The organism is Dokdonella sp. (genome assembly GCF_041395345.1).
Classification (GTDB): domain Bacteria; phylum Pseudomonadota; class Gammaproteobacteria; order Xanthomonadales; family Rhodanobacteraceae; genus Dokdonella.
Map to the genome: position 1 here is coordinate 115,343 of NZ_JAWLAR010000003.1, position 57,225 is coordinate 172,567.

52 protein-coding genes and 1 riboswitch (2 of these 53 only partly in view) are annotated in these 57,225 nt (G+C 62.4%); of the genes, 16 read left to right on the forward strand and 36 right to left on the reverse strand.

The window, feature by feature from the left end; genetic code table 11:
- The 3 genes from R3F00_RS03910 to R3F00_RS03920 form a co-directional block, all read right to left on the reverse strand.
- A protein-coding gene (locus R3F00_RS03910) for a TonB-dependent receptor plug domain-containing protein (RefSeq protein WP_371280407.1) crosses the window boundary here: on the reverse strand, positions 1-2,737 show its 5' portion. The gene continues 92 nt to the left of window position 1, outside the view; 2,737 of the gene's 2,829 nt are visible here — the first part of the coding sequence; it begins with the start codon at positions 2,735-2,737; the stop codon falls past the left edge of the window.
- Positions 2,738-3,373: 636 nt separating this feature from the next.
- Positions 3,374-4,423, reverse strand: coding sequence for a hypothetical protein (locus tag R3F00_RS03915; RefSeq protein WP_371280408.1), 1,050 nt, complete (start codon positions 4,421-4,423; stop codon positions 3,374-3,376).
- 440 nt (positions 4,424-4,863) lie between these two features.
- Positions 4,864-5,754 carry an Hsp33 family molecular chaperone HslO gene (locus tag R3F00_RS03920; RefSeq protein ID WP_371280409.1) on the reverse strand — a complete coding sequence of 297 codons (891 nt, stop codon included), beginning with the start codon at positions 5,752-5,754 and terminating at the stop codon, positions 4,864-4,866.
- Positions 5,755-5,881: 127 nt separating this feature from the next.
- On the opposite strand from R3F00_RS03920, the gene mtgA reads away from it, so the two are divergent.
- Positions 5,882-6,592, forward strand: coding sequence for a monofunctional biosynthetic peptidoglycan transglycosylase (mtgA, locus tag R3F00_RS03925; RefSeq protein WP_371280541.1), 711 nt, complete (start codon positions 5,882-5,884; stop codon positions 6,590-6,592).
- A 117-nt stretch (positions 6,593-6,709) separates the two neighbouring features.
- Positions 6,710-7,138, forward strand: a complete 429-nt coding sequence (locus R3F00_RS03930; RefSeq protein WP_371280410.1) for a CBS domain-containing protein — start codon at positions 6,710-6,712, stop codon at positions 7,136-7,138.
- 286 nt (positions 7,139-7,424) lie between these two features.
- Here the strand turns inward: R3F00_RS03930 and maiA are convergent, their stop codons facing one another.
- The 5 genes from maiA to hppD form a co-directional block, all read right to left on the reverse strand.
- Positions 7,425-8,087, reverse strand: coding sequence for a maleylacetoacetate isomerase (gene maiA, locus R3F00_RS03935; protein WP_371280411.1), 663 nt, complete (start codon positions 8,085-8,087; stop codon positions 7,425-7,427).
- Positions 8,088-8,159: 72 nt separating this feature from the next.
- Positions 8,160-9,149: a fumarylacetoacetate hydrolase family protein gene (locus R3F00_RS03940; RefSeq protein ID WP_371280412.1), complete on the reverse strand. Its 990-nt coding sequence runs from the start codon at positions 9,147-9,149 to the stop codon at positions 8,160-8,162.
- 18 nt (positions 9,150-9,167) lie between these two features.
- On the reverse strand, positions 9,168-10,475 hold the full coding sequence (gene hmgA, locus R3F00_RS03945) for a homogentisate 1,2-dioxygenase (RefSeq protein ID WP_371280413.1): 1,308 nt from the start codon (positions 10,473-10,475) through the stop codon (positions 9,168-9,170).
- On the reverse strand, positions 10,472-10,912 hold the full coding sequence (locus tag R3F00_RS03950; RefSeq protein ID WP_371280414.1) for an endonuclease domain-containing protein: 441 nt from the start codon (positions 10,910-10,912) through the stop codon (positions 10,472-10,474). Before R3F00_RS03950 ends, hmgA begins: the two co-directional genes overlap by 4 nt.
- Before the next feature lie 109 nt (positions 10,913-11,021).
- On the reverse strand, positions 11,022-12,119 hold the full coding sequence (gene hppD / locus R3F00_RS03955) for a 4-hydroxyphenylpyruvate dioxygenase (protein WP_371280415.1): 1,098 nt from the start codon (positions 12,117-12,119) through the stop codon (positions 11,022-11,024).
- Between the two features lie 86 nt (positions 12,120-12,205).
- Here hppD and R3F00_RS03960 point away from each other — a divergent pair, with 86 nt between their 5' ends.
- On the forward strand, positions 12,206-12,661 hold the full coding sequence (locus tag R3F00_RS03960; RefSeq protein ID WP_371280416.1) for a MarR family winged helix-turn-helix transcriptional regulator: 456 nt from the start codon (positions 12,206-12,208) through the stop codon (positions 12,659-12,661).
- A 648-nt stretch (positions 12,662-13,309) separates the two neighbouring features.
- Here the strand turns inward: R3F00_RS03960 and R3F00_RS03965 are convergent.
- On the reverse strand, positions 13,310-14,824 hold the full coding sequence (locus R3F00_RS03965; protein WP_371280417.1) for a peptide MFS transporter: 1,515 nt from the start codon (positions 14,822-14,824) through the stop codon (positions 13,310-13,312).
- A 111-nt stretch (positions 14,825-14,935) separates the two neighbouring features.
- Positions 14,936-15,781 (reverse strand): tryptophan 2,3-dioxygenase, encoded by an 846-nt coding sequence (locus R3F00_RS03970; protein WP_371280418.1) that lies wholly within the window; start codon positions 15,779-15,781, stop codon positions 14,936-14,938.
- 355 nt (positions 15,782-16,136) lie between these two features.
- Between R3F00_RS03970 and pdhA the strand changes: the two genes are divergently transcribed.
- From pdhA to R3F00_RS03985, 3 genes are read left to right on the forward strand one after another with little or no spacing between them, the layout of a single operon-like run.
- Positions 16,137-17,213, forward strand: a complete 1,077-nt coding sequence (gene pdhA / locus R3F00_RS03975; protein ID WP_371280419.1) for a pyruvate dehydrogenase (acetyl-transferring) E1 component subunit alpha — start codon at positions 16,137-16,139, stop codon at positions 17,211-17,213.
- Between the two features lie 50 nt (positions 17,214-17,263).
- Positions 17,264-18,244 carry an alpha-ketoacid dehydrogenase subunit beta gene (locus R3F00_RS03980; protein WP_371280420.1) on the forward strand — a complete coding sequence of 327 codons (981 nt, stop codon included), beginning with the start codon at positions 17,264-17,266 and terminating at the stop codon, positions 18,242-18,244.
- Between the two features lie 18 nt (positions 18,245-18,262).
- The gene (locus R3F00_RS03985; protein WP_371280421.1) at positions 18,263-19,642 is read left to right on the forward strand and encodes a dihydrolipoamide acetyltransferase family protein; all 1,380 of its coding nucleotides are present in this window, start codon (positions 18,263-18,265) and stop codon (positions 19,640-19,642) included.
- A gap of 192 nt (positions 19,643-19,834) precedes the next feature.
- Here the strand turns inward: R3F00_RS03985 and ribB are convergent, their stop codons facing one another.
- The 14 genes from ribB to pssA form a co-directional block, all read right to left on the reverse strand.
- Positions 19,835-20,935, reverse strand: a complete 1,101-nt coding sequence (ribB, locus tag R3F00_RS03990) for a 3,4-dihydroxy-2-butanone-4-phosphate synthase (protein ID WP_371280422.1) — start codon at positions 20,933-20,935, stop codon at positions 19,835-19,837.
- A gap of 126 nt (positions 20,936-21,061) precedes the next feature.
- Complete coding sequence (locus R3F00_RS03995; RefSeq protein WP_371280423.1) at positions 21,062-21,664, reverse strand: riboflavin synthase; 603 nt, start codon at positions 21,662-21,664, stop codon at positions 21,062-21,064.
- Positions 21,665-22,732 (reverse strand): bifunctional diaminohydroxyphosphoribosylaminopyrimidine deaminase/5-amino-6-(5-phosphoribosylamino)uracil reductase RibD, encoded by a 1,068-nt coding sequence (gene ribD, locus R3F00_RS04000; RefSeq protein WP_371280542.1) that lies wholly within the window; start codon positions 22,730-22,732, stop codon positions 21,665-21,667.
- Between the two features lie 56 nt (positions 22,733-22,788).
- Positions 22,789-23,307, reverse strand: coding sequence for a transcriptional regulator NrdR (gene nrdR / locus R3F00_RS04005; protein ID WP_371280424.1), 519 nt, complete (start codon positions 23,305-23,307; stop codon positions 22,789-22,791).
- Between the two features lie 174 nt (positions 23,308-23,481).
- Positions 23,482-24,735: a serine hydroxymethyltransferase gene (glyA, locus tag R3F00_RS04010; RefSeq protein ID WP_371280425.1), complete on the reverse strand. Its 1,254-nt coding sequence runs from the start codon at positions 24,733-24,735 to the stop codon at positions 23,482-23,484.
- 151 nt (positions 24,736-24,886) lie between these two features.
- Complete coding sequence (gene rimI / locus R3F00_RS04015; RefSeq protein ID WP_371280426.1) at positions 24,887-25,372, reverse strand: ribosomal protein S18-alanine N-acetyltransferase; 486 nt, start codon at positions 25,370-25,372, stop codon at positions 24,887-24,889.
- A 12-nt stretch (positions 25,373-25,384) separates the two neighbouring features.
- Positions 25,385-25,867, reverse strand: coding sequence for a hypothetical protein (locus tag R3F00_RS04020; RefSeq protein ID WP_371280427.1), 483 nt, complete (start codon positions 25,865-25,867; stop codon positions 25,385-25,387).
- Positions 25,857-26,486, reverse strand: coding sequence for an ABC-type transport auxiliary lipoprotein family protein (locus R3F00_RS04025; protein ID WP_371280428.1), 630 nt, complete (start codon positions 26,484-26,486; stop codon positions 25,857-25,859). The genes R3F00_RS04020 and R3F00_RS04025 overlap by 11 nt, the downstream gene beginning before the upstream one ends.
- A complete protein-coding gene (locus R3F00_RS04030) occupies positions 26,483-27,409 on the reverse strand; it encodes an MlaD family protein (RefSeq protein ID WP_371280429.1) in 927 nt (308 codons plus the stop codon). Before R3F00_RS04030 ends, R3F00_RS04025 begins: the two co-directional genes overlap by 4 nt.
- A gap of 64 nt (positions 27,410-27,473) precedes the next feature.
- Complete coding sequence (locus R3F00_RS04035) at positions 27,474-28,274, reverse strand: ABC transporter ATP-binding protein (RefSeq protein WP_371280430.1); 801 nt, start codon at positions 28,272-28,274, stop codon at positions 27,474-27,476.
- On the reverse strand, positions 28,271-29,068 hold the full coding sequence (locus tag R3F00_RS04040; protein ID WP_371280431.1) for an MlaE family ABC transporter permease: 798 nt from the start codon (positions 29,066-29,068) through the stop codon (positions 28,271-28,273). Before R3F00_RS04040 ends, R3F00_RS04035 begins: the two co-directional genes overlap by 4 nt.
- Positions 29,056-29,409, reverse strand: coding sequence for an STAS domain-containing protein (locus R3F00_RS04045; protein WP_371280432.1), 354 nt, complete (start codon positions 29,407-29,409; stop codon positions 29,056-29,058). The genes R3F00_RS04040 and R3F00_RS04045 overlap by 13 nt, the downstream gene beginning before the upstream one ends.
- Positions 29,406-31,112 carry a SpoIIE family protein phosphatase gene (locus R3F00_RS04050; protein ID WP_371280433.1) on the reverse strand — a complete coding sequence of 569 codons (1,707 nt, stop codon included), beginning with the start codon at positions 31,110-31,112 and terminating at the stop codon, positions 29,406-29,408. Before R3F00_RS04050 ends, R3F00_RS04045 begins: the two co-directional genes overlap by 4 nt.
- The gene (gene pssA / locus R3F00_RS04055; protein ID WP_371280434.1) at positions 31,109-31,900 is read right to left on the reverse strand and encodes a CDP-diacylglycerol--serine O-phosphatidyltransferase; all 792 of its coding nucleotides are present in this window, start codon (positions 31,898-31,900) and stop codon (positions 31,109-31,111) included. The genes R3F00_RS04050 and pssA overlap by 4 nt, the downstream gene beginning before the upstream one ends.
- Positions 31,901-32,078: 178 nt before the next feature.
- Between pssA and R3F00_RS04060 the strand changes: the two genes are divergently transcribed.
- From R3F00_RS04060 to R3F00_RS04070, 3 genes are all read left to right on the forward strand, one after another.
- Complete coding sequence (locus R3F00_RS04060; RefSeq protein WP_371280435.1) at positions 32,079-32,480, forward strand: DUF4124 domain-containing protein; 402 nt, start codon at positions 32,079-32,081, stop codon at positions 32,478-32,480.
- Positions 32,481-32,619: 139 nt separating this feature from the next.
- Positions 32,620-34,317: a proline--tRNA ligase gene (locus tag R3F00_RS04065; protein ID WP_371280436.1), complete on the forward strand. Its 1,698-nt coding sequence runs from the start codon at positions 32,620-32,622 to the stop codon at positions 34,315-34,317.
- Positions 34,318-34,441: 124 nt separating this feature from the next.
- Positions 34,442-35,167, forward strand: a complete 726-nt coding sequence (locus R3F00_RS04070; protein ID WP_371280437.1) for a TVP38/TMEM64 family protein — start codon at positions 34,442-34,444, stop codon at positions 35,165-35,167.
- Positions 35,168-35,183: 16 nt separating this feature from the next.
- On the opposite strand, the gene R3F00_RS04075 is transcribed toward R3F00_RS04070, so the two are convergent.
- Together R3F00_RS04075 and R3F00_RS04080 are read right to left on the reverse strand one after the other, a co-directional pair.
- Positions 35,184-36,653: a dihydrolipoyl dehydrogenase gene (locus R3F00_RS04075; protein ID WP_371280438.1), complete on the reverse strand. Its 1,470-nt coding sequence runs from the start codon at positions 36,651-36,653 to the stop codon at positions 35,184-35,186.
- Positions 36,654-36,793: 140 nt separating this feature from the next.
- The gene (locus tag R3F00_RS04080) at positions 36,794-37,996 is read right to left on the reverse strand and encodes a cation:proton antiporter (protein ID WP_371280439.1); all 1,203 of its coding nucleotides are present in this window, start codon (positions 37,994-37,996) and stop codon (positions 36,794-36,796) included.
- Positions 37,997-38,297: 301 nt separating this feature from the next.
- Here R3F00_RS04080 and ppa point away from each other — a divergent pair, with 301 nt between their 5' ends.
- Positions 38,298-38,834 carry an inorganic diphosphatase gene (ppa, locus tag R3F00_RS04085; protein WP_371280440.1) on the forward strand — a complete coding sequence of 179 codons (537 nt, stop codon included), beginning with the start codon at positions 38,298-38,300 and terminating at the stop codon, positions 38,832-38,834.
- A 148-nt stretch (positions 38,835-38,982) separates the two neighbouring features.
- On the opposite strand, the gene R3F00_RS04090 is transcribed toward ppa, so the two are convergent.
- From R3F00_RS04090 to R3F00_RS04105, 4 genes are all read right to left on the reverse strand, one after another.
- Positions 38,983-39,258 carry a GNAT family N-acetyltransferase gene (locus R3F00_RS04090; protein WP_371280441.1) on the reverse strand — a complete coding sequence of 92 codons (276 nt, stop codon included), beginning with the start codon at positions 39,256-39,258 and terminating at the stop codon, positions 38,983-38,985.
- A gap of 76 nt (positions 39,259-39,334) precedes the next feature.
- Complete coding sequence (locus R3F00_RS04095; protein WP_371280442.1) at positions 39,335-40,351, reverse strand: DUF2333 family protein; 1,017 nt, start codon at positions 40,349-40,351, stop codon at positions 39,335-39,337.
- A gap of 527 nt (positions 40,352-40,878) precedes the next feature.
- A complete protein-coding gene (locus tag R3F00_RS04100) occupies positions 40,879-43,488 on the reverse strand; it encodes a winged helix-turn-helix domain-containing protein (protein ID WP_371280443.1) in 2,610 nt (869 codons plus the stop codon).
- 408 nt (positions 43,489-43,896) lie between these two features.
- Complete coding sequence (locus tag R3F00_RS04105) at positions 43,897-45,177, reverse strand: APC family permease (protein ID WP_371280444.1); 1,281 nt, start codon at positions 45,175-45,177, stop codon at positions 43,897-43,899.
- A 490-nt stretch (positions 45,178-45,667) separates the two neighbouring features.
- Here R3F00_RS04105 and R3F00_RS04110 point away from each other — a divergent pair, with 490 nt between their 5' ends.
- The 3 genes from R3F00_RS04110 to R3F00_RS04120 all read left to right on the forward strand — a co-directional run bounded on the left by R3F00_RS04110 (position 45,668) and on the right by R3F00_RS04120 (position 47,230).
- Positions 45,668-45,802, forward strand: coding sequence for a hypothetical protein (locus R3F00_RS04110; RefSeq protein ID WP_371280445.1), 135 nt, complete (start codon positions 45,668-45,670; stop codon positions 45,800-45,802).
- Between the two features lie 79 nt (positions 45,803-45,881).
- Positions 45,882-46,538: an aspartyl/asparaginyl beta-hydroxylase domain-containing protein gene (locus R3F00_RS04115; protein ID WP_371280446.1), complete on the forward strand. Its 657-nt coding sequence runs from the start codon at positions 45,882-45,884 to the stop codon at positions 46,536-46,538.
- The gene (locus tag R3F00_RS04120; RefSeq protein ID WP_371280447.1) at positions 46,535-47,230 is read left to right on the forward strand and encodes a hypothetical protein; all 696 of its coding nucleotides are present in this window, start codon (positions 46,535-46,537) and stop codon (positions 47,228-47,230) included. Before R3F00_RS04115 ends, R3F00_RS04120 begins: the two co-directional genes overlap by 4 nt.
- Positions 47,231-47,286: 56 nt before the next feature.
- Here the strand turns inward: R3F00_RS04120 and R3F00_RS04125 are convergent, their stop codons facing one another.
- The 3 genes from R3F00_RS04125 to thiC form a co-directional block, all read right to left on the reverse strand.
- Positions 47,287-47,874, reverse strand: coding sequence for a bacterioferritin (locus R3F00_RS04125; protein WP_371280449.1), 588 nt, complete (start codon positions 47,872-47,874; stop codon positions 47,287-47,289).
- 138 nt (positions 47,875-48,012) lie between these two features.
- Positions 48,013-49,917, reverse strand: coding sequence for a sulfotransferase (locus R3F00_RS04130; RefSeq protein WP_371280450.1), 1,905 nt, complete (start codon positions 49,915-49,917; stop codon positions 48,013-48,015).
- 90 nt (positions 49,918-50,007) lie between these two features.
- Positions 50,008-51,879 (reverse strand): phosphomethylpyrimidine synthase ThiC, encoded by a 1,872-nt coding sequence (thiC, locus tag R3F00_RS04135; RefSeq protein WP_371280451.1) that lies wholly within the window; start codon positions 51,877-51,879, stop codon positions 50,008-50,010.
- 51 nt (positions 51,880-51,930) lie between these two features.
- Positions 51,931-52,037, reverse strand: a riboswitch (TPP riboswitch).
- Between the two features lie 154 nt (positions 52,038-52,191).
- On the opposite strand from thiC, the gene pepQ reads away from it, so the two are divergent.
- Positions 52,192-53,532, forward strand: coding sequence for a Xaa-Pro dipeptidase (gene pepQ / locus R3F00_RS04140; protein ID WP_371280452.1), 1,341 nt, complete (start codon positions 52,192-52,194; stop codon positions 53,530-53,532).
- Between the two features lie 133 nt (positions 53,533-53,665).
- Positions 53,666-54,193 carry a DUF3016 domain-containing protein gene (locus tag R3F00_RS04145; protein ID WP_371280453.1) on the forward strand — a complete coding sequence of 176 codons (528 nt, stop codon included), beginning with the start codon at positions 53,666-53,668 and terminating at the stop codon, positions 54,191-54,193.
- Positions 54,194-54,414: 221 nt separating this feature from the next.
- On the opposite strand, the gene R3F00_RS04150 is transcribed toward R3F00_RS04145, so the two are convergent.
- From R3F00_RS04150 to R3F00_RS04160, 3 genes are read right to left on the reverse strand one after another with little or no spacing between them, the layout of a single operon-like run.
- A complete protein-coding gene (locus R3F00_RS04150) occupies positions 54,415-54,726 on the reverse strand; it encodes a hypothetical protein (RefSeq protein ID WP_371280454.1) in 312 nt (103 codons plus the stop codon).
- Positions 54,727-54,764: 38 nt separating this feature from the next.
- The gene (locus R3F00_RS04155; RefSeq protein ID WP_371280455.1) at positions 54,765-55,541 is read right to left on the reverse strand and encodes a YdcF family protein; all 777 of its coding nucleotides are present in this window, start codon (positions 55,539-55,541) and stop codon (positions 54,765-54,767) included.
- Positions 55,542-55,554: 13 nt separating this feature from the next.
- The gene (locus R3F00_RS04160; RefSeq protein ID WP_371280456.1) at positions 55,555-56,697 is read right to left on the reverse strand and encodes a class I SAM-dependent methyltransferase; all 1,143 of its coding nucleotides are present in this window, start codon (positions 56,695-56,697) and stop codon (positions 55,555-55,557) included.
- Positions 56,698-56,806: 109 nt separating this feature from the next.
- Between R3F00_RS04160 and R3F00_RS04165 the strand changes: the two genes are divergently transcribed.
- Positions 56,807-57,225 carry the 5' portion of a pteridine reductase gene (locus R3F00_RS04165; RefSeq protein WP_371280457.1) on the forward strand. 331 nt of this gene lie beyond the right edge of the window, so 419 of the gene's 750 nt are visible here — the first part of the coding sequence; it begins with the start codon at positions 56,807-56,809; its stop codon lies beyond the right edge, outside the window.

Below are 57,225 nucleotides of genomic sequence, written 5' to 3' on the forward strand. Positions count from 1 at the left end.
AGTAGATCGGCGGCTGCTTGTCGAACGCATTGTCGATACCGATCTGGAACTGCGTGTTGATCGCTTCGGCGGTGTAGCCGAAGTTGAAGTTGTGGTACGTGTATGCACCGTAGCTGCACTCGACACCGACGAAGCCACCATCGCACGACAGACCCTGCGACAGATCAGCACTACCGACGCGGGTGTTGCCGATGAAGCGCATGTGCCAGCCAGCCTCGAACGGACCCATGGACCAGTCGATCGTGCCGAGGGCACGTACGCGCGGGAAGTTGCCGAACTGCGCGGTGTAGACACCGGCATTCGAGATGCGCGGAGCGCTCGCATCACCCGGAACCGGCGTGTTGTCGAACTCGTCGATGTAGGTGCCCTGGAAGCCGAGGTTGAAGCGACCGATCTGGCGACCGAACGCGTCAAATTCCGGCACGCGGTAGTTGATGCCAAGGTCATAGCCCGAGGTATCCAGACGGCCGAGATTCACGACCGGCTCGAGGACCGTATTGATATCGCCATTGGCGAAGCGGCTGATGAACGGGCAGAAGGCGCTGGTGGCATCGTTGTAGCAGATGTTCAGCACGTTCTGGGCATTGATGACCGTGATCGTGTCATTCAGGTAGATGCGGTAGTAGTCGAGGCTGATCGACAGGCCTTCGGCCCAGCTCGGATCATAGACCACGCCGAAGTCGAAGCTCTTGCCTGCTTCGGGCTTCAGCGAGAAGCCTGCTGCCACTGCACCGGAGATGACGCCGTTGATCTGGCCGTTCAGCTGCGGCGGAATGCCGGTAACCGGATCGATGGCGGTTGCGCCCGTCGACGGTCCGCAGGCTCCAATACCCTGCTGCTGACCCGGCAGGTAGCCCACGCAGGGATCCTGTGCCGTCGGAGCATCGCTCTGGTTGCCGGCAAACAGTTCGCTGATGTTCGGTGCACGGAAGACTTCGGAGACCGTACCGCGGAACAACAGATCCTCGATCGGGCGCCATTCCACTGCGATCTTCGAGTTGGTCGTATTGCCAGCGAGGTTGAACTTCGAGTAGCGGGCACCGAGGGTGACGTTCAGGGAGTAGGCGAACGGTATGTCACTCAGGATCGGCACGAATGCCTCAGCGTAGAGTTCCTTGGTTTCCAGGTTACCCGACAGCTCGGTGGTGCACGCCGTGCCGAGATCGCACGTGTTGGTGACCGGGTTGAAGATGATCGTCGAGTCGGCCTTGTTGCGCTGGTAGTCCTTGCGCCACAGGGCACCGACGGCGAGGCTGACCGCGCCGGCCGGCAGGTTGAAGAGCTCGCCGTTGGCATTGGCCGTGTACTCACGCGAGATCTGCAGCGTGTTCTGGAACGGGTTGGAACCCGCTGCGCGCAGCTGTGCGGTCGATTCCGGCGAATCCTGCTCGAAGATATTGAGCGGGACGCAACCCGCGATTGCCGTGCTTGCATCACCCGGAGTCGTTACGCAGGTCGGCACGCCGTTAACGAGCATGGACGGGCCGAGCGCAGAAGCCAGCTGGGTGAAGTTCAGGTAACCGGTGGTGTAGGAATCCTGGCTCAGGTGGCCATAGTTCGCATTGACATCCCAACGCCACGAGGTATCACCGAAGTTGCCACGCAGGCCGCCGATGAACTGCGAAGCCTGGGTGTCGAACTGGTTGATACGCTGGCCGACACCGGTCAGGCGCTCAAGTACGTTCAAGCCCGTGCCGAAGCCAAGGTCCGTCTGGAACGGATTGTAGATGCTGTCCACGGAGATGGTCACGCCATTGCCGATCGCATCGAACGGATACGGAGCAATCAGCGAGGACGAGGTCGTGCGGTTCGCGAAGGTCTTGAGGTAGGCCTCGACGTTGTCGGTCAACTTGTAGTTGGCCAGCGCGAACAGGTTGGTGCGCTCCTGCGGAACGAGGATCACGTTCAGCGGCTGGTAGTTGTAGAAGTCGACCGGACCTTCGGCCGGATTGGTGATGAAGCAGCGATAGTCGTCGAGCGAGCTGCCGGTCGTGCCATTGATGCGGATGACGCTGTTGCTTGAGCAACCGAACTGCGGGCGAAGAGCGGTCGGCAGGATGATGCGGCCGTTCGGTGCACGGCTGGAACCGCCGGCGAACGAGCTGCCGTAGTACAGGTACAGCGCTTCGTTCGAGAAGGCACGCTTGCCTGCCGAGACGGCGTCTGTCTTGTTGTAGTTGATACCGGCAACGACGCTGCCGCGATCGGTGGTCTGACCGAAGGTGAAGGAAGCGCCCTGGCGCTCGCCGTCATCGCGGTCGGAGATGCCGTATTCAGCGGTGAACTCGGCGCCCTGGTAATCCTTGCGCATGATGAAGTTCACAACGCCGGCGATGGCGTCGGAGCCGTAGGTCGACGATGCGCCGTTGAGCAGGACTTCAATGCGCTCGATCACGTTGGCCGGGATCGCGTTGATGTCGTTCCTCTGGATGCGCTGACCGTCGATCAGGATCAGGGTGCGGTTGCTGCCGAGACCGCGCAGCGAGACCGTAGCGGCACCGGTACCACCACCGTTGTTGACCTGCGGGTTGGTCGCGTTACCAGCGATCGACGGCAGTTCCTGGACGAGGTCACCGACGGTGAGCTTGCCGCTCTTCTGGATCGCCTGACGATCGATCGTGATGATCGGGTTTGCCGTTTCGATGTCGACGCGGCGGATGTTAGATCCGGTCACGACGATCGTGTCGAGCCTTTCGCTCGCAGCTTCGTCCTGAGCGAAGACTGCGCCGGAGCTCAATCCGACTACTGCTGTCGTGCCTGCATACAATGCAAGGCGAACAGCTTTCAAAAGCTCGTTGTTCGTTAATCTCATTACGCTCTCCAACGTTTTTAGAGTGGTGTCACTGGTGACGCGGATTCGGGACATGTCGCAGATCGGGAATTTTTGGAAATCCTTTCCCTGCTACCAAATAGCCGGAGACGGCCCTTTGGGACCGGCGGCAGTAGCAGGATACTAACAACATTCTCACGTTATGGGAATCCCTGACGAAAGACTTAACATCAATGGCCCGATCAAGATATTTCACTTTTGAATCAATGGGTTGCGTTAAATACGAGGGAAGGCGTATTTCTTTCGTCGAATCAGGCATGCCAGCGGCGGCGGCAGTCGGCACCGCTATCGGGGGGGTGTCGCCGCAAGCATGGATGCCGGGACGCGGACCCGGATGAAACGCTACTCCGTTTCATTCGAACAACCGCTGCGCGGCAAATGCCGGATCGGTCCACGTTTCCGGAATGATCGAGAGACGCGGAAAGCGCGCTTCGAGCCTCTTGATTGAAGGCCGGAGGCCGGGCATCGACTGCACGGATCGAGGAGGGTGTGGAACTTCGGAGAAGAGCCAGGCGGTCGGATGGACCGAAGCCGGAGGCGGATTCAGAGATCCTGGCGATACTGCACGTAGGGCATGCGTGCCTGGGCCGCATCCGATTCGCGCGACGTTGCGGGATCGAGCGGGGCCGACCAGAGGTTTTGGGCACCCACGGTCACTTCACCCCGCCACGGCGTGCGCCATGACACGCCAAGATCGAGGCCGCTCCAGCGGCGGTTTCCTTCGAAACCGGGATCTTCGAAACTGCTGATGCGCCCGACAATGCTTCCACGCAGCGAGCCGCTGCTGATGCCGAGACCCAACGAAGCCTGGTTCAAATCCAGCCCGGCTCCCGGGAGGCCATACCAGACCGGCGACAGTTCCGCCTGGCTCAATGCCGCAGTCAGATCGATGATCGGCCCCTGGCTCATGCTCCAGGAACCGCGTGCGCTGAGCGTGCGGCCCGAACTCAGTCGGTAGCCGTCGATGCCGGGCAATTCGAGCAAGGCAAGATCGATCGGATCGCGCACGACCTGCTGCGCAAGCACGGGCAATGGCGAATCGCCCCCATCCAGCCACGACAATCCAAACGAGAAATCCAGGCCAAGATCTGCGGAAGACGACCAGCCCAGACCGAGGCCTGCGGTTCGGAGTCCGGAGTTGCTGGCGGACCTGTTCTCTTCGAAGCAGGCCATGGTCAGGCACTCCAGCGCGTCACCCGCGCCGTAGGACAGGGGCATTCCTCCCTGCCATCCGACGAACATGTCTGCGCGCAGGCCATCCGAGAGACGCATGCGCAAGCCGGCCGAGAAAAGATCGGTCGCATCGACAATGCGCAAGTCGGAGACGCCCCCGAATGCGGGTGAAGGAGGCAGGGTCGGCGCACCGACACCGCGCGACAAACCCACGATGGCCAGCAGGCGGCCGTCGGGACTTGCCCACAGGGGCACCACCTGGCCACCCGCCCCTGCCATGCCCGGATTCACTTCCACCGACAGCAGCCGGTCGAACAGGGGGCGTTGTGCATCAGCCAGGGTTGCAGGCGCAACTCTCTGTGCTGCCGCGGAAAGCGGCAGCAGTAGAGTCAGCAGCAAGGTGGCAGTACGCAACAACATGGACGTTTCCGCTGGTTGAACCCTGATGACCCTTCCGGGGGCTGGAAGTTCCCCGAAATGCCTTGCCCGCTCGCCAGTAGGCGCACGCCGGACGTTAGTCGAAAGGATACTCCGTTTTACGAAAAATCAACAGCCAATCGACCTCAGATTGGGTCAGCAAGCGATTGAATTTGTGTGAATTGACGCAAATTGACAGGAATTGCGCGAAGCGGGTGGACGTCGGATTGTCGTGCCGGGTGGCCGACGGCCAGCCCGAACCCGCCAGCGACCTCGCTCGGACGCAGCCCGAGATCCGCTTGCCGGGCCGCGACCACACGCCCGAGGCTTCGTGGGACCGGGCCCTGCCCGGGAGTAAGTGCCCGGCCCTTGCCGGTCCGACGGGCCAGCCAGCGCGGCCATTCCGCCCGAAAGGAAGGCTCAGACCCGTCGGCAAGGCCTCCCTAGTGCCGCGATTGCGGTCCGGGCGCCATCGGGTGCGCGGCGAACAGGGCAGCGATATCCACTTCGTCGAGCTGGTAGTCGCGGTTGCAGAATTCACAGGTAATCTGCATTTTTCCGTTTTCCGACAGGGCTGCGTTGACCTCTTCGGGGCCCAGGGAACGCAACATGCCTGCGACCCGCTCGGGTGAGCAGCTGCACTTGAACGAAAGCGCCCGCGGCGGCTGCAGCACGACCTCTTCTTCGTGAAAAAGGCGCAACAACAGCGTTTCAACAGGAAGATCCAGCAACTCGCGCTCGGTCAGGGTCGCCAGCAGGTGGCCTACCCGGTTCCAGGCATCCGGATCCGCCGTTGCCAGGGTGCCGCCTTCGACAGCCACATGCTGCAGCATGATTCCGGCACACCGGCCGCCCGAAGCGGCCAGCACGATCTTGCTCGGCAGCTGTTCGGATCGTTCGAAGTAGCCCTCGAATGCGCCACTCAGCTCGGGTGATTCGACCGGCACAAGCCCCTGATAGCGCGTGTCCGACTTGCGGTTCTCGATCGTGATGGCCAGTTGCGCGCGCGTATCGAGGAGATCGATGCCGGCAGAGTCCGAGCTCTCGTCCTGACGTGCGATTCCGCGCAGATGCCCGTCGTGCGTGCATTCGGCGAAGAGCAGACGCAGCTTGCCGGCCTGGCGCAAGTGTATGGACAGGGCACCCTCGAATTTCAGCGCGCCGGCAAACAGCGCGCTGGCTGCGACGGATTCGCCAAGCAACTGCATGACGGGCTGCGGATAATCTGCGTGCTCGCAGATTTCAGCCCAGGCCGACTCCAGTCGCACCACGCTGCCGCGCACGCCCGCGCGTCCGAGCCGAAAAGGAAACAGCGCATCATTCAATTCCTGCATCGCACTCTCCGATCATTCGACGTGCCGACATGTGGCCCGGACCTTGAACTTGCAAGCAGGATCGGATGCGCCGGCATCCTTCGAGCCGATCGCGGTGCTGCCGCCGACGGGATGGCACAATCCGCTCATGCACGCGACAAAATCCCGATTCCGACGCCTACTGCGCTGGCTGGCCCTGGCCCTCGTCATCTGGGTGCTCGCCTGCATCCTGCTGGTTCTCGTGTTCCGCTTCGTGCCTCCTCCCACTTCGGCGTTCATGATCGAGCGGCGCATCCAGGCCATTGGGGAAGAACAGGCAGGTTTCCGACTGCGCTATCAGTGGGCGCCGTTGAGCGAGATCTCGGACAACCTGCCGATTGCGCTGGTGGCCGCCGAAGATCAGAAATTTCCCGAGCATCACGGCTTCGATGTCGACGCCATCCAGGACGCGCTGGCGGACGCCGAAGGAGGCGCGCGCTTGCGCGGTGCGAGCACGATCAGCCAGCAGGTCGCCAAGAACCTGTTCCTCTGGAATGGCCGCAGCTATCTGCGCAAGGGACTGGAAGCCTGGTTCACGATCCTGATCGAGGCTCTTTGGCCCAAACAGCGGATTCTGGAGGTTTACATGAACATCGCCGAATTCGGTGACGGCACCTATGGCGCTGCTGCCGCAAGTGAGCATTATTTTCAGATCGACCCGTCCCGGCTGACGCCGCGACAATCGGCTCTGCTTGCAGCCGTTTTGCCGAACCCGCGCAAATTCCGTGTCGACAAGCCTTCAGCGCACGTGCAGCGGCGGGCGGCCTGGATCGAGAGGCAGGTTCGTCAATTGGGTGGTTCCGGCTATCTGGTTCCGTGAGCCACCGGTCGCAATTCGGGCCAACTGACGGTTCGGCTACGCAGTCGGACCCGGACAGCGGTAAACTGAAGCACCCCGCAAACACCCGTGGGGCCCCGGAACCAATCGGAGGAAATCATGCTGCAAGTCAAGCATTTGCTCGAAGACAAGGGCCGCGAGATTTTCTCGATTTCACCTGACGCACCGGTACTTGATGCCATCAAGGCCATGGCCGAGCGTACTGTGGGTGCATTACTGGTCATCCAGGGCGAAAGCCTGGTCGGACTGGTTTCGGAACGCGACTACGCCCGCAATGTCGTGCTCAAGGGACGCTCGTCGGCCACTACCTCGGTGCTCGAAATCATGGACAGGGATATCCATTCGGTCGGGCTCGACGACAGCGTCGATCTTTGCATGCGCCTGTGCACCAACAAGCGCGTTCGCTATCTGCCCGTCATCGACAAGGACAAGGTCGTCGGCGTGGTCTCCCTAGGCGATCTGGTCAAGGCCGTCATCAGCGAGCAGAGCGAACAGATCGAACAGCTGCAGCGCTATATCGCGGGCTGATCGCGCTGGCGGCTGCCGCGTGAAGATACGTTGGACCCGCTTGTTGGTCCCGGGATCATGTCCGCGGGTTTCCACGAGCCTGTTGACGGATCGCAGCATCGCCACCAGCCGTTCGTCCCGAGCCTGTAAAAGGACTGCTTCGGCACGCGCAAGGATGAATCCGGATTGCTGATCGCTTGAGGCGCATTCCGATCAAGGTTCCCCTCGACGCGCACGGGACAGCCTCGGCTTGCCGGCAACGGAAGTCAGCTGGCCCCTTTCCGGATCGGCAATGCTTGCTCCTGTCCTACTTCGGTGCGTCAGGCTGATTCTCGGGCCGCGCCGCATCAAACGCAGGCAAGCCCAGACAATATTCCTCGATCCGCACAATGGTCGGGTACGGCGTCAGATCGAGCTCGAATCGGCGCGCGTTGTAGACCTGGGGAACGAGGCAGAGGTCGGCCAATGTCGGCGCATCGCCGTCACTGCACAGCCCGGTCGACGAATTGTCATTGAGCATGGCTTCGAGGGCGCGAAATCCCTCGCTGATCCAGTGCCGCGTCCAGCGGTCACGCTCGACGGCTGGCGTACTGAAGTCCCACTCCAGAAATTGCATCACGCGCAGGTTGTTGAGCGGATGGATATCGCAGGCGACGGTCTGGGCCAGCGCGCGGACACGCGCTCGTTCGCGCGCGGTCGACGGCAACAGGGCAAAGGTTTCCGGATAGGCTTCATCCAGATACTCGATGATGGCCATGGATTGGCGAAAGACCCGTTCGCCGTCGAGCAGGGTCGGGACCGTCCCTTGCGGGTTGAGATCGCGATAGGCCCTGGTGTGCTGTTCGCCACCCAGATTCACGAGATGCACCGGAATGGTTTCGTACGCGAGCTGCTTGAGGTTCAAGGCGATGCGCACGCGATAGGCAGCACTCGACCGCCAGTAGCTGTACAGCTTGATTGACTCCGTCATGCGCCCTCCTCGCCCAAGGACTGGAATCGACGAATGCCCCCCATGGTCATTCGCAGGGAACTGCAGCTCCGGTCAGGCTGGAGAGTATTTCTCCACGACCTGATCGATGGCGCCGAAAATCGAGCGCCCTGCAGCATCAGTGACGTCGATTCTGACCCGATCACCGAATTTCAGGAACGAGGTGACCGGTTTTCCGTCGCGCAAGGTTTCCACCGTACGCTGTTCGGCGAGACACGACGCCCCTTTTGAAGTGTCCTCGTTGGCAATCGTACCTGATCCGACGATGGTCCCGGCACTCAGGGGCCTGGATTTCGCAACATGGGCGATCAGATCGGCAAAACTGAATTGCATGTCGACGCCGGTTTCCGCTTCGCCGAACCACTGTCCGTTGATCCAGGTACGCATCGGCAGATGTAGCTTGGACTCCTTCCAGGTATCGCCCAGTTCGTCCGGGGTGACGAAGACCGGCGACAGTGCGGAGCGCGGCTTGGATTGCAGGAAACCGAAACCCTTGGCCAGTTCGCCCGGAATCAGACCGCGCAGGGAAACATCATTGACCAGACCGACGAGCTGGATATGCCCGGCGGCCTTTTCCGGAGATACGCCCATGTCGACGTCATCGGTGACCACGACAACTTCGGCCTCCAGATCGATACCCCAGTCCTCACTGGCGACCAGGATCGGATCACGCGGGGCGAGAAAGCCGGCACTGGTGGCCTGATACATCAACGGATCGGTATAGAAGCTTTCGGGAACCTCCGCTCCGCGCGCCCGGCGAACGCGCTCGACATGGGGCAGATAGGCGCTTCCGTCCACGAATTCGTAGGCGCGCGGCAGTGGCGAGGCCAGCTTGTCGACGTCGAGGTCAAAGGCTTCTGCCGCCTTGCCGGCCTGCAAGTCTTCGAACAGGGCATTCAGGCGCGGCGCGGCACTGCTCCAGTCTTCCAGGGCAAGCTGCAGAGTGGCTGCGATGCCGGTTGCACGCACACCTCGTGTCAGTTCGCGGTTGACAACGATCAGCGTGCCGTCACGGCCGCCTTCCTTGAGACTGGCAAGTTTCATGCGAATGATTTTCCTGTTTTAGCGATTGCCTGGATCGAAATGCTTGCGCAAACCCTGCCAGCATTCGAAGTAGTCGCCTTGAAGCTGCGATGACTCGAGTGCCTGGCGTGTTGGATGAATCACCGCCCGCGTTTCGAACATGAAGGCCATCGTATCGACGATGTGGTCCGGTTGCGAGGTATCCGATGCACTGGCCTTCTCGAAACTCGCGGCATCCGGCCCGTGGCCTGACATGCAATTGTGCAGGCTGCTGCCGCCCGGTTCGAAACCGCCAGCCTTGGCGTCATAGGCGCCGTGGATCAGGCCCATGTATTCGCTGGCGATATTGCGATGGAACCAGGGCGGGCGGAACGTATCCTCGGCACAGAGCCAGCGCGGCGGAAAGATGGCGAAATCGATGTTGGCCGTGCCGGGAGTATCGCTGGCCGAGGTCAGCACCGTGAAGATCGACGGATCGGGATGGTCGTAGCTGATCGAGCCCACCGTGTTGAAGCGACGCAGGTCGTAGCGATACGGCACGTGATTGCCGTGCCATGCCACGACATCAAGCGGCGAATGTCCGATTGCAGCCGACCAGAGGTGTCCCTGGAACTTGGCCACGAGCTGGAAATCCCCTTCCAGGTCTTCGAAGGCCGCAAGCGGCGATTCGAAATCGCGCGCGTTGGCCAGCCCGTTCGAGCCGATCGGACCGAGCTCCGGCAATCGCATGGCGCTACCGAAGTTTTCGGCCGCATAGCCAAGCGAGTCGCCATCGGGCAGATCCACGCGAAAACGGATGCCGCGCGGAATCACCGCGATTTGCTGAGGCTCGACTTCGAGCACGCCCATTTCGGTAGCCAGCAGCAGACGACCCCGCTGCGGCAGCAGAATCATTTCCGCATCGGCGTTGTAGAAATAGCGGCCCTGCATCGAGCGATTCGCTGCATAGACATGGATTCCGATACCGGCCTGCGCAGCAGCACTGCCGTTGCCTGCCATCGTGAACAGGCCATCGATGAAATCGGTCGGGGTGTCAGGCACGCGCGGCGGATCCCAGCGCAACTGGTTCGGCGATGTCGGCGTTTCGCCAAAGGCATTGTGGAAGCGCCCGCTCTCGACTTGCCGGAACGGCTTGTGCATCGAGGCTGGTCGAATCCGATACAGCCAGCTGCGCTGGTTGTGCGAGCGCGGCGCGGTGAATGCCGTACCCGAAATCTGTTCGGCATAGAGGCCGTAAGCCACGCGCTGGGGCGAATTGCGGCCTACAGGCAATGCCCCGGGCAATGCCTCGCTGGCGAATTCGTTGCCGAAGCCGGATTGGTATTTTCGGGCCGTTGCTTCATTCATTTCTTTGGCTCCAAAGCCCCTCTCCCCTCGGGGGAGGGGTTGGGGTGGGGGTACGATTTCTCGACAGCGTTCCGGATCGCCTCAAGCACAGCATCGGTTTGGCTCAGGACTTCACTGTCCCAAAAGCGCAGAATTCTCCAGCCACTCCGAGCGAGATATCGCGTCCGTGCTTCATCGACTCTCTGGTTGTGCTGGGAGCCATCCAGTTCAATGATCAATCTTCTTTCAATACAGCAGAAATCAGCAATGTACGGGGGTATTGGGTGTTGCCGTCTGAACTTGACCCCCTCAAGCTGCCTCGCTCGAATTCGCGACCACAGCTTTCGTTCTGCATCGGTCAGCTCGCTGCGCAGATTTCTCGAATTTCGCAACGTATTTGTCGGCAACGGCGGTTTTATTCCTTTGAGTTCCATTTCCCGACCCTGGGCGTCCTTCATTACTTGAATTCGCGAGGGCCGCGCAGTTCATTTGCCGCAGTGAATGGAGATCCTGGCTAGCATCGCACCCTCACCCCAGCCCTCTCCCGGGGGGAGAGGGAGCTTGAGCCTAAAGCACGCCGCGCTTCATCTGGTCACGTTCGATCGATTCGAACAGGGCCTGGAAATTGCCCTCGCCGAAGCCGGGATTGCCCTTGCGCTGGATGATCTCGAAGAAGATCGGGCCAATGCAGTTCTTGGTGAAGATCTGCAGCAGCAACTTCTTCTTGGTCTCGGCATCGGCATCGATCAGGATGCGGTTCTTCCACATGCGTGCCACGTCTTCACCGTGATGCGGAATGCGCTCATCGATCAGTTCGTAGTAGGTATTCGGCGTATCAAGGAATTCGATGCCTTCGGCGCGCATCGCCTCGATGGTGCTGTAGATGTCATCGGTGAAGCAGGCGATGTGCTGGATGCCTTCGCCGCGGTACTCGTCGAGGTATTCGTTGATCTGCGACTTCTCGTCCGAAGACTCGTTCAGCGGAATGCGCACCATGCCATCGGGTGCCGTCATCGCCTTGGACACCAGGCCGGTCTTCGCACCCTTGATGTCGAAGTAGCGGATCTCGCGGAAGTTGAACAGGCGCTCGTAGTAGTCCGACCACTTCTGCATGTTGCCGAAGTAGAGATTGTGGGTCAGATGATCTATGAAGGTCAGACCGAATCCGACGGGATTCGGGTCGGCACCCTCAATGGGTTCGAAGTCGGCGGCGTAGATGTCGCCGGCGTCGCCGTACTTGTCGACCAGGTAGAGCATGCAGTCGCCAATACCCTTGACCACCGGCGCATTGACCGCCTTGCTGGCCACCTTGTGGTCGATGGCTTCGCCACCGTTGGCGATGACGCGGCTGCAGACCTCGTCCGCCGGCATGCTGACGCGAATCGCGAAACCGCAGGCACAGGGGCCATGCGCCTTGGCGAAATCCGCTGCGAACGAATCAGGGTCCTCGTTGATCAGGAAATTGACCGTCCCCTGACGATAAACCGTGATGGGCCGCTTCCTGTGGCGCAGCACGGCGGTGAAACCCATGTGCTTGAAGTAGGCGTGCAGCTTGGCGGGCTCCGGCGAGGCGAACTCGACGAACTCGAAGCCGTCGATGCCCATCGGGTTCTCGAACGTCGTAACCTGCATTCCCGTATTGCCTGATTCGAGCTGGGCGTTCATGACGAATTCCTCGTGTTCTGCGCGGGTTGTACATCGAACCCCATATTTTAGTTACAATTGAAACCAACTGCAAGAGGTCCTGTGCAATGCCTGGTCATGCCCTGCTCGAACTCGAGACATTTCTGCCCTACCGGCTGTCGGTGCTGTCGAACACCCTGAGCCAGGCGATCGCACGCGTCTACGAGAAGCGATTCAACCTCTCGGTGACGGAATGGCGGGCGATGGCGGTGCTCGGACACTGCAGCGACATTTCGGCGCGCGAGGTGGCCGAACGCACGGCGATGGACAAGGTGGCAGTCAGCCGCGCCGTGGCGCGCCTGCTGGCCAAGGGCCACATCGAGCGCAGCACGGCCAGCCACGACAAGCGTCAGTCCGTGCTGCGCCTGTCCGACGAGGGCTGGAAAATCTACGATCAGGTTGCGCCACTCGCGCTGGAACACGAGCAGCGCCTGCTCGCGCACCTGGACGAAGAAGAGCGTCAATGGCTGACGCGTATCCTCGAGACGCTGTGGCAGGCTGAGCTGGTTGAATCGAAACGTTGAGGGTTCGGCATTGGCGTGATGCGCCGATGCCCGGGAAACGCTGATTGTCTGCCCGTTGCAGGAGGGGCGTCGGTGCGATGCTTTCTTTTGCGATAAATGCAAGGAGCATCGCGGCTGACGCCCCTCCTACAGAAGCGCCCGCAGCCGACGTCGATTTGCACACCAAGCAGAAGCATCGCGCATGAATGCGCTCCTACACCGTTGCAGTCATGGCCCCCGCATCAAGGCGGTCGTGGCCTTCGAATCAACGACAGGCATCGCCTTCGCATCAACGGCGGGCATCGCCTCGATGCTTCTCGTAGGAACAGGCTTTAGCCGTGATGCTTTTGGGCACATCCGCCAAGAGCATCGCGCATGAATGCTGCTCCTGCGCACAGCAGCGACCGTGAAAGCCATTCGATTGCGGTGGTGCTGCATTGGCTTCCGTAGGAGGGGCGTCAGCCGCGATGCTCCTTTTCGCGAGCGCCTGAAAGCAGCATCGCGGCTGACGCCGCTCCTGCAACAACGCGTGACGCCAACGCTGTTTCACAAAAGCTTGTAGTGCCTTGAAATGAAAAGTCCGCAGCCGTTGGCAGGCTGCGAACCCTGTTCAAACTACACGGATTGATTCGCGTGGACGTAGCTGAGGGCGAGGTATCACCCCTGAACTCATTTCACGCCATGCATGAGTTTGTTGATCAGCGGGGCGATCAGGAACAGCAGCACGCCCGCTCCGAGCAGCAGCCAGAAACTGAAGGTAAAGCCCTCGAGCGCAGAGCCGACTGTCATGCCGGTTTCGCCGCTGACATGTCCGGCGAAGATTCCGGAAAGATTGTTGCCGATTGCCGTACTCAGGAACCAGCCGCCCATGGCCAGACCGACCAGGCGTACCGGGGCCAGCTTGGTCACCATCGACAGGCCGATCGGCGAAAGACAGAGTTCGCCGGCCGTCTGCAGCACGTAGACCAGGACCAGCGGCCAGAATGGAATCAGTCCCTCGGGGCTGACCAGATTGGTCAGCGCATACATGAGCACGAGGAAGGCGACCGCATTGCCGAGCAAGCCAAGGCCGAACTTGCGCGGAATCGACGGTTCCATGTTCTTGCGTCCGAGGAAACCCCAGATCCAGGCGGCAATCGGGGCCAGCAACACGATGGCGACCGGATTCACCGACTGGAACCAGCCGACCGGGAAAATCCAGCCACCGAACATCTCGCGATCGACGATACCCTGGGCGAGGAAGTTGAACGAGCTGCCGGCCTGCTCGAAGAACATCCAGAACAGCACGTTGAACAGGAAGATGATCAGCATCGCGTAAACGCGGTGAGTCTGCACGGTGCCGTTGCGGATGGCCTCGATCAGCAGCATCACGGCCAGACCGACAAACAACGCGGCCAGCACCCAGGCCAGCGCCTCGGCACCGACCTTGTCGATCAGCAAATAGACGACGGGTACCGCGAGCGCCGCACCAACGAGCACGGCCAGCATGCTCTTGGTGCCATTGCGATCGGCAGGCGGCTCACCGATACCCTTGAGCTGGGCGCGACCAAACCAGAACCAGAGGAAGCTGATGACCATGCCGATGCCGGTAGCAGCGAACACCACCTTGTAGTTCTGCTGCATCGGCGTGTCGGTGATGACGCTGGCCAGCCAGCCGGTCACCAGCGGAGCGACCAGCGCGCCGGCGTTGATGCCCATGTAGAAGATCGTGAAGCCGCGGTCGCGGCGATTGTCGTTGATCGAATAGAGCTGTCCCACCATCGTGGAAATATTCGGCTTGAACAGACCGTTGCCGACGATGACGAGCGACAGTCCGAGAACGAACAGCTCCTTGTTCGGCAACATGATCGTGAACAGGCCGGCGGCCATGATCACCGCGCCAAGCAGGATCGATCGCTGATAACCGATGATGCGATCGGCGACGTAACCGCCGAACAGGGCGGTCGCATAGACCAGTGCAAGGAAGGCGCCATAGGTACGGCTCGCATAGCCCTGGCCGGAAGCATCGCCATCGAAGAACTGGGCAACGATATACAAGGTCAACGCCCAGCGCATGCCGTAGAACGCGAAGCGCTCCCAGAACTCGGTCATGAACAGCATCCACAGCGGCCTTGGATGCCCCAGCGCGTCCTTGAAGTCGCGTGGAGGTGTATCGGGTGACTCGGATGTTGCAACGCCGCTCATGCAGTTCTCCCGGGATCGGTATTGGATAACCGGGCGAGGATCACCGACCGTTGCAGGCTACGTCAATTGCTGTCTTCTTGCTGCAGCGCAGCATCGGCGCCTGACGACCGCTCAGCTACCAATGACGGTGCGCACTTCGAGCAGCTCCGGAAAGAACGTCAGTTCGAGTGCCTTCTTCAGGAAGGCGACGCCCGACGAGCCACCCGTACCGCGCTTGTGGCCGATCACGCGCTCCACCGTTTTCATGTGACGGAAACGCCAGAGCTGGAACGATTCCTCGATATCGACGAGCTGCTCGCAGAAGTGATACTCCGACCAGAACTCGTCGGCGTTCTCGTAGATGCGCTTGAATACCGGAACCAGGTCTTCGCGGAAGCGGTGCGGTCGTGACCACTCGCGTTCGACGCAATCCGCGGGCACGGCGTGGCCGCTGCGATGCAGGTAGCGAAGAAACTCGTCGTACAGACTCGGTGCTTCGAGGGCCTTTCGCAACTCGTTCTGGCGTTCAGGATCATGCGTGAACACGGCCAGCATGTCGGCGTTCTTGTTGCCAAGCAGGAATTCGATCATTCGGTACTGGTGCGACTGGAAGCCCGAAGCGGGTCCGAGCACATGGCGGAACTGCTGATATTCCGTGGGTGTCAGGGTTTCGAGCACAGCCCACTGCTCGAACAACTGGCGCTGGATCTGCTTGACCCGGGCAAGAATTTTCAGGCTCGAGTCGGTCTGGTCGACCGAGAGCAGCCCGATCGCCGCCTGCAACTCGTGGATCACCAGCTTCATCCAGAGTTCGCCGACATGGTGCTGGACGATGAACAGCATTTCATCGTGATGCGGCGGATTGCTGATCGGCTTTTGCGCAGAGAGCAGCGTATCCAGCTGCAGGTAGCCACCGTAGTTGAGGCGATCACGCAGGTCCGTTTCTATGCCCTGCTCCAGCTCGCGCCTGTTTTCCATGTCGGACCTGCCCGCCGCCTTGTTCGAATCAGGCAAGCTACCCGAGCGGGCGACTGATCGCCAGCCCCTGCGACGATGTTGTCGGTACGCATCACGAATTGCGATTTGCTGCGCTCAGCCTTGCGTGCCGGTGCCGTGCTTGATATCAATGCAGCATCGTCGTGGCGCTGGGTCACGATACGGCACAGTATCGAGCCGTCCGGCACTGGATCCGGATTCCGCACGCTACGTTCGCGCCGTTCCCGCAGATCCGTCCACGAGTCGACGGAGCGCAGCGACGACGATTATGAGAACTCCGGCCGAAGCTTGGCCCATTCGTGCCGTCGTGACGAGACACGGTCCAGAGGAGAATTCCGTGCCTGTAGCCGCCACCTTCGAAATTGAATACCTGCAGTACCTCGATGCGGAAGGCAAGCTGGTCCGTGATGACCTGCCTGCCTTCGCACGCGATACGCGGCAGCTGGTCAAGCTGTATCAGGAAATGCTGATGGTGCGCATTTTCGACGCCAAGGCGATCGCCTTGCAGCGCACCGGAAAGCTCGGCACCTATGCGCCCTGCCTCGGCCACGAGGCCACCTATCTGGCGATCGGCAGCGCGATGCAGGAGGACGACTCGTTTGCCTGCAGCTATCGCGAATACGGTGCGCAGTTTCATCGGGGCGTGAAGCCGCGGGAACTGCTGCTGTATTGGGGTGGCGACGAGCGCGGCAGCGATTTTTCCGGGCCGCCGCATGATTTCGCCTGGTGCGTACCGATTGGCACGCAATGCCTGCATGCCGCCGGTTCGGCGCTGGCCTTCAAGATCCGCAAGGAACCCCGCGTAGCCGTCTGCACGATTGGCGACGGTGGTTCGTCGAAGGCCGACTTCAACAGCGCACTGAACGTCGCGGGCGCCATGACCCTGCCGCTGGTTGCCGTCATCGTCAACAACCAATGGGCGATCTCTGTACCGCGCGATGCGCAGACCGGCGCCAAGACCCTGGCCCAGAAAGGTATTGCGGCAGGGCTCGAGTGCATGCAGGTCGACGGCAACGATCTGATCGCGATGCGTGCCGCCATGGACTACGCGTTGAAGCGCGCACGTCACGGCCATGGCGGGATGGTCATCGAAGCGGTCACGTATCGACTCTCCGACCACACCACGGCCGATGACGCACGCCGCTATCGCTCCGAGCAGGAGGTCAAGGAAGCCTGGGAGCGTGAGCCGCTGCGGCGCATGAAGACGTATCTCCAGTCGCTCAACGCGTGGACCGACGACGAAGAAAAGGAATGGACGGAGAAGTGCAAGAAATATGTCGACGCCGAGGTCAATGCCTACCTTGAAACCAGATCGCAACCGGTCGAGGCGATGTTCGACTACACCTATGCCGAGCTGCCGCCGGACCTGATCGCCCAGCGCGAAGAAGCCATTGAATGGGAGAAGCGCAAGTGATGCTCACCCGCTCCTGCACCCACAAACACATCAACGGCGAGCATTGATCGATGGCCCAGATAACCCTTATCGAAGCAGTCACCCAGGCACTGGCCTGGGAAATGAAGAACGACCCGAGCGTGGTCGTACTGGGCGAGGATGTCGGCATCAATGGTGGCGTGTTCCGCGCCACGCTGGGACTGCTCGACAAATTCGGCCCCGATCGCGTGATCGATACACCGCTGGATGAAACCACCATCGGCGGCATTACCGTCGGTCTGGCCGCGCAAGGCATGAAGCCGGTGGCCGAGGCGCAGTTCGAAGGCTTCATCTACGGCATGCTCGAGCAGATCATCTGCCACGCAGCACGCATGCGCAATCGAACCCGCGGCCGCATGACCGTGCCGGCCGTCTGGCGCGCGCCCTGGGGTGGCGGCATCCGCGCGCCGGAACACCATTCCGAAGCCAACGAAGCGATCTTCACCAATGTGCCCGGCTTGCGCGTCGTTCTACCCTCCTCGCCCGGCCGGGCCTACGGCCTGTTGCTCGCCTCGATTCGTGATCCGGATCCGGTCATCTTCTTCGAACCCAAGCGCATTTACCGCCAGTACAAGGAAGAGGTTCCCGATGATGGCGAGGCGCTGCCGCTCGATGTCTGCTTCGTCCTGCGCGATGGCGAGGACGTGACCCTGGTGACCTGGGGTGCGCAAGTGAAGGAGACTCTGGAAGCCGCCGACAAGCTCGCTGCGGAAGGGATCAGCGCAGAGGTCATCGATGTCGCAACATTGAAGCCGCTGGATTTCGACACGATCCACGATTCGGTGCGCAAGACCGGGCGCTGCGTAATCGTGCATGAAGCACCGCGTACAGCAGGTTTCGGCGCGGAGATTTCCGCGCGCCTGGCCGAGCATGCCCTGTACGACCTGGTCGCGCCGGTCGAGCGCGTAACCGGCTACGACACGCATATCCCGCTGTTCCGCCTTGAAATGAAGTATCTGCCCAGCGTCGGCAAGATTGTCGCTGCGGCAAAACGAACACTGGCAGTGAGCTGACCCGATGGAGCCGAACGCATGAGTGAGACGAAAACCTTCCACCTGCCGGATCTCGGTGAAGGCCTGCCCGATGCCACGATCGTCGAATGGTTCGTGAAACCGGGCGATGTAGCGCACCTCGACGAACCGCTCGTATCGATGGAAACGGCCAAGGCTGTCGTCGAGGTGCCGTCGCCGTTCTCGGGCAAGGTCGTCAAGCAGTATGGCAATGCCGGCGACGTGATCGAAACCGGCGCGGCCCTGATTGATATCGAACTGGATGCCAGCCTGGCGCAACGGGCCGATGCCGAAGAAACCGGTCATCATCACGGCCCGCCAAAGGCAGCCAAGCCGAAGGCCGAGGAACAACCCGCAGCCGGCGAAAAGAAGTCGGACAAGGGCGAAGCCACCGAGCGCGCCGACTCCGGCACCGTGGTCGGCGCCATGGAAGCCGGCGATCACGTGCATACCGAGCGCGCATCGACTGCAGGCGGCGTCAAGGCCGTTCCGGCGGTTCGCGCCCTGGCAAAAAAGCTGGGTGTCGATCTCGGTCGGGTCAGCGCCAGCGGTGCGGACGGCGTGATTACGCTCAAGGATGTGAAATCGGCCGCTGAAGCGGGAACGGCGAAGCAGGGCGCGCGATCTGCCGCGCCGGGCGCCGCCGCAGGCGCCGCGACCACAACGCCTCCGCCTGCCGCGCCGCAACGCGCCGAGAGCCAGCGCACGGCGCTCTCGGCATCCGGTCAACCGATGCGCACGACGCCTCCCACGCAAAGTGTTTCCGGCCAGCCCGAGCAACTCAAGGGCGTTCGCCGCAACATGGCCCGCGTGATGGCCGACGCACATGCAAAGGTCGTCCCGACCACACTCTGTGACGATGCCGATATTCACGCCTGGGCCCCGGGCAACGACATCACCGTGCGCCTGATCCGTTCGCTGGTGCGCGCATGCCAGGCGGTGCCGGCGCTCAATGCATGGTTCGACGGCGACAAGCTCACCCGTACCCTTCATCCGCACGTTGACATCGGCATCGCCGTGGATACCGACGACGGACTGTTCGTACCGGCCTTGCGCAATGCCGACGTGCTCGACGCCAACGGCATTCGTCAGGCCATCAACCGTCTGCGCGACCAGGTCGTCAGTCGCAGCATTCCGGCCGAAGAGCTCAAGGGATACACGATCTCGCTGTCGAATTTCGGCGTGTTCGCCGGACGCTACGCGACCCCGGTAGTCGTGCCGCCTACGGTCGCCATCGTTGCCGCCGGCAAGGGTCGTCACCAGATGATGCCGGTCATGGGCGGCTTCGAATCGCACAAGATCATTCCGCTGTCGCTGACCTTCGATCACCGCGCCGCCACCGGCGGTGAGGCCGCACGCTTCCTCAAGGAAATGCTGGACGATCTGGCCAAGCCGAATTGAGCTGCTTCGCCGTTGCGATGAAATTCCAAAACGCACCGTAACCGGGTCGTAGGGGCGGGTCTCAGACCCGCCCGCTCTTCGCTGCTTTCCGAATGCCGAATGAAAGGGGGTGGGTCTGAGACCCACCCCTACAACACGCCCCTAAGACCCATCCCCATGAAGGTGCCGAGGCCCTGCGCTGAACTGGCGCTACTAGCCGCCGGATACCTCCTCGTAACCGACGATATCGAGATCGAATCCGCCCAGGCCTATCAACTTGCGCGGCGTGCCGAGCACGCGCAGGTGGCGCACACCGAGATCGGAGAGGATCTGCGCACCAAGCCCATTCTGACGCCATTCGTTGGCGGCATCCGAATCCTTTCGGACCGCCTCACCGGCCAGGGCATCGAGCAGCGTTTCCGCTTCGCCGGGTTCGCTGAGTACGACGACGACACCGCGGCCTTCATCGTCGATGCGCCGCAGCGCGGCGGTGACGGTCAAGCCCAGATCGTCGCGGCGCAGATGCAGCACATCGGACAGGGTATTGCGCACATGGACCCGGGTCAGCACGGGCTGACCATCGTCCACCTGACCTCGCGCCAGGGCGAAATGCAGAGCCTTGTGGATCAAGTCGCGCCAGACGACAAGACGGAAGACGCCAAATTCGGTGTCGACCTCGACATCGCGCACGCGCTCGATCGTGTTTTCAGTCTGCAGGCGATACCGGATCAGGTCGGCAATCGAGCCGATTTTCAGACCGTGCTTCCTCGCGAACGACTCCAGCGCCGGACGCCGCGCCATCGAGCCGTCTTCGTCCATCACCTCGACAATGACGCCGGCGGGCTCGAGCCCAGCCAGCGTGGCCAGATCGCAGGCCGCCTCGGTATGGCCCGCGCGCACCAGCACCCCACCGGTTTGCGCAGTCAGTGGAAAGATGTGCCCGGGTTGGGCCAGATGCTCCGGTCTCGCATCTCTCGCAACAGCCGTGCGAATCGTGTGCGCACGATCATAGGCAGAGATGCCGGTGGTCACGCCTTCGGCCGCCTCGATCGACACCGTGAAGTTGGTGTGGTGCGACGAAGTGTTGTTGTGCACCATCGGCTTCAGACCGAGCTGCCTGCAGCGCGCCGAGGTCAGGGTCAGGCACACCAGTCCGCGCGCTTCGCGAACCATGAAGTTGATGTCTTCCGGACGCACTTTTTCCGCAGCCATGACGAGATCGCCCTCGTTTTCACGATCTTCATCGTCAAGGATCACGACCATGCGGCCGGCGCGGATGTCTTCGAGTATTTCGGCAATGGTGTTGAAACTCATGTCGTGTCCGATAGGTTGCGGGGTATTCGGTGGTTGCCTCTGTTGCAGGAAACGGCTTCAGTCGTGATGCTTCTCTCTCGCTTCGCTCTGCATCAGGAACAAGAGCATCCCGGCCGACGCCGCTTCCTACACCGCATCGCGAAACTCGATCAGGCGTTCTGCATAGCGGGCCATGCGATCGACTTCGATATTGACGCGGTCGCCGATTCGCCGTGCGCCGAATGTCGTCACGCTTTGCGTGTGCGGAATCAGGTTGACGCCAAAGCGCAACCCTTCGACTTCATTGACAGTCAGGCTGACGCCGTCGATGCAGACAGATCCCTTGCTTGCGATGTACCGGGCCAGACCTGGCAGCACCTCGAACAGCCAGCGCTGCGAACGGCCGTCACTCCTGATATCGACAACCTGTCCGATCCCGTCGACGTGGCCGGATACAAGGTGGCCGCCAAGTCGGTCGCTGAGACGAAGCGCCTTCTCCAGATTCACCGCCGTTCCGGGCTCCAGAGCGCCGAGCGTGGTCAGCTTCAGGGTTTCGAGCGAGACATCAGCGGCAAACGAATCTGCACCGATGTCGAGCGCGGTCAGGCACACCCCGGCGACCGCGATACTGTCCCCTTCGCGGACGTCGTCCAGGCCGAGGTCCGTGCAAGCGAATGTCATGCGTCGATCGCCGCCTTTCAGCTCGCTGGCTGCCAATCGCCCGATGGCCTGGATGATTCCGGTAAACACTCAGTTCTCCCTCGAACGCAACAGCAGGCGCCAGTCGGAGCCGACCGTGCGTTGATCGATCGTCTCAAGCTTCCAGCGCTCGCTCATGTCGGCCAGCGCCGGAAGGTTCATCAGAGGCCGCGCGGCATCGCCCAGCAGCACCGGCGCCACGTACAGCAACAGTTCGTCGACCAGATCTTGCGCAAACAGCGCACCGCAAAGGGTCGGGCCGGCCTCGACCTGGATTTCGTTGATGTCGCGTCTGGCCAGCTCTGCAAGCATCGCAGTCAGATCGAGTCGTTCGCTGCTCAATTCAAGCGCGTGGCGTTCGACCTGTTCGAAACGGGCATCAACAGGTTTCGCATCAGGTCCATGAAAGACCAGGCTTGGCGCACTGCCATCAAGCACCCTCGAACCCGGCGGCGTGCGCAGGTGACGGTCGAGGATGACGCGCACGGGTGCGACCGGCGCCTTGCAGAGCGGATCGCGCACGGTGAGTGCGGGATCGTCGGCCAGAATCGTGCCCACGCCGGTCAGGATCGCCGAACTTCGCGCCCGCCAGCGCTGCACATCCGCCCGTGCCGCTTCGCCGGTGATCCATCTGGACTCGCCACTGGACAGCGCCGTACGCCCGTCCATGCTCATCGCCAGTTTGACCCTGAGCCATGGCCGGGATCGCTCGATCCGCGCGAAGAACCCGCGATTGAGCTCGCGTGCCGGCTCCGACATCAGGCCGGTCTCGACGGTGATGCCGGCCTCCCGCAATCGGCGAATGCCACGACCCGACACTTCGCCAAAGGGATCGCCATGCGCGATCACCACTCGCGCAACACCGGCGGAAATCAGCGCGTCTGCACACGGGGGCGTACGCCCGAAATGCGCGCAAGGCTCCAGTGTCACATAGGCCGTTCCGCCACGCGCCCGTTCGCCGGCTTCGTTCAACGCGACTACTTCCGCATGCGCACCGCCGGCGCGCTCGTGCCAGCCACTACCGACCGCCTGTTCGCCTTGTGCGATCACGCAGCCCACGCGCGGATTCGGCTGCGTGGTGAACAGACCGCGTTCGGCAAGTCGCAAGGCCGAGGCCATATGCAGATGATCGAGAGGGCTGAACACGGAAAGGTGTGCCGGATCCGACGCAAGCGTCAGACTTTGCCCTTGCGAGCGGCCACTTCGGCCAGCAGGGGCAGTTGCATGCCTTCCAGTGCCGGCAGGTCGCGCTCCAGGCGTTCGATTTCCTCGCGAAATGCCTGCACGTCCTCGAAACTGCGATAGACCGAGGCAAATCGTACATAGGCAACCTGATCGAGTTTTTTCAACTCGCGCATGACCAGTTCGCCGACCCGCAGCGAAGGCACCTCCCGCTCGCCGCTGCGGCGCAGGTCGTCGATGACCACGCGCACCGCGGAATCCACTTCGTCGCTGGCGACAGGCCGCTTTTGCAAGGCACGGCTGAAACTGGTGCGCAGCTTGCGCTCGTCGAACGCTTCGCGACGCCCATCGGACTTGACCATGGCCGGCAGCTTCAGTTCGGCGGTCTCGAAGGTATTGAACCGCTCGTTGCACTGCTCGCACTCGCGCCGCCTGCGGATGGTCGAACCATCATCGGAAACTCGCGAATCGATCACGCGGGTGTCTTCGTGCTGGCAGAACGGGCAGTGCATCAGGGAAGCGGGAATGGGGAATGGGGAATGGAGAAAGGGTTGAAGCCAGGGATTGGGGATTCGGGATTCGGGATTCGGGAAGGCGCGTTATTGGCATTCCTCGGGGAATGGGCGGCGCGTCCGCAACGCGGGCTTCTGACGAATCCCGAATAACGATTCCCGAATCCCGTCCCGCTAGCCATACACCGGGTACGCCTTGCACTGGGCGGTGACCTTGTCGCGTACGGCGGCAATGACGGACTCGTCCTTGGGCGCATCGAGCACGTCGGCCATCCAGCCGGCCAGATCGATGCAGTCCTGCTCGCCGTAGCCACGCGTGGTCACCGCAGGCGTGCCGATACGCAGGCCAGAGGTAATGAAGGGTGAGCGCGGGTCGTTCGGAACGGCATTCTTGTTGACCGTGACATGCGCCTTCCCGAGCGCGGCTTCGGCGTCCTTGCCACTGGACTCGCGGCCGATCAGGTCGATCAGCATCAGGTGGTTCTCGGTGCCGCCGGATACGATCTTGTAGCCGCGCGCCATGAGCGTGCGCGCCATCGCCTTGGCATTCACCACGACCTGCTGCTGGTAGCTCTTGAACTCGGGCTGCAGAGCTTCAAGAAAGGCAACCGCCTTGGCCGCGATCACGTGCATCAGCGGCCCGCCCTGGATGCCCGGAAAGACGATCGATTGCAGTTTCTTCTCCAGCTCCTCGCCCAAACCCTTCGAAATCACGAAACCGCCACGCGGTCCGCGCAAGGTCTTGTGCGTGGTCGATGCGACCACATGCGCATGCGGCACCGGATTCGGATAGACCCCGGCTGCAATCAGGCCGGCCACGTGGGCCATGTCGACAAAGAAGATCGCCCCGACCTTGTCGGCGATGGCACGCATGCGCGCCCAGTCGACCACCTGCGAATAGGCGCTGAATCCGCCAATCAGCATCTTCGGCCTGTTTTCCACGGCCAGGCGCTCGACTTCGTCGTAGTCGATCAAACCCTGCTCGTTGACGCCGTACTGCACGGCATTGAAAAGCTTCCCGGAAATATTCGGCTTGGCGCCATGGGTCAGATGACCGCCGTGGGCAAGACTCATGCCGAGGATGGTGTCGCCGGGCTGGAGCAGTGCCAGGAACACGGCCTGGTTGGCCTGCGAGCCGGAGTGCGGCTGCACGTTGGCATAATCGGCTCCGAACAGCTGCTTGAGGCGTTCGATCGCGAGCCGCTCGGCCACGTCGACATACTCGCAACCGCCGTAATAGCGCTTGCCCGGATAGCCTTCGGCATACTTGTTGGTCAGCACCGATCCCTGCGCCTCGAGTACGCGCGGGCTGGCGTAATTCTCCGACGCGATCAGCTCGACATGATCTTCCTGACGCGCGGCTTCTGCGGCAATCGCGTCCGCCAGTTCGGCATCAAACCCTTCTATACGCAGACCCTTTGAGAACATCGAAGATCACTCGGCAGCCATTGGGGAAGCCCCATGTTACCGCGTTGCAGCATGAATCATGGAGTTCCGACCGTCGGCAACGTCCGGCTCGGGGCATCGGAACGCCCCCGGATTCCCTCCCGGCCCGCGACAGCGAAACCGGTTCGGCGCCTCAGTCTGCCGAATCGGGGGCCAGCAGTTCGATAGCCATGACCAGGGCGTCCTCGCGCGAGTTCCTGCCCGGATAGTAGTTGGGGCGCTTGCCGATCTCGTTGAAACCCACGCTGTCATACAAGGCTACGGCCGCCTTGTTCGACGGGCGCACCTCGAGAAAGACTCGGTCGGCATGATGCCAGCGGGCCAGATCCAGCAGGCGGGCCAGGATTCGCCGGCCATGCCCGTGGCCCTGCTCGGCCGGCGCAACGCACAGGTTGAGCACATGCGCCTCACCGCCGGCCACCGAGAGAACACCGTAGCCGATCAGCTCGGCGGAACGTTCGAGCACCCAGCATTCATAGCCGGCGGCCATGCAGTCGCGAAAGATCCCGAATGTCCACGGATACGGATAGGCACTGAGTTCGATGCGCGAGATGGCCTCGAGGTCCGATGCTCGCATGGCCCGAAAATTCGAAATCGGCTCCTGCAGGATTGCAACCATGTCGCGCTCGGTTCAGTTCTGCGTTCCGCTCGCACGCAGCAAGCGGGACAGACGCTTGATTTCACCCCAGAGGCCCTGCTTTGCAGCCGCACTGGCCGCCAGGACAGCCGGTTCCGAGGTGACGATCCAGTGGATCGCATTCTGACGCTGGGCCGGCATTCCAGAGCCCAGCTCGCGCGCCATGGCTTCACCGAAAACCACGAGATTCCGCGCATCGTCCAGTGCCGCGGCGTCTGCCGTCCCCGAAAGTTCGGCACGCAGGCCGATCAAGCGAAACGCACGCAGCAGATCATCGCGCATCCTGCCGGCCTTGCCCGCAAAACCAAGGACCAGGACATCGGCCCCGGCACGGTTCCTTGTCTGTCCGGTGCTGGCATCTGCCGCAACGATTTGGCCCGAGGCTGGAACTCGCGCGGCGGACCCGGCCGCCGGCCTCGGCGCATAGACATCGACTCCTATTTCGGCGAGCAGACGAAGGCCGTACTCATCGAGCATGTTCGTACTTCTCGCTGGCAAGCAGGTCTTCGTAGAACTCGGCAAAGATCTGGTCGGCCGCAGCGAACAATGCCTCGGTTGTCGAGATCAGGCGGTTGTCGACGGCCTCGACGTCAGCGCGATAGATCTCGTCGGTCTGCGGCGTGCCATCCGGCCGATCGGCACGCAACTTGATCACCACGCTGGCCAGATATCCGCCATTGACGGTCGGTACGCGCTCAAAGCGCAGAATCTGACCACTGATGCGAATGGCCGCCTGACTCGCCGCGAGTTCATCCGTGACCAGCGGAGCGATCTCGGCTTCGCGCAGTTCGACCTTCAAGCGTCGCTGCAACAGACGCGTGGGCGGATCCGTCCACAGCTGGTAGTGATACTGGCGCAATTCGGTCGCTTCAGGATTGATCGCATAGACCAGCGCGCGATCGGCGTAGAGCCCGTCTGCATTGAACAGGCCCACCACAAGCGGCGTCACGAACACCGGCTTCGGGCTGACCGGCAGCTTCGCGACCGGCGGCATGCGGAAATAGGTGTGGTCAGGAACGCCCGGCACGTTGCCGCATCCGGCCAGCGCCAGCGTGGCTCCGATAATGAGCGAACCCCAGACTGCCGCCTTGCTCATTGATCACCCTCCTCAAGGTCGTCAGGTTCCGGCGAACGCAGCAACTGGCCCGGATTTCGCCGGATTTCGCGACTGAATTCATCAAGGTTGCGCGTGGCGGACTCCAGATGATGCGTGATCACCTCCATGCGGCTGGAGAGACTGGCCATGACGGTAGCCAGATCGGTCACCGACGCGCGAATCTCGCCACGATTCTCTCGCGCGATCTCGGCCAGTTCGCCGACGGTGCCGTCGAGGGTCTTGCGGGTTTCGCGCAACTCCACGCTGAGCCCGTGCACATTGTCGAGAATGCCCGCGACGGCAGCGCGATTCTCCGGCTTGAGCAATTCATCAAGCGCACTGGATGCACCATTCAGCTTGCCCAGCAGGTCTTGTGCCTGGGCAAGGATTTCGGGCGCGCTGGTGTCGATTGCACCGGTAATGGAGTCGACGCGCTGAGAAAGCAGGGCCAGCATCGGCGAAATCTGCTCCCGGGTCAGTGTAGAGACCTGTCCGGCGAGTTCGCCGACCGCGGCGAATATGTCGGCATTTTCGGCACCCTTTATCTCGGCGCCCGGGGCAAGCATGTCGCGACTCTTGCCCTCGCGGATGCCGATCGACATGTCGGCCAGCAAGCCGCTCGATTGCAGGCTGGCCACGCTGTCTTTCGGAATGCCCCAGTCGTCCTTCACCGACAGGGTCACTTTGTAGCGCGTACCCGTGGCACTGCGCTCGGGTTCGACTTCGCCGACATCGCCGATCCGATAGCCCTCGTAAAACACGGGCGCGCCATAGCGCAGGCCGGTGACGTTGCGGTAGTGAACGTAGTAGTCGGTGGTCGCGCCGCTGCGCCCGGTGATCAGGGCCAGCCCGACCAGCAGCAGGACAAGGCCGAGCACGACTACGGCACCGACCAGAACGTAGTTGACTGTGTCGCGCTTCACCAGAACATTCCCCTCGAAGGCTGCGTCATTCTAACGTTGTTACCAATGGCTTGGGAAAATGCGCTCATTCGTCTTCCCCGACCAGTCGGCGCAGATACTCGTCCGCATCCACCTGCACTTCGCGCGGGCGGCGATTGAGCAGATCCTGAATGCGCTCGTTGTCAGCGGCGCGTACCTCGGCCGTGGTCCCGGTCATGAGCACGTTGCCCTGGTCGAGCACGGTGATGGTGTCGGCGATCTTGAACGCGCTTTCCAGTTCATGGGTGACCACGACGATGGTCATGCGCAGCGCGTCGCGCAAGCGCAGGATCAGCTCATCGAGTTCCGCGGAGACGACCGGATCAAGGCCGGCCGAGGGCTCATCGAAAAAAAGCAGGCGCGGATCCATCACGATGGCACGCGCGAGGGCCGCGCGCTTGATCATGCCGCCGGACAGCTGGCTCGGCATCAGATCCTGGAAACCTCCAAGATTGACCACCTCGAGCTTGAGCCGGCTCATGATACGGATGGTCTGCTCATCCAGATCGGTGTGCTCGCGCAGGGGCAGTGCCACGTTGTCGCCGATGGTCATCGAAGTCAGCAATGCGCCTCCCTGGAAGGAAACGCCGATGCGCTTGCGCACGTCGAGTTTTTCGCGATCGCTGGCGTTCGCAAAGTCCGTACCGAACAACTTGACGGTGCCGGCCCTGGGCCGGTTCAGACCGAGCATGTGGCGCAGCAAGGTGCTCTTGCCCGAACCCGATCCACCCATGATGACCCGGATCTCGCCGGCATTCACGCTGAAGTCGACCTCGTGCAGGATGCGCCGCTTGCCGTACCAGGCTTCGAGCTTCTCGACTTCGATGAGGGGGGCAGCGCTGTTCATCGATTCAGGAAATACGAAAAGACCATGTCGGCGACGATGATCCAGCAAATGGAAAGGACAACCGCGCGCGTGGTGGCGCGGCCGACGCCCTCGGCGCCGCCGGTCACCGAGAATCCGGTGCTGACGCCGATCAGGGTGATCAACAGGGCGAACACGATGCTCTTGGAAATGCCCTGGCCGATATCACCCATGTTCAGCAGCGACATCGACTGCAGCATGTAGGCCGTTGGCGTGATGTCCAGCGCGGGAGCGCTGTAAAGGGCGGCACCAAAGATGCCGATCGCATCGGCGAACAGGGTCAGCAGCGGCAACATGATCAGCATGGCGATCAGGGCAGGCGCAACCAGGTAGCGCACCGGATCGACACCGATGACAGCGAGTGCATCGACCTCCTGCGAGACCGTCATCGAACCGATGCGGGCGGCCAGGGCCGAGCCGGAGCGGCCGGCAACGAGAATCGCGGTGATCAGCGCGCCGAATTCGCGCGTAACCGATTTGGCCACGGCGATCACGACCTGCGACTCGGCACCAAACTCGCCCAGTGCAGACACAAACTGGATGCCGAGCATGATGCCGACGGTAAAGGACAACAGCAGGACGATGGGCAAGGCATCCACGCCAACCTGGCGCATCTGCTCGAATACCGAGCGCAGCCGCAGCGGCTGACCGATGCGCCATCCCAGCAGCGAAAGGTACAGCGATTCGTACAGCAGCATCGCCGCGTAACCCATGCTGCTGAGGGCGCCGACCGTTGCCCGGCCGAGTTGCGCGAGCGGGCGGGTCAGGGCTTCCAAGAAGAGCCACCGCTGGCCGCAGGAATCGACTCGATATCGGCCACGATCGGGAAAACCCGATCAAGGCGGGCCAGTTCGAGCACCGCGCGCACCGCATCGCTGACCGCAACCAGCGCAAACACCGTTCCCTTCGAGCGCGAGTTCTGGAATCCCTCGACCAGCGCAGCAATGCCGGAAGAATCGATATAGCTCACATCGCTGAGCAAGACGCCCACGCGCGGGCTTTTGTCCAGGGCCTTCAGAACAGCCTGGCGAACCTCCTGCGACCACGACAGATCCACTTCCCCGCTCAATCGGATCAGTGTGCAGTCTGCGGCCGTTTCCTGCTCGATACCGTTCATTCGTGTTCTTCCCCAGGCTGGCGGCGCGCGCCGATGGTCTTGTGCATGATCAAGCGGTTTCCGGTTCCGGTCGGCAGCGATTGCAGACTCCAATCGTCCATGACGGTGTCGATCAGGGCAACGCCGAGGCCGCCGCTGCGGCATTCACCAAGCGGCTTGGGCTTGACGCAATCCGGATCCACGGCGGGCGCTGAATCGAGTACGCGAAACTCCAGCTTGCCACCTTCGCTGGTCACGTGCAGCTCGATATCGCCCGAACTCTCCGGACCGTAGGCATGGCGGATGATGTTGCAGCAGGCTTCGTCGACAGCCAGTACCAGCTTGTCACGTATCGCGGTTTCCACGCCAGCGTCATCCAGAGCGCTGCGCAGCAGGGATCGAATGTCGCGCATCTGCTCCGGCTTGGCCGGGAAACAGCGCTTCAGCAGAACTTCGGGACCTTCGCTGTCCATGCGCTCGATCAGCAACAAGGTCGTGTCATCGACCAGGCGCATGTGCTTGAGCTCCGAAAAGATTCCGCGCAGGCGAGGCTCCGCAGAGGCACCGGCGTGACGCCTGATCAACTCACGCACGCCTTCCGATCCGATCGTCTGCCGCTGCGCATTGCGAACGTCGGTGACGCCATCGGAGAAGCAATAGAGCGAGGCGTCACTGAGATCGATGTGCCGTCCTTCGAACGTCATCCCGGAAAGAATGCCCAGCGGGGCCCCACCCGACAAGAATTCGGTGAATTCCCCGCAACGATAGAGCATCGCCGGCGGAAACCCTGCCGCGGCGATGTGCACGTGTTGCGCATGCCGATCGCAGTGCCCGACCAGGGCACAGACGAAGCGACCGTCCAGATTCGACTGGCACAGTTCCTCGTTGACCCGCTCCAGCCACTGCTCGGGCGGCGTACCTTCCTTGCCGACCCAGCGCAGCAGGGAGGCAACTCGCACCATCAGCAGGGCCGCATCGAGACCCTTGCCCGACACGTCACCGATGACGAAGCCGATGCGGCCATCCGGCAGATCGAAATAGTCGTAGAAGTCACCGGAGATTTCGTGCGCCGGCAAATTGACGCCGAGCAGCGGGAATCCGTTTCGGCGCCGCTTCGGCAACAGCGATTTCTGCATGCGCCGGGCCAGATCGAACTCACGCTTCATGCGCGCCTGCTGGACCAGCTCATGGGCCATGCGTGCATTGTTGATGGCCAGCGAGGTCGGCGCCGCGACCAGGCGCAGGATTTCGGCATCATCGGCGCTGAAGGCACCGCCGCTGCGCTTGTTGACCACTTCGAGCGCGCCAATCGGGCCCTTGGCCGTGGCCAGCGGCGCGCACAGCAGGCTGCGCGTGACGAAGCCGGTATCGCTGTCGGTGGTGTGATCGACACGCGAATCCGTCAGCGCATCCGCCACCACCTGGCTTGCATTTTCAGCGACAGCACGACCGACAACACCCTGGCCAAACGGAATGCGCAAGCCGGTAATGTCGATCGGACCGACACAGACCCGGCACTCAAGCATTTTCGCGTCTTCGTCGAGCAGGAACAGCGAAGCCGCCTCGGCGCCCATGAAGTCGGCAATGCGATTGACCGCCTCGTCCAGGGTCTGACGCAAGTCCAGGGATACCGCCAGGGTTTCCGACAGGTCGGCAAGGAAGGCCAGGGCGCGCGCCTCGCTGGCGACCCCTGCGGAGTGCAGACTGGCGGGCGCCGGACTCATTCCCCGCTGTTCCCGCCGCCACGAGATGCACGCTGTTCGCGCCAGCGACGCAAACCCCAGAGCGTCATGATCGGACCCGACATCACATATGCGGCTGCGATGCCGAACAACACGCGTGGCGGATCGACGGCAAGGGCGACGATGATCAACAACGCGGCCGGAATCCAGATAAAGGGGACCCGATCGGATGTCGGCCACGACTTGAAGCTGAAATAGCGCACATTGCTGACCATGAGCAGGCCGGCAACCACGGCGATGACCGGCGAAATGAACTGTACATCGATGCCGCTCATGTCGAACTTTTCGATGGTCCAGACAAACGACATGCACAAGCCGGCCGCCGCTGGACTCGCCAGCCCCTGGAAATAGCGCTTGTCGGCAACGCCGACCTGGGTGTTGAAGCGTGCCAGGCGCATCGCCGCACAGGCGGCATAGATGAAGGCCGCGGCCCAGCCGACCTTGCCCCACAACGAGCCGTACTCGGCCAGCGACGACAGCGACCACGTGTACAGGACCAGAGCCGGCGCCACGCCGAAGCTGACCAGATCGGACAGCGAATCGTATTGCACGCCAAAATCGCTCTGGGTACCGGTCATGCGTGCCACTCGTCCATCCAGGCCATCGAGTACGCCAGCGATGAACACGGCCAGTGCCGCTTCGGAGTAGCGCCCGCCGATCGAGGCCACGATGGCATAAAACCCGGCAAACATCGCCGCTGTCGTGAACAGGTTCGGCAGCAAGTAGATTCCGCGAGGCCGCTTGCGCGCGCTGGGAGGTGATTCATCCATGCTGAATGCCGTGGTAAAAGTGTGTCGAGTTTAACTGATCGATGCGATTTGGCAGCGAAGTGCTTGTAAGATAACGAAACTAGTGCTATCCAGTGCGCTGATTCCGGGCATCGGGCCGGTCCAAACCAGCCAGAGACCCAAGGGCCAACTGTCGGCTCGCACCGACGCGGAGACCATCATGAAGCCCCGTTTTATTGTACTGCTCCTGATTTGCCTGGGTGCTGCCCCTGTCAGCGCACAGCAGGTCTATTCGTGGACCGATTCCAACGGAACCAAGCATTTTTCCGATACGCCGCCGCCGCCGAACACGCCCTCTGCCAAGAAGCTGAATGTACGCAGCGGAGTCAGTACCGAAGAAACCATGGACGACGTGGACGAAACACCGAAGGAAGGTCCGCAGATGGCCGCTGCAGCCGGCTACAGCACCGAGGACATCGAGCGCAACTGCGCCGCAGCGCGCAAGAATCTCGAAACCTACAGGGCCGGCAATCCGGGCAGTGATGCCGAACCTGAAGCGCAGATCCGCTACCAGGAAAACATCAACAAGGCATCCGACCAGATCAAGCTGTTCTGCGGCTAGGCGCAGCCCGGGTACGACGTATCGCGCCGGCCGCCCACGAGGGGCGGCCCGCAAACTCTCCCTCTCGAAAGCCGTGATCGCGGTGCAATCCCGCGCGCTTCTGTAGAATCGCCGGTCCACTGCGACCGAGCTGATCCCCATGCGCCTCTCCCGCTTTCACCTCGCTACTGTCAAGGAAGTTCCCGCCGACGCCGAGATCGTCAGCCATCGGCTGATGCTGCGCGCCGGCATGATTCGCAAACTGGCATCGGGAATCTACACCTGGTCGCCACTGGGCCTGCGAGTCCTTCGGCGCGTCGAGAACATCGTGCGGGAGGAAATGAATCGCGCCAACGCGATCGAAATGCTGATGCCTTCGATCCAGCCTCAGGAGCTCTGGGAAGAAACCGGGCGCTGGGAGAAATTCGGCGGCCAGCTGCTCAAGATCAGGGACCGCAAGGAGGCCGGCTATTGCTACGGCCCCACGCACGAGGAAGTGGTGACCGACTTTGCCCGCAACGAGCTGAAATCGTACAAACAGCTGCCGGTCAACTTCTACCAGATCCAGACCAAGTTTCGCGACGAAATCCGGCCGCGCTTCGGCATCATGCGGGCGCGCGAGTTTCTGATGAAGGACGCCTACTCCTTTCATGTAGACGCCGAGAGCCTGGGCGACGAATACCGCAACATGTACGACACCTACACGCGCATCTTCACGCGGCTGGGCCTGCGCTTCCGCGCCGTGGATGCCGATACCGGCGCCATCGGCGGCAGCGCCTCCCATGAATTCCACGTGCTCGCCGATTCGGGCGAAGATGCGATCGCGTTCTCGACCGGTTCGGATTACGCCGCCAATGTCGAAAAGGCCGAAGCGCTGGCGCCGTCCGGCGAGCGGCCCGACCCGAAGGCGTCGCTGGAATCTGCAGATACGCCGACCCAGAAGTCGATTGACGAAGTTTCCGCGTTTCTCGGTGTCGAAGCGGCGCAGTGCATCAAGACGATCATCGTGCGCGGCAACGAAGGGCTTGTTGCGCTGTGCGTGCGCGGCGATCACGAGATCAACGAAATCAAGGCCGCCCGACTCGAAGAACTGCCCGGCGAATCCGTGCTGGCCGACGAGTCCGAGCTGGTCCGCAGCATTGGCTGCAAGCCGGGTTTCATCGGACCGGTCAAGCTTCCCGAGTCGATACCGGTCATCGTCGATCGTGCTGCCGCATTGGTTGCCGATTTCGTCTGCGGCGCGAACAGCGAAGGCAAGCACTACCGTGGCGCCAACTGGGAGCGCGATGCGCGGATTACCCGCATCGCCGACCTGCGCAAGGTCGTCGAGGGCGATCCATCCCCGGATGGCAAGGGCACGCTGTCGATCGCACGCGGCATCGAGGTCGGGCATGTGTTCCAGCTCGGCAGCAAGTACGCAGAAGCGCTCGGCGCAACCGTGCTTGATGAGCAAGGCAAGGCGCGCGTCATGTCGATGGGCTGCTATGGCATCGGAGTCAGTCGCATCGTGGCTGCAGCGATCGAACAGAACAATGACGAGGCCGGCATACTCTGGCCCGAGGCGATGGCGCCTTGGCAGGTCGTGATCTGCCCGATCAACCTGGCTCAGAGCGCGGCAGTTCGCGAAGAAGCCGAACGTTTGTACAGCGAACTGGAAGCACGTGGCATTGAAGTCGCGCTGGATGATCGCGGCCTTCGTCCGGGACCGATGTTTGCCGACGCCGAACTGATCGGCATTCCGCACCGCATCGTGATCGGCGATCGCGGACTTGCGGCAGGCACCTACGAGTACCGGCGTCGAGGCGAAGCGGAAAACCGGTCGCTGTCTCGCGACGAGCTGCTGGCATTGTTCGACTGACTGCACGCTGTGCCGGAAGGATGATCAGTATCGAATCGAAGCATCCATCGAAGGATCAACGGGGCGAGCGGGCATGATGCGCAGGATCGACTCCCCGCCGCACGCCGATCGCAGGAGCCGGCTGTTGAGACGCGAGCTGCGCTCGATCGTGCCGCTCGCTGTCGTGGTGATGCTGCTCATCGCCGCCGTGGTCTTCATCGGTCACGAAGCCTGGCTGCACCTTCAGGCATTCCAGGGCTGGATCGCCGGGCTCGGACCCTGGGGGCGGCTCGCGTTCGTCGGCCTTTTCGTGGTCGGGACTTCCCTGCTCGTTCCGGAATCCGTATTCGGGTTTGCTGCGGGCGTACTCTTCGGCCTGGCCTGGGGCATGGCCATCATGCTGTTTGCCAATCTGCTCGCTGCCGCCATTCAGTACGGTCTTGCCCGCCGCATCCTGCACACACCGATCCAGCGATGGCTCGAATCTCGCCCCCTGCTTCGCTCGATTCAGCGCGCCGTGATCGGTCATGAGTTGCGCCTTCAAGTCCTGCTGCGGCTGACCCCGCTGAGTCCTGCTCCGATCAGCTATCTGCTCGGCGCAGCCGGCGTGCGTTTCTCGGGATTCATGCTGGCCAGCCTTGTCCTGATGAGCCACGTCATCGTCGAGGTCTACCTCGGCCATGCCGGCAAGCAACTGGTCGCACACGGCTTCAACAATGCAGAACACGGTTGGCAGCATGCCCTGCTGGTTTATGGCGGTACCGCGATGGGCATCCTTGCCATTGTCCTTGTATCGAAAATCGCGCACCGTGCCGTGCTCAAGGCCATAGCAGAGTCCGAAGCGGAAAAGGCTGACAGCGGAAATATCTGACTCGACAGCCCCGCGATCAGGCACCGGGCCCGCAGTCGATACAGCGCTTCGGTGGATGCGGCCCCATGCCGAGCGCTTCGTTGAGTTTGCGCAAGGCGGTGCGCAGGCCTTCCTCGATGACCGGGTGGTAGAACGGCAATTCCAGCACTTCGCCCACGGTCATGCGCAGCTGGATGACCCAGGCCAGCAGATGGGCGATATGTTCGTTCTCGGGCCCGAACATTTCGGCGCCAAGAATCAGTCCGGTTCCCTTCTCGCCGTAGATGCGCAACAGGCCCCGATTGACCAGCATGACCCGCGAACGCCCCTGGTCAACGAAGGAAACTTCGCCAATCGCGAAATCGGCCCCGGTCGCAACGAGCTGGGCGAAGCGTTGTCCGGCATAGGCCGCCTGCGGATCGCAGAACGTGATGCCGAGTGGCGCGCGCCGGGTATGCCGGAATACGGCCGGATGGCGCGCCGCGTTGTGTCCGGCCAGATGCCCCTCGTCGACGGCCTCGTGCAGGATCGGACGATCGGAGGCCGAGTCGCCGGCAATGAAGATATGACTTGCGCTGGTCTGCATGGTCAGCGGATCGAAATGCGGCACGCCGCGCGGACCGAGTTCAAGGCCGCTGCGTTCGATAGCAAGCCTGTCGACATTGGAGACGCGGCCGGTTGCCGCCAGCAGGAACTCGAATCGCTGCAGCTGCAGATTGCCCTCGTCATCCCTGAAATTGATCACGACATCATCGTCTTCCCGGCTGATTCGAACTTCGGTCGCGTCGAGACTGGCTGGCACCTCGGTGCGGATCGTGTGGGCGGCACAGGCCCGAACCTCGGGGTCGGACAGGCCAGCCACGGCACCGCCACGACCGAACAGGTGCACGCGCACGCCAAGCCGATGCAGGGCCTGGCCCAGCTCCACGCCGATGACTCCGGCACCGAACACGGCGACGGAACGCGGCAGGTCGTGCCAGTCGAAGACGTCGTCGTTGACGATGACGCGGTCGCCGGCCGCCAGGAATTGCTGCGGAATCCTGGGTCGTGAACCGGTCGCGATGACGATCCGTCCGGCTTCGATGCGATCAACCCTTGATGCGGGATCATCGGCTCGCGCAGTCGGGGTCAGGCGCAGGCAATGCGGATCCTCGAATTCGGCATGCGCGCGCAGGAGGTGGCGCTGATCGAATGTGGCGACCGCATCGAGGACGAATCCGACAAAACGATCGCGCTCGGCACGAACGCGTCGCATCACCGCCACCCCATCCACCACCGAGGCACCGGCACTGATGCCAAACTCGGGCAGTGCCTGCATGCGATGCCGCGCATCGGCCGGTGCGATGAGCAGCTTGGAAGGCATGCAGCCGACCCGCGCACAAGTCGTCCCGAAGTTTCCGCCTTCGATCAGGGCGATGCTGTCGGTGTATTTCCTGACTTCGCGGTAGGCCGACATGCCCGCCGACCCCGCCCCGAGTATGGCTACATCCACCTTTCTGGTCGTCATCAAGTCGTCCTGGCTGTCCTGGGCTTTCCGACAGCATAGCGACTCAAGTGCATGGCTCGCTCGATTTCAATCGATGCCTATGATGATGCGGGCCGTCGGGGACGAGGAAGAGCAGGCCGCGAGCCGACCGCCAGGAATCGTCAGCGCGGATTGAACAGACGAGCCAGCGGGGCGGCGCTGGCACCGTGCAGGAATACGCTGAACAGCACGGTGAGCACCACGCAGGCGAGGATCTGGTCAAAACCCGGAATCGCGTACTGCTCGTCGATCAGCAGGGCGAACAGGATAGACGCCAGACCGCGCGGACCAAACCAGCCCAGACTGAATTTCTCCAGCGGCTGGAGCCGGGTCCCGAGCAAGGAAATCCAGATCGGCAACATGCGTATGAGGGTGAGAAAAAGCAGGGCCAGCAGTACGGTTTTCCCGGTCGCATGTTCGAGGCCGATCGGAAGCAGGATGGCGCCGAAGATGACGAAGGTCAGGATGGTCAGGATCTGGCCCTCGCTCTCCATGAACTCGACAATGAAGTCGCGCTGACAGCGCAGCGTATTGCCCAGTGCCAGGCCGGCCATGAAAGCCGCGATGAAGCCGTTGCCACCGACGATTTCCGCCACCGACCAGGCCAGCATCGCGCCGGCAAGAACACTGATGGCGCGACCCGCGTCGCTGGCGCTGTCGCTGTCCACCGCACGATCCACACACTTCGCCAGGAGATAGCCGGTTGCGACTCCAACCAGCGGCCCCAGAAGCAACTGCAGCAGGATGAAGCTGGCGAAACCGTCAGTGGCGCCATCCGAATCGATCCCCGCAGTGCTTGCGCAAAGGGTTGCGGCAAGAAGGATCACCGGCACGGCCAGTCCGTCGTTGAGTCCACTTTCCACATTGATCGCCTGGCGCACGCGGCCCGGAACACTGTCGCTGCTCAGGATCGCCTGGGCCAGGGCGGCGTCAGTCGGAGCAAGAATGGCAGCCACCAGCAACGCCGTGGCCCAGCTCGCTTCCGGCGCCACCCATTGCGCCACGAGGGTGCCCAGCAGAATGGTCAGCGGCATGCCTATCAACAGCATGCGTGCGGGCAGGACATAGGTTCTGCGCAGCTCGCCCAGGCGTACGCCGGCAGCGTCGGTGAACAGCACCAGGATCAGGGTGAACTCGGCGAACCCGTGCAGGAGTCCGTTATTGACGCGCAAATCCAGAATGTCCGCGCCGGCGCCTCCAATGGCGTAACCGAATGCCACGAAGATCATCGGCAGGCTGAGCACGCTCGTGCTGAGTCGACGCGAAAGCAGGGCCCAGAGCAGGATCCCGCTGCAGACCACCACGATCTGGACAGCGGCGCTCATGCGGAGCTTTCCCGGGTTCCTGCCGCTGCAAGCAGACTCGTCTTCATTGGCATGGCTCTCCTGACCGCCGTTGCGGACCCGTCCGGCTCGATACGCGTCGTGCGGTGCACGCCGACGCTTTCCGCGCAGCTTGCCATGAGTCTGTCGGTCACCCGAAATCCCCGCAAGCCCCGATGTGGCAGCTCAAGAAGCGAGCTGACTCAAGCCGGATGCTGCACCGCAGCACCGAGTCCCGTATGATATGCGCCCCATTTCAGTGCCGTGCTCCCCGAGCGCGGATTCCGCAATCAAAGGAGCCCTCATGGCTTTGCAGCTCGTTCCAACCGGCAAGGATGTGCCGAACGAAATCAACGTCATCATCGAAATCCCGAAAGACGCGGAGCCGGTCAAGTACGAGGTCGACAAGGCCACCGGTGCCATCTTCGTGGATCGCGTGCTGTCCACGCCGATGCGCTATCCGTGCAACTACGGCTACATCCCGCAGACCCTGGGTGGCGATGGCGACCCGCTTGACGTGCTTGTCATCCTGCCGCTGCCACTGGTACCCGGCTCGGCGATTCGCTGCCGGCCGGTCGGCGTGCTGCGCATGAGCGATGAAGCCGGTGCCGACGAAAAACTGGTCGCCGTACCGGTGCCGAAAGTGTTCGAGGGCTATGCCCATATCAACGATATCGATCAGGTCTCCAGGCACTGGCTCGAGCGTATCGGCCACTTCTTCGAGCACTACAAGGATCTCGAGAAGGGCAAATGGGTCAAGCTCGAAGGCTGGGGCAACGCCGACGATGCCAGGAACGAGATCCTCGAAGGCGTGAAGCGTCACCGCGCTTCGGAAAGCTGAGCAAACCGGTTCGAATTTCGCAATTCCGGCTTGGCCAGCCATGCCGGGCTGCCAGGCCGGGTAGCCCGGCGATCATGATTGTCCCGCACCGATCTGCCAGCGTGTCTTGCAGATCCCGTCGGGCCCGATTCGTCATGAACCGGGCATGCTACGCAAGCAAGTCACTAACCTCCGGATGCTTCTCGAAATAGCCGGCCGCGTAGGAACAGGCGGGAACCACTTTCCAGCCCTTGCTCCGGGCATGGTCGAGAGCAAAGCGGGTCAACTGCGCCGCGATCCCGCGACCCCCGAGGCTTGCCGGCACGCCGGTATGCGTGATCGTCATCGTCTTGCCTGAAAGCCGGTATTCGATGACACATTCCTGTCCCTCGACCACGGCGACAAAGCGTTGCGCGTTCGACTCATGGGCCACTTCGATATTCATTCGCCACTCCTTTTTCGATCCGGCATGCCCGGATTTCCGGGGGTTTCCTCCACGCAACAGCCTGCTGCATGCACGCTCACCCGCGCTTCAACAATTCGCGAAGTTCGATAAGCGCGGCATTGGCCCGCGAAATGTAGTTGGCCAGCACCAGCGAATGGTTCGCAAAAAATCCGAACGGCGTACCATTCAGCACGATTGGACTACCCAGCGGCTTTTGCGCTTCCTCGAGCTCGCGGATTACCTGGTCAAGGCTGACCATCGCATTCTTGTCGCGCAACACGGCGCCGAAGTCGACTCGAATGGCATCCAGTTGCTCGCGCAGGGCCCAGGTGTAACCCCGTGCTTCGTAGAAGTTGTCGTCAATCCGGGTCCATGGCGTCTTGACAACGCGCGAGCTGGCCGCCGGCTTGGACTGCTGGGCGTTAGGATCGTTGGCCAGATCGGTATCGATGCGCATCTGGCCGACGCTGGCCGAAAGACGCTGTGAAAGGGAGCCGAGGCGTGTCGAAACCACCGACAGGTAGTCAACCAGGTTGTCTGCCCGCGCATAGAACTGGGCGTCGTCCTGATCGTTGTCGGCCAGTCGTCTTGCGTAGTTCTCGATGTGCTCCACGCCCTTGCGATACTGGCTTTCCGAACTCGGCAGCAACCAGCGATCGTTCGGCGAACTGAACAGGGGTTCGGCTTCCTGCAGGTCCACGTCCTCGGTGGATTGAGTCTGCGAACGACTGAATTCATTGCGCAGGGCGCGAGTGAGATCGCGTGATGCCGTGACAACGCCGAATTCCCAGTTCGGGATATTGTCCATCAGAAGGCCCGGGGGCAGCTTGTCGTTGCTGAGATATCCGCCGCGCTTGTCCAGCATGGTTTCCGTTGTCTCGATAAGCGCGGTCGTTGTCGCCGAACCGATCACGACCGGTTGCTGCCGCGCCGTGGCCCGCGCCTGGGTGGCCTTGACCGGATCGAAGTAAGCCGGCTCGGTATCCCACCACCACATCAGGGAAAGAATGACGAACACGAAGGCGAGCAGCAGGACCACGCTGCCCTTGAGGTACCAGCGCGAACGACGCGCAGGTTGTGTGATGGATTCCATGTGACCTCCGTTCGGACTGGCCGGGCGAACCCCGCCAGAACGTGAGCGGTGTTCGCGAAGCCCTGATTGTAGAGGCCTATCTTCGCACGAGTGTCATAAACGAACGGAGGTGCCGCCCGGGCTTGAGGCTGGCGCGGAAAACGCGAAACCGCATCGCGTCCCTGCGATACGGCTCGCCCCCCGACCCGCTGTCAGTGCAGCGGGTCGATACCATTGATGAAAAGCGGGCAGGCAGAGAACCTGAAGCTGATTGCGCCGAAGTGGCGGTCCGGAGCTGGAAGGTTTTCGCGGCACAAGACTATTCGCGGCCCTTCAAGCGTGCGAGATGAAATCACCGTGCCGTGCGCAACGATTGTCCGACAAGCGGCTTGGCACTGCCCCTGATCTGCTTTCCTCAATGGACACGACAATGCGCCCTGATATCGGGAAAGGCATGAAGGAATTCCGAAAGTATTCTGAAATTCTGCTGCAAGGCCGAATCCTGGCCGGCCCGGCGGGACCGGCTCGAGCCTTCGGATCGCCTGTCCTCAGTAGGGAATCGGTGGCGGCAGCCCGTCGACCGCAACCCCGAGGCGGGCCAGTTCGAAGCGGGCGAGGTCGGCTTCGCTTCCCCTGGTCAGCATTTCTGCTCGCAGCGCAAGCAGTTCAAGCCCCATTTCGCGTGCGCGCGCGGCCACGCGCTTGAGTGCGGCGCCATCGCGGTCGTCGCGCTGCGAGGCACGCAGAAGGTCGACGCGCAATGTCGAAAGCGCATCTGGATTGTCGGCAAGCTCCTGTTCAAGGTCGTCCAGCATGCGCTCGGCCTGTTCGATGCGTCCCTGCGCCGAGAGCGTGCCAGCCAGAAGTACCCCTGCCTGCATGGCGGCATGCGGGTCGCGTGCTTCGAGCATGCTGCGCCTCAATTCCCGGGCGGATTGCTCGGCTGCCTCCAGGCGACCCTGCCGAGCCGAAAGTTCGGCCAGGTCGAGTGCGCTCATGCGCGACCAGTCTTCAAGCCCGGCATCCTGGCGCAATTGCATGGCCAGCCTGAAACCGGCATCCGCGGTTTCATTTTCTCCGCGCAAGGCAGCGAGTCGTGCACGCGCGGTTTCTATGGCCGCTCTTCGCTGCGCCGGAACGCTGTCGTCGAAATTGACCGAGGACAGCAGGCTGGCTGCGCCATCGAGATCGGAGCGCAACAATGCCAGCTCGGCAAGACTGGCGATGACCTGCAACCGAAAATCTTCAGCACCCATCGTTGTGAAGCCTTGCAGCGCCTCTCCAAACCGGGACTCTGCTTCAAGCATGCGACCAGCACGCCGATCCTGCACGCCAAGATTGAACTGCAGCCGCGAGACGTCCAGCGTCGCATCGACATCGCGGAACGCCAGCAGCGCCGCTTCGCTGGCCTCGCGCGCAGCGTCGACACGGCCAGCCCGCGCGTACAGGATTGCCAGGTTGCTCCGCGTCGTCGCCTCGCCACGACGATCGCCGCCCCGCTCGAAGAGGAGAAGGGCCTTTTCCCACTGCTCCTGTGCGTCTGCACTCCGGCCCGATCGTGCCAGCAGCATGCCCAGGGTATTGCGCGCCGACGCTTCGCCGGTCAGATCGCCCGAGTCAAGATAAGCCTGCAGGGCCGCCCTGGCTGAATCTTCAGCGGCCGCCATATCCCCGGAACGCTGCTGGGCGATCGACAGGACATCCAGCGTACTGGCCTGCGCACGCGGATCACCCAGCGTGGCCTGCTCGCCGAGTATGGCTGTCAGTGCGTCGATCGCGCCTGCATTGTCTCCTGTCGAAGTCATCGCGAATGCCGCCTCACGATGGGCCGTGGCTGCCAGACCGCCCTGCCCGATTGAATGCGCGAATTCCGCGGCTTTCCTGAACGTGACAATCGCTTCGCCGAACTTTCCCTCTTCGCGCTGCAGCGTGGCCACGAGCAGCTGTCGGCGCAGCGACGCCGCAGGCCACGGTGTTTCGGCCAGCAGGACGTCAAGGCGCTCTAGCGCCTTGTGTACGGCGGCCATGTCGCCACCCAGCAAGCGCGCCGAAGCCAGTTCAAGCAATGCATCAATGCGTGCGGAGTCGCTGGCCGCTCGTTGCAGCGCTTCTTCGGCGGCAAGCGCACGCTGGCGCTGATCGCCACGGACAGCTGCCCATCGCGCTTTCATGAGAGCCAGCCTCGAGAGGTCCAGCGAAGGAGTCGGGGTTTCACCCATCCGCTCCAGCAGCTGCTTCGCTTCACTGGTTCGCCCAGCACGGATCAGGGCATCGAGCAGGCGCAAGCCCGCGCTGCTGTCACCCGGATCAAGCTGATGCAGGGCTTGAAAGGCCGCAATCTCGTCGCTGTGTCGATAGTCGAGGCCAGCCCTGAATCCGTCCAGCTGGAGCTGGGCCGAGCGCGGTAACGCCGCGGAGTCTGCGGCGGCAGATCGGGCCCATTCACGCGCCAGGTTCAGTTCGCCAGCGCGCGCATGCACTTCTGCCAAGGCTGCCATCGCCGCTGCGGAGCCCGGCTCGCGCTTGAGGGCGCGCTCGAACTGCTGGCGCGCAACCAACAAGTCGTCGCGTCGCAGCGCTTCGAGTCCTTGCGAGTACCAGATCAGGGCTTCGGGCTCCTGCGGGCGACCCGCATGCAGAGGCTCCACCGACCAGTTTTCGCGCGCCTCGTCACGGCCAGACCATCCGGACCAGGTCCAGGCCACAAGGGCCAGCATCATGGCGGCCGCCAGTGTCGCAATGACAAGCGGGCGCCAGCCCCGCTTAACGCTGCCTTGGGTTGCGCCGGATGAACTCCGAGGTGGCGAATCCGCCGTGTCGCGGGTATCGCCTGGCTGAGCGCCGCTGGCTACTATTTGCGGCTGCGCGAGAAACCGGTATCCGAGCTTGTGCTTGGTCTCGATGTAGGTCGAGTTGCGAGCGGTATCTCCGAGTGCCTGGCGCAACTCACGTATCGACTGCGAGACGACGCCGATGCTGACTTCCTGGCGGCCCCAGACGTTGTCGAGCAGCTCATCGTGGCCGACAATTCGCTGGGCGTTTTCCAGAAGGTACTTCAGGACCTGGACAGTAATCGGCCGCAGCGATATTTCGCCATTCGGCCCGTTCAGCTGTGCATTGTGGGAATCGAAAACGAAGTGGTCGAATTGATAGCGCATGGACCGAGTCTAACCGGCATCCGTTCAACGACAAGCACTATTGTTCGCAATAATTTCCGCAAAATGGACTGCAGGTTTCACGGAAACAAGTTCGGGATCAGAAATTGCCCGTCAGGCAAGACAGCGGCGCGCAAGTTTCGCCACCCCTGACACCTGCAGGCACACTTTATTTCTGTTTCCTGAATGGATGACTCCGGTCGGAGGAAGGCATTGACACCGCGATCGTCGGAGACTTGCGTGTCCGGGGGCAACCGCGGCAAGGACTCCTGTTCCCCGAGCGTGGCTTGATGGCCGTGGCAGAGCAATGGCCCATGGTGTGACGCAAAGAGATGGGCTGTTGTTCAGCTTTTAGTGGCCGGCCTGGAAGGACAGGAGCAATCGCTGAATCCCCACCGGAACTCGTTCGAATCAGTCGTCGGTCGGTTCGCGCGTGCGAGTCCGCTTGAGCAGCCTTGGCCGAACAAACAGCGCGACCAGACACAGCAGCACGAACATGATCAAGGCGATCGGCTCGCTGTGCCATAGACTATCCATCAGGGCGATTGCGGCAGCAGCAGCCGAGACCGCGCCGAAACCGGTGATCCAGCGCGAACCGGCCCCTGCGTGGAAGGCGAGAGCCCCGACAATCGTGAACGTGCAGAGGAACGCCAGGCTCGCTGCCTCGACGAGGCCGGATAGCGTTCCGAGCGCAGCGAACGCGGCGGCCAGGATGCCAAGGCCGAGCACGGCGCGATCGGGAATGCCGAAGCGGTTCTCATGATCGACCGCGGCCGGCAGCTCCCCCTGTCGGGTCACCTCTCGCGCAAGTCGCGCTGTCGCGAACAGGGTCGAGTTGATTGCCGAACCTGTTGAAAACGCGGCGGCGATCGTGACGACCACGAGTCCGGCCATGCCGAAGGCCTGCTCGCCAGCCAGAGCCAGTGCGACTTCCTTGTGCTCGATGACGCCATCGGCACCAATCAGCATCGGCGTCCCAAGAGCGACCAGCACGTAGACGACGATGACGACGACGATTGCGGAGAGAACAGCACGAGGCAGGGTTTTGTCGGCCGCATCAATATCTTCGTAGTCGTAAGCGAGCAGCTGGAAACCTTCGTAGGCCATGAACACCGCTGCGGCACCGAACAGGGCCGTAGTCCATTCGGCATCGGGCGCACCGCGCGAGAGCATTTGCGGCTCCCATTGGTAGAGCCCGAATCCGGCCAGCAGCACGAGTACCGCCAGCTTGGCCCAGACCAGGATGACCTCGACCGTGCTCGATTGGCCCAGGCTGCGCAGATTGAGCCCGATGAACACGGCCATGATCGCAATCGCCGCGGCCCGCGCAAACCATGGCCCCAGCCCGACCACATGCCCGAGATACTGACCAAAGGTGAAGGCATAGACCGCGTTGGTCAGCACATAGCCCATGATCAGCACCCAGGCCAGGGTTCCCGCCGATTGCATCGCACCGATCTGGCGCAGGAAGGTGAATGCGCCACCACCTTTATGGTAATGCCGGGTCAATTCGACATAGCTGTAGCCGGCTGCCAGCGCGATCATGCCGGCCGCCACGAAGCTGAACCAGGCCAGCGGCCCGGCGATGCCGATAACGACACCCAGCGTCGAGAAAATGCCGCCCCCGACCATGCCGCCAACGGCCATGGACCAGGTGGCGTTGAAACCCAGTTTTTCGTTCGAATGGCTCATGGCGACAACTCGAAGATCCGGCGTGCGCTACCCAGGCATGCAGCATACGTTGATCGAGACATGGTCGGCGCGCAAGCCGAACCGTCCGCAAGCTGCCGACAATCATGCGCATTCGTCCAGCCACGAATGAACTGGCGTGCATGACCAAGGCGATCGGCGAGGCACGCGACTGGTCCGGGCAGCATGGAGTTGCGTTTTCCCTTCAGCCCGCACATTTCGCTCGCGCCGACAGTGTGACCCATGCTCGGGCTTGCCTCGCGTCGCCATGCGCCAGAGCAGCCAGCCCTTGCACGTACACGAACCGATTGCTTCCAACTGCATGATGCCTTCCTCGTCCAATTTCGACCCGCCTCGGTGCTGCGGCACGCCAGGCTCGCTCATCCGGCCTGGATGGCTTTCCATCGAACCCAGGTCCATCCAAACGGCGAACGCGGTGACCGGTGAAAAGGCCCGTCTGCAGACGACCTTCGCAGCAAGGGGCGATCGGGCAGTGCAACTGTTGGCAGTCATCGTCAGCACCCCTGGCGGCTCCTGGATGGTGCCGCGCAAGGTGCTGGAGGCACGTGACTCGGCACGCATCGACCAACTCCCGCTGGCCTGCGCACGATTCGCTTCGCTGCGATGACGAGGTCTCTCGACCAGGCGGACTGAAGGGTTCCGGGCTAGAATGCGAACTCACGCCCGACCACGATTCCGTTCCCGACATGCTCGCCCTGCCCGACCAGCCCGTACTCGACAAGGTTCACCTGATCGGTGGCTGCTCGCGCCTTGCTGTTCAGGTCGATGTGGCACGCTTGCAGAAGGAAATCGCCGAGCTGCCGCAATCGTTCTGGGGCCAGAGCGGCGGTCGCGTCGGTGTGCACAATCCGGCCCAGGCGATCTTTCTGCGTGGACATGCCCCGGCGCAGGGAAACCTGCCGATCGAAGAGCGCGAAGCGCTGCAGCATCTGCCCGGCATCCGCGAGCTGATCGAACAGATCGTTCCTGCACAGGCCATGCGCTGCCTGGTAGCCCTGCTGCCACCGGGTGCCGTCATTGCGCCGCATATCGACCAGGCCGACTACTTCAGCAAGACCATCCGCCTGCACGCGCCGATTGTCACCAGCGATGCGGTCTGGATGTACTGCAATGGACAAAGCTATCGCATGCGCCCGGGCGAACTCTGGGCTCTCAACAACAGTGCGACGCATGGCGTCGTCAATGACGACGCGGAATGCGAGCGCATCCACCTGATCTGCGATTTCCTCGCCAGCGCCGAACTGGAAGCCCTGCTGATTGCCGGAGAGCGCAATCTCGGCGAGCGCAATCTGATAATCGAATCGCGCCTTTACGCCGCGCGCGGAAAAGCCGGAATGGCATGATCGCGACCGACCGCTTCGTCTTCGTCCATCTGCACAAGTCAGGCGGCACCTTCGTCAACGAGTGCCTGATGCGCTTCTTTCCCGGCGCCAGGCGGATCGGCTACCACCTGCCACGTTCATGCATACCGCAGGACAAGCGCTCGCTACCTGTTCTCGGATTCGTGCGTAGCCCATGGAGCTACTACGTTTCATGGTTTTCGTTCCAGTCGCGCATGGCGCAGCCGAATGCGCTGTTCCGCTGTGCCAGCGAGGATCGAAAGCTCGATTTCGAGGCAACGATTCGCAACCTGCTCGAGCTTGGCCAGGGCAACGGGAAGCTGGACTCGTTGCTGGCCGCACTGCCCAGGGAGTACGGCAACCAGGGTTTGAATCTGCCAGCCTTCGCGCTCGAACCCATACGCAACAGCGGCAAGGGCTTCTACAGCTACCTGCATGACTACATGTATGCCGGCGGCGATTCACCCGCGACCATCGGTCGGGTGGAAAACCTCCGTGCAGAGTTCAAGGCGTTCCTGCTCGGGCTCGACATTCCGTTGCCGCCCGCGCTGACCGGATTCATCGACGAAGCGAGTCCGCGCAATACCTCGACGCACCGATCCTGGCGCGAGTACTACAGCGATGACCTGGCCGAACTCGTGGCCTCCAGGGACCACGAGTTGCTCCGGATCTATGGCTATCGCTTCGACGACTAGCGAGGCTCCGGTCAAGTGGCGCTGATCTGCCGGCGATTTCGAACGAACCTGAAAACTCAGCGACGCTTCTTCGATGACTTGGCCGGCTTGGCCGGCTCACCCTTCTTGCCGAGTTCTTCGAGCAGGGTGCTCATGTCTTCGGCATGTTCCTCTTCGACCGCGAGAATTTCTTCCATGATGCGACGCGTGGTCGTGTCGGCATTGCCGAGATAGGCAACGATTTCCCGATAGCTGTCGATGGCAATCCGTTCGGCAACCAGATTCTCCTTGATCATGTCGGCAAGATCGTCGCCTTCGACGTATTCGGAATGACTGCGCGTCAAAAGGCCTTCCGGCGACAGGTTGGGAGCGCCGCCGAGCTGGGTGATGCGTTCGGCGATTCGATCGGCGTGGCCCTGTTCCTCGTTGGCATGCGCGAGGAATTCGGCCGCAACGCTTTGCGCGTTGATGCCCGAGGCCATGTAGTAGTGGTACTTGTACCGCAACACGCAGACGATTTCGGTGGCCAGGGCCTCGTTGAGGATCTTGATCACGGTTTCGCGATCGGCCTTGTAGCCATCGGTGACCGCACCGCGTTCGATGTGCTCGCGGGCGCGCTTGCGGATGTTCTTGATATCGGAAACAAAAGGCTTGCTTGCAGCCATGGGGTTGCTCCTCGGGTCGACTGACAAATATTCCCGCCCGCATGCGCTACGCATCGCGAAGAGCCGCGGGCACGCTGAACGCGTAACCGGTCCCATGGTGCCAAGACAATCACAGCCTGAGCTGAACGAAGTGGCCAGCTAGCCACCAGTGAACGATTCAGCCCGCTCCCGGGTTGCTTCAATCAGCCCCCATACCGCTTCGATCTCGCGCTCGTGGCGCCGCCACTTGTCGGCTGATGGTGCGGATACGGTGTGTCTGGAATGCGGCAGTCTCGATTCCAGCTCGACATCCCAGTCCAGATCACGCTCCCTGCAAAGCCGATTCATTTCGCTGGCCGGATCCGCCAGGAATGTGTCATGGCGAATTGCGCTGAGCTGCTGGTTCGGCACATCTGCCAGATCGTCAAGCAGGATGCGCGTGGCCGTTTCCCACTGGCGGGCGACGATTTCCGGCAGCGGCTTGCCGCGCAGTTCGCGCCAACCCGGCACCAGTACCAGCGACCAGGGCTGACCGCTCCAGTCCGGCATGTTCGGATAGGTACGGAAGCGCCCGGAATTCCAGGCCTCGATCATGCTCGACAGGACTTCACGCGGATCCCGATAGAGGTAGATGAATTGCGCTTCGGGAAATACCTTGCGCAGAAACGGGATGCGCAGCGCGTTCTTTGGCGTCTTTTCGAGCATGCGCACGCGACCCGCCGGCGCCGCTGCGCCCTCACGGTCGCGCAAGGCCTCGTCGAAGCGGGCGCGCAGCGCAGCGATGACTTCAGGTGTCGCCGCCTCGACTCCGATCCGGTTCGAATCCCAGCCGGCGGCTGCCGGATGCAACTCGGGCATGCCCTCGACCCGACCGTGGCTCTCGCCGCCAACGGTGTACAGAGCCGGTGCTCGAGCCAGTGTCTCGAACAGCAAGGTGGACCCGGAACGTGGCGGCGAAACGATGAAAATCGGTCGATCAAAACGCGGCTCTGCGGAGTCGGGCTTCGCGCTGCGCGGAGCTGCGCTCACGCTCGGCGCAACCGCCCTCAGCGCCACGGCAGACGGAGCAGCCGCCTGCGCACCGGCATCCGGGTCCGTTGCGCCCTGAGCGGAGCCTACTGCTTTTGGCCGGTCGTCCAGAGCCGCGCGAAGCACCATCGGCGCCAGCGCCATCAGGAAACCCGAACCGTTGCGTAGCGTGATCGACTGGCCCAGCTGTTTCATTTCCTGCGCGAATGGATCGAGCGCAGCGCGATAAAACGGCCAGCCTCGCTCCGCGTCGCCATGCTCGGCCCAGATGCCCAGCCATTTAGCGCCCAGTTTCGCGCAACACTGCTGTATCGCAGCCAGTTGTGGATGCGGGTTCGATTCGGCGATCAGGAAATTCAGGTGCTCGCGCAATTCCCACGGCGACATCACCGTGGGCAGGTTGACCGATTCGTAGATCAGTTCGGCTTGTACGGACGGATCCGGCGCGATCAGCCTGGCCTGCCAACCCGGTATCGGTGGACGATCGGGGACGCGGCCGCCACTGGCGATTTCCCAGAAGCGATCGCTGCCGACCGTGTCGGCCACGAGGTGAATTCGTTCACTGTTGGCGGCATTGATGACGCGATGCGAGCGCCAGGTGTCGAAAATCCAGCACTCGCCAGCGGCCATGTTGACCTCGCCTTCGCCGCAGATGAAACGAACCGAGGGCTGGGTCAGGATGGGTACGTGCACCCGAACGCGTTCGCGCCAGTAGTAGGCCAGATCGGCATGGGCGGGCACTTCGGCATGTCCGCTCAGGCGCATCAGTCGACTGCGTCCCCAGACCGCGCCAAGGCTGGCCATGGCCTGCTTGAGGTAGGGACAGGCCTGCAGATGCGGCGTTGGCCGCATCGGTCCGGAAATCGAATCGCTGGTCGGATCACCATCGACGGCAATGAGCGGCAGCGCCGAATTGCCTGCGTAGCCCTGCGGATGCGGTCGCCAGACATCTTCGCCAAGCTGCGCAATCTCGGCGAGCAACTTTTCGGCGTCGAAGCGCAGCGGGAACTGGACGAAAGGAACCTGTAGTTTCATCGGTGCATTATCGCATTTCAGCGGTCGCCGGATGGAGTGCCCGAAACGGCAACAGCCAGCCGCCAGAAATCAGGTCCATCCTCGCGTGGTCTACCGGTAGACGTCGCCACCCGTCGCGCGGAACTCGGCGGCCTTTTCGGCCATGCCCTCGTTGAGTGCGGCATCCGCTTCGAGTCCGTGCTCCTTCGCATAGTCGCGCACGTCCTGGGTGATTTTCATCGAGCAGAACTTGGGCCCGCACATGGAGCAGAAATGGGCGGTCTTGTGCGCGTCCTTGGGCAGGGTCTCGTCGTGGAACTCCCTGGCCTTCTCCGGATCAAGACCCAGATTGAACTGGTCGGCCCAGCGGAACTCGAAGCGCGCCTTGGACAATGCATTGTCGCGCGCCTGCGCGGCCGGATGGCCCTTGGCCAGGTCGGCCGCATGCGCGGCGATCTTGTAGGTGACGATACCGTCGCGCACGTCCTGCTTGTTCGGCAAGCCGAGATGCTCCTTCGGCGTCACGTAGCAGAGCATGGCCGTGCCGTACCAGCCGATCATGGCCGCACCGATCGCACTGGTGATGTGGTCGTAGCCCGGCGCGATGTCGGTAGTCAGCGGCCCGAGCGTGTAGAACGGCGCCTCGCCGCACTTCTCGAGCTGGCGTTCCATGTTTTCCTTGATCAGGTGCATCGGCACATGGCCGGGGCCTTCGATCATGGTCTGCACGTCGTGCTTCCAGGCAATCTGCGTGAGTTCGCCCAGTGTATCGAGTTCGGCGAACTGTGCGGCGTCATTGGCGTCGGCGATCGAACCGGGGCGCAGGCCGTCGCCGAGCGAGAAGCTGACGTCGTAGGCCTTCATGATTTCGCAGATTTCCTCGAACCGCTCGTAGAGGAAGCTTTCCTTGTGGTGGGACAGGCACCACTTGGCCATGATCGAACCGCCGCGCGAGACGATGCCGGTGACGCGCTTCGCGGTGAGGTGGATGAACGGCAGGCGAACGCCGGCGTGGATCGTGAAGTAGTCCACGCCCTGCTCGGCCTGCTCGATCAGGGTGTCGCGGTAGAGCTCCCAGGTCAGGTCCTCGGCGACGCCGCCGACCTTTTCCAGCGCCTGGTAGATCGGCACCGTACCGATCGGTACCGGCGAGTTGCGGATGATCCACTCGCGTGTTTCGTGGATGTGCTTGCCGGTCGAGAGATCCATGACCGTATCGCCGCCCCAGCGGATCGACCAGACCATCTTCTCGACTTCCTCGGCAATCGAACTCGACAGCGCGGAGTTGCCGATGTTTGCGTTGATCTTCACGAGGAAGTTGCGACCGATGATCATCGGCTCGGATTCGGGATGGTTGACGTTGTTCGGGATGATGGCGCGGCCACGGGCGACTTCGTCGCGCACGAACTCCGGCGTGATCAGTTTGGGCAACGCGGCGCCGAACGACTCGCCGGGATGCTGCTGGAGCAGGTGCTGCTCGCGGATACGCTCGAGGTTCTGGTTCTCGCGGATCGCGATGTACTCCATTTCAGGCGTGATGATGCCCTTGCGCGCGTAGTGCATCTGGGTGATGTTGTGACCGGACTTTGCGCGACGCGGCTTCGGCACGTTCGGGAAGCGCACGTGATCGAGCTGGTGGGCACTGGCATGTCGGCGCGTGAACGGCGAGGAAAATTCGGTCAGCGGCTCGCTGTCGCCGCGCGCCTCGATCCAGGCCGCACGAAGCGCGGGCAGTCCGGCCACGAGGTCTACCCGGTAATCCGGATCGGTGTACGGGCCCGAGGTATCGTAGATCGCGAACGGCGCGTTCTTCTCGATGCCGAACGTGCTCGGTGTGTCCTCGAGCACGACTTCGCGCATCGGCACACGGATATCGGGGCGGCTGCCTTCGACATGGATCTTGCGCGAACCGGGGATCGGGCGGACGACCGACTCGGAGAGTTCGGCGGCTTCGGCAAACAAGGGGTTTGGTACGGCATTCATCGGCAGGCATCCTCGGCTGATCAGGGGAAGCGACGGCGACGAATACCGGGGCTTGCCGGCATCGAAGCTCCCTACGCCGGGAATGCCTGGAATGGGCGCCGGATCAGGTTCGAAGGGACTCTCTCAGCCGACAAGCGCCAGCACCCCCGCTTCATTGCCTCATTGAAGCATGTTCCCCCGGAGCAGGCCAGCCTGTCGCGCATCGAGTTGCAGCAGACCCCGGAGCAGCGCTTGCATGAACCGGACTGGCGGCCGGCAATCGCGTCTTGCAGCACAACGCGGCACAATGGCTGCCTGTCGAAAGGAGCCAGCATGGACAACCAGCATCCCGATCTGCACCCCTTGTTCAGCGAACACCTCGAAGTACTGAAGTCGCGCACCGATGTGGCCCTTCAGCGCGGTGGCTTCGATCATCTTGTCGTTCCTTCGGGCACGGTCCGCTACCAGTTCCTCGACGACCGTGACTATCCGTTCCACGTCAACCCGCACTTCAAGCACTGGTTGCCGGTGACCCGGGCGCCGGGATCCTGGCTGGTGTATACGCCCGGACGTCGGCCCAAGCTGATTTTCCTGCAGCCTGCGGATTACTGGCATGTGGTTCCGGAGGCGCCTGCGGGCTACTGGGTCGAGCACTTCGACATCATCACGATCCGCGACGCCGCCGAGGCGCGCGCGCACCTTCCCGGCGACGTCACGCGCTGCGCCGTGATCGGCGAGGCAAACGCTGCGCTCGACAGCATGGTTCCGAACAATCCACAAGGCGTGATCGACTATCTGCATTACCATCGCGTGATCAAGACCGCCTACGAACTGGCGATGATGCGCGTAGCCAGCAAGATCGGCACGCGCGCGCACCGGGCAGCGGCAGCGGCGTTCCATGCCGGCGAATCCGAGTTCGGAATCCACATGGCCTATCTTGATGCCGCGCGACAGACCGAAAACGAACTGCCCTACAGCAATATCATCGCGCTCAATGAACATGGTGCGATCCTGCACTACCACGATCTCAAACACGCCCCGCCTTCGCATCTGTACTCCTTCCTGATCGATGCCGGCGCGAGTTTCCACGGCTACGCAAGCGATATCACCCGCACCCATGCAGGAAAAGATTGCGAGGAATTCCAGGTCCTGATCGATGCGGTCGACGAAGTGCAGAAGAACCTGTGCGCCAGGGTCCGCGCTGGTCAGGACTATGGCGCGCTGCATGTCGATGCCCATCACCAGCTGGCCGGCGTCCTGCACGACCACGGCTTCATTCGCATGAGTGCCGAGAGCGCGGTCGAGTCCGGGGTCTCCGCAACATTCTTCCCGCATGGCCTCGGCCACCCGATCGGCCTGCAGGTGCATGACGTGGCCGGCTTTGCCGCAGACGACAAGGGCCAGACCATCGACCGGCCGGAAGGCCATCCCTATCTGCGCATGACTCGCAGCATCGAGCCCGGCGCAGTGGTCACGATCGAGCCCGGCCTCTATTTCATCGACATGCTGCTGGCCAGATTGAAGGAAAAACCCGAGGGCAAGGACATCGCCTGGGACAAGATCGACGCGTTCCACAAGTACGGCGGGATCCGCATCGAGGACGATGTGGCTTGTACCGATGGCGACCCCGAAAACCTCACACGCGACGCGTTTGCCCTGCTCGACGGGCACTGAGCCACGCTCGGAGGGTCGCCGCACTGCGGGCCATGACTTGATGCGTGCGGTCCGGCGTTCTGGCGACGAAAGGGCGGTGCGATGCGTCTGGCGATCGAGTCAATGCGAAGCTGAGCCTCGCAGCGGAGGAGCCATGACAATTCAAGCGCGACTGAACGCAGTGTTGTGCAGTCTGACCTTGCTGATCGGTTTCGGCCTGTGCGCGCCATCCGTCATCGCAGCGCAGAAGCCGACGGTCCGCGTCGACTGGACCGACCCTTCGCAATTCAGCGAAATGCAGAATCGGAGCGGCTTCAACCAGACCAGTCCCAAAGTATGGCTTGGCGAGTTCTCATCGACGATCCGTCGCCACGCCCGACGTGTGCTGGAAACCGGCCAGTCGCTATCGGTCACCATCACCGACGTCACCCTCGCAGGCACGCTGCGGTCCGGCTCGAGGACCAGCGGCGTGCGCGTCGTCGACAGGAACACACCGCCCCGCATCAAGCTGAGTTTTACCCTGACCGGGGCGGATGGTCAGATCCTCCTCAACGGTGATCGCGATCTCGGCAGTCCGAACTCCATGTCGCCGGGTCTTGCCGACAGCAGCAATCCCTACATCCATGAAGACCGGCTCCTGATCGAGTGGATGGACAGGGAATTCGGCAGTCACGAAGACTAGGACCGCAAGATCGGGCATGGGCGGAGGGAGCCCGGCTAGGGCAACGCTGATCAAGTGGCGCAATCGTCACGACACCTGTCTGCGTGCAGATCGCGGCGCGCTGACGCAGATGGACTGGACGTCCTTCAAGGCAGCGCAACAAGGAGCTGCGCGCAGACAGGTGTCGCCCAACTGGTTGGTTTTCAATGGAAAGGGTGGTGTGCCACTTGATCAGCGTTGCCCTAGCTTCCCAGCCACTGCGCAAGCGTGTACAGCGAACCGAGGACGAACCAGGTTCCGAAGATCTGCTTGTTGTACCTGGCCAGCCAGCGTGGCAGGTAGATGTCGAAATTCGGTTCGCGGTTGTCCGTGTAGCGTTCGGCGACATTGGTCAATGGGCAACGCCATCCGTTGGTCGCCAGCACCAGCGTTTCGACCAGGATGACGGCGATCATGAAAGAGGCCATGCCAAGACGCTGCTGATAGGCCAGCACCGGAATCGAGATCACGCAGCCGGAAAGAACAATCCAGATCAGGGTATGGCAAAGCTTCACCAATCGAATTGCAGCGGGCTTCTCCACCCAGACTCGCCTCAACGTTCGTCCGAACCGGACCACGGATCTCGATCCGCGCCGCGCAGCCAGCCCATCCGGTAGGCCGCTTCGCCGACCCATTCATGGATGAGCGCCTCGGACTTGCGCAAACCCGTGGTTGACGGGAGGAAGTAGCCCGGACTGTTCGCTTCCGCGGCCAGCGGATCAGCGGGCCAGGCGCAGACCTCGAATCCGTTCTGCTCGAATGCGTAGGTCGCCCTCGGCAGATGCAGGGCCGAGGTCACCAGCCAGATGCGCTTGTCGACGGCGGGTCGCAAGGCCGCGACGAATTCGGCATTTTGCCAGGTCGATCGCGAAAGCATTTCAAGCCGGATGGCGTCCGAAGGCACACCGAGTTGCCGGGCCAGTTCGGCCATCAGACGGCTTTCGGCGATCTTGTATTGTGCTGCCCCACCGGCGATGACAAAAAGGGTGTCCGTTTGCAACTGAAGCCGAATGGTGGCGGCGAACATGCGACGGATGCTCGACTCGCCGAGCGCGGAAATATCCTCTTCGCTGGCCGGATTGCGCGTCGTGCCCCCACTCAGGACGACGATGGTCGACGGTGGCTTGAGTGCGCAATCCTGGTCTATGTGGACCCGCGATTCCTGCCAGCGAACCAGAGGATTGGCAACCACCGGCAGGCTCAGCAGGACGCAAGCGAATATCGGGACCAGGGCGGGCCAACGCAGCCATCTTGGCAACCAGCGCCAGCTCAGCATCAGCAGCAGCGCAAGCAGCACGCCGCTGCGGAACGGCGAAAGGAAGGTATGCATCACGATTTCATGCTCACAGGCGGAAACCCTGATCGATGTCGGCGATGCCTGGCGGCAACGCCGTTTCGGGCAGCTCGCGGGCCAGCAGCATGATGTTGAACTTCTCACCCATCTCACCGGGCAATGTCAGGCGTTTGACCTCCTGAGCCAGTCGATAGCAGGCCACCTCATCGGCCCCGGCGACGGCCTGTTCGAATCGGCTGGCCAGCCCCGAAGCGAACAGGAATTGCGCCAGCGAGGCAAAGCCGGCGACGGCAAAGCCGGCCTGGTTGCCCGCTTCGGCCAGGGCGGTGAAGTCGACAAAGGCGGTGATGTCCTGCAAGCCCGGCAGGATCAGCGCATTGGCATGCGCGCGGTGCCGGTAGTGACAGACGAGCGTGCCGTCGGAGCGCTCGGGCAGATAGAAGGTCTTGCGCGGATAGCCGTAGTCGATCATCAGCACGAGACCCGATTCCTGACTGCCGAGCACGGCCTGCATCCAGTAGGGCAGCTGCGGCAGGATCTCCGAACGATAGCCATCGACGAAGGCACGCCCGAGATCCCGTTCGACATGGCGCACGGCTGCGCTGGTCAGCGCATCGGCGGGTCGATCCCGATACTCGAGAACCCCCGCTTCATCGGCAACCACATGCTCCTCGTAGACCTCGCCTTCGCGCAGACAGAATCGCGTGGTCGGCAACGCGTCGATGACCTCGTTGGCGAACAGGACACCGTTCCAGGGCTCCTCGGGCGGGCGGTCCAGCCACTCGAAGCGACTGAACAGGGCCTGCGGAAAAGCGGCTTGCAGGCGTTCGCGCTGTCGCTCGCGCAGGTCGGCACTGGGTTCGAGAATGCGGTAGCGGCGCGGCACTGTTCCGGCTTCGCAGAAAGCACGCATGGCCGCTTCCGCGAAGGCTCCGCTGCCACCACCCAGTTCGACGAAATCCGCGCGGGAGCCCACCGCCTTCAGGCTCGGCATCAGGGCGTCGGCGACGGTTTGCGCGAACAGTGAGCCGAGCTCGGGTGCGGTGACAAAGTCGCCGGCCGCACCGAATTTCGTGCGACCGGCGCTGTAATAGCCGAGACCGGGCGCATACAGGCATCGTTCCATGTAGCGCGAGAAAGGCATCGGGCCCCGCGCTGCGATCTCGGCACGAATCAACTCGGCCAGCTGCATGGAGTGGACCCGTTCTGGCTCTGAGGGTGTCGGCAGGGAATTCACGGCTGGCCCGATTCGCCGAGTTGCGGCACTCTGCGCAGGATACCGACGTGAACGGAGAACACCAATGACGGAATCCGCCCGGAATCGACCGGTCGTGCTGATCACCGGCGCGGCACGGCGCGTCGGCGCGACGATTGCACGTCGCTTGCATGCGGCCGGGTACGACCTGGCCCTGCACTGCCGAAGCTCGCGCAAGGAACTCGACTTGCTGATCGCGGAACTCGAGCAGGCACGCGACTCCAGCACCCTGGCCCTGCAAGCGGACCTCGCCGATTTCGAGGGCCTTCCCGATCTGGTCAATGACACCATGGCCCGATTCGGTCGACTCGACGGTCTCGTCAACAACGCCTCGGCGTTCTATGCGACGGCGCTGGGCAGCGTCAGCCAGGCGCAATGGGACGAGTTGTTCGCCTCGAACGCGCGAGCCCCGTTCTTTCTCGCCCAGGCCGCAGCCAGCCATCTGCGAGAGCGCGCCGGTGCGAT

Excerpts from the sequence above, each read along its gene's own strand:
- R3F00_RS03915 (WP_371280408.1), bottom strand. The coding sequence starts at position 4,423 with ATGTTGTTGCGTACTGCCACCTTGCTGCTGACTCTACTGCTGCCGCTT.
- R3F00_RS03920 (WP_371280409.1), bottom strand. The coding sequence starts at position 5,754 with ATGCAGGAATTGAATGATGCGCTGTTTCCTTTTCGGCTCGGACGCGCG.
- mtgA (WP_371280541.1), top strand. The coding sequence starts at position 5,882 with ATGCACGCGACAAAATCCCGATTCCGACGCCTACTGCGCTGGCTGGCC.
- R3F00_RS03930 (WP_371280410.1), top strand. The coding sequence starts at position 6,710 with ATGCTGCAAGTCAAGCATTTGCTCGAAGACAAGGGCCGCGAGATTTTC.
- maiA (WP_371280411.1), bottom strand. The coding sequence starts at position 8,087 with ATGACGGAGTCAATCAAGCTGTACAGCTACTGGCGGTCGAGTGCTGCC.
- R3F00_RS03940 (WP_371280412.1), bottom strand. The coding sequence starts at position 9,149 with ATGAAACTTGCCAGTCTCAAGGAAGGCGGCCGTGACGGCACGCTGATC.
- hmgA (WP_371280413.1), bottom strand. The coding sequence starts at position 10,475 with ATGAATGAAGCAACGGCCCGAAAATACCAATCCGGCTTCGGCAACGAA.
- R3F00_RS03950 (WP_371280414.1), bottom strand. The coding sequence starts at position 10,912 with ATGAAGGACGCCCAGGGTCGGGAAATGGAACTCAAAGGAATAAAACCG.
- hppD (WP_371280415.1), bottom strand. The coding sequence starts at position 12,119 with ATGAACGCCCAGCTCGAATCAGGCAATACGGGAATGCAGGTTACGACG.
- R3F00_RS03960 (WP_371280416.1), top strand. The coding sequence starts at position 12,206 with ATGCCTGGTCATGCCCTGCTCGAACTCGAGACATTTCTGCCCTACCGG.
- R3F00_RS03965 (WP_371280417.1), bottom strand. The coding sequence starts at position 14,824 with ATGAGCGGCGTTGCAACATCCGAGTCACCCGATACACCTCCACGCGAC.
- R3F00_RS03970 (WP_371280418.1), bottom strand. The coding sequence starts at position 15,781 with ATGGAAAACAGGCGCGAGCTGGAGCAGGGCATAGAAACGGACCTGCGT.
- R3F00_RS03980 (WP_371280420.1), top strand. The coding sequence starts at position 17,264 with ATGGCCCAGATAACCCTTATCGAAGCAGTCACCCAGGCACTGGCCTGG.
- R3F00_RS03985 (WP_371280421.1), top strand. The coding sequence starts at position 18,263 with ATGAGTGAGACGAAAACCTTCCACCTGCCGGATCTCGGTGAAGGCCTG.
- ribB (WP_371280422.1), bottom strand. The coding sequence starts at position 20,935 with ATGAGTTTCAACACCATTGCCGAAATACTCGAAGACATCCGCGCCGGC.
- ribD (WP_371280542.1), bottom strand. The coding sequence starts at position 22,732 with ATGGCCTCGGCCTTGCGACTTGCCGAACGCGGTCTGTTCACCACGCAG.
- nrdR (WP_371280424.1), bottom strand. The coding sequence starts at position 23,307 with ATGCACTGCCCGTTCTGCCAGCACGAAGACACCCGCGTGATCGATTCG.
- glyA (WP_371280425.1), bottom strand. The coding sequence starts at position 24,735 with ATGTTCTCAAAGGGTCTGCGTATAGAAGGGTTTGATGCCGAACTGGCG.
- rimI (WP_371280426.1), bottom strand. The coding sequence starts at position 25,372 with ATGGTTGCAATCCTGCAGGAGCCGATTTCGAATTTTCGGGCCATGCGA.
- R3F00_RS04020 (WP_371280427.1), bottom strand. The coding sequence starts at position 25,867 with ATGCTCGATGAGTACGGCCTTCGTCTGCTCGCCGAAATAGGAGTCGAT.
- R3F00_RS04025 (WP_371280428.1), bottom strand. The coding sequence starts at position 26,486 with ATGAGCAAGGCGGCAGTCTGGGGTTCGCTCATTATCGGAGCCACGCTG.
- R3F00_RS04035 (WP_371280430.1), bottom strand. The coding sequence starts at position 28,274 with ATGAACAGCGCTGCCCCCCTCATCGAAGTCGAGAAGCTCGAAGCCTGG.
- R3F00_RS04045 (WP_371280432.1), bottom strand. The coding sequence starts at position 29,409 with ATGAACGGTATCGAGCAGGAAACGGCCGCAGACTGCACACTGATCCGA.
- R3F00_RS04050 (WP_371280433.1), bottom strand. The coding sequence starts at position 31,112 with ATGAGTCCGGCGCCCGCCAGTCTGCACTCCGCAGGGGTCGCCAGCGAG.
- pssA (WP_371280434.1), bottom strand. The coding sequence starts at position 31,900 with ATGGATGAATCACCTCCCAGCGCGCGCAAGCGGCCTCGCGGAATCTAC.
- R3F00_RS04060 (WP_371280435.1), top strand. The coding sequence starts at position 32,079 with ATGAAGCCCCGTTTTATTGTACTGCTCCTGATTTGCCTGGGTGCTGCC.
- R3F00_RS04065 (WP_371280436.1), top strand. The coding sequence starts at position 32,620 with ATGCGCCTCTCCCGCTTTCACCTCGCTACTGTCAAGGAAGTTCCCGCC.
- R3F00_RS04075 (WP_371280438.1), bottom strand. The coding sequence starts at position 36,653 with ATGACGACCAGAAAGGTGGATGTAGCCATACTCGGGGCGGGGTCGGCG.
- R3F00_RS04080 (WP_371280439.1), bottom strand. The coding sequence starts at position 37,996 with ATGAGCGCCGCTGTCCAGATCGTGGTGGTCTGCAGCGGGATCCTGCTC.
- ppa (WP_371280440.1), top strand. The coding sequence starts at position 38,298 with ATGGCTTTGCAGCTCGTTCCAACCGGCAAGGATGTGCCGAACGAAATC.
- R3F00_RS04090 (WP_371280441.1), bottom strand. The coding sequence starts at position 39,258 with ATGAATATCGAAGTGGCCCATGAGTCGAACGCGCAACGCTTTGTCGCC.
- R3F00_RS04095 (WP_371280442.1), bottom strand. The coding sequence starts at position 40,351 with ATGGAATCCATCACACAACCTGCGCGTCGTTCGCGCTGGTACCTCAAG.
- R3F00_RS04100 (WP_371280443.1), bottom strand. The coding sequence starts at position 43,488 with ATGCGCTATCAATTCGACCACTTCGTTTTCGATTCCCACAATGCACAG.
- R3F00_RS04105 (WP_371280444.1), bottom strand. The coding sequence starts at position 45,177 with ATGAGCCATTCGAACGAAAAACTGGGTTTCAACGCCACCTGGTCCATG.
- R3F00_RS04115 (WP_371280446.1), top strand. The coding sequence starts at position 45,882 with ATGCTCGCCCTGCCCGACCAGCCCGTACTCGACAAGGTTCACCTGATC.
- R3F00_RS04120 (WP_371280447.1), top strand. The coding sequence starts at position 46,535 with ATGATCGCGACCGACCGCTTCGTCTTCGTCCATCTGCACAAGTCAGGC.
- R3F00_RS04125 (WP_371280449.1), bottom strand. The coding sequence starts at position 47,874 with ATGGCTGCAAGCAAGCCTTTTGTTTCCGATATCAAGAACATCCGCAAG.
- R3F00_RS04130 (WP_371280450.1), bottom strand. The coding sequence starts at position 49,917 with ATGAAACTACAGGTTCCTTTCGTCCAGTTCCCGCTGCGCTTCGACGCC.
- thiC (WP_371280451.1), bottom strand. The coding sequence starts at position 51,879 with ATGAATGCCGTACCAAACCCCTTGTTTGCCGAAGCCGCCGAACTCTCC.
- pepQ (WP_371280452.1), top strand. The coding sequence starts at position 52,192 with ATGGACAACCAGCATCCCGATCTGCACCCCTTGTTCAGCGAACACCTC.
- R3F00_RS04145 (WP_371280453.1), top strand. The coding sequence starts at position 53,666 with ATGACAATTCAAGCGCGACTGAACGCAGTGTTGTGCAGTCTGACCTTG.
- R3F00_RS04155 (WP_371280455.1), bottom strand. The coding sequence starts at position 55,541 with ATGCATACCTTCCTTTCGCCGTTCCGCAGCGGCGTGCTGCTTGCGCTG.
- R3F00_RS04160 (WP_371280456.1), bottom strand. The coding sequence starts at position 56,697 with ATGCAGCTGGCCGAGTTGATTCGTGCCGAGATCGCAGCGCGGGGCCCG.